Source organism: Streptomyces sp. DSM 110735, from assembly GCF_016482685.1.
Lineage (GTDB): Bacteria > Actinomycetota > Actinomycetes > Streptomycetales > Streptomycetaceae > Streptomyces.
On the sequence record NZ_JACYHF010000009.1, the window covers coordinates 113626 to 171296 of the forward strand.

At 71.5% G+C, this 57671-nt stretch carries 48 protein-coding genes, 2 tRNA genes, 1 pseudogene and 1 riboswitch (2 of these 52 only partly in view); of the genes and pseudogenes, 31 read left to right on the forward strand and 20 right to left on the reverse strand.

What is annotated here, in order from left to right; translation table 11 throughout:
* Positions 1 to 337 carry the 5' portion of a MarR family transcriptional regulator TamR gene (gene tamR, locus IF655_RS16580; protein ID WP_199585574.1) on the reverse strand. The gene continues 161 nt to the left of window position 1, outside the view, so the window shows 337 of its 498 coding nt (coding positions 1-337); it begins with the start codon at positions 335 to 337; its stop codon lies beyond the left edge, outside the window.
* 89 nt (positions 338 to 426) lie between these two features.
* Here tamR and IF655_RS16585 point away from each other — a divergent pair, with 89 nt between their 5' ends.
* Positions 427 to 1239 carry a trans-aconitate 2-methyltransferase gene (locus tag IF655_RS16585; RefSeq protein WP_199585575.1) on the forward strand — a complete coding sequence of 271 codons (813 nt, stop codon included), beginning with the start codon at positions 427 to 429 and terminating at the stop codon, positions 1237 to 1239.
* A gap of 3 nt (positions 1240 to 1242) precedes the next feature.
* Positions 1243 to 1632, forward strand: coding sequence for a VOC family protein (locus tag IF655_RS16590; RefSeq protein WP_199585576.1), 390 nt, complete (start codon positions 1243 to 1245; stop codon positions 1630 to 1632).
* Here IF655_RS16590 and IF655_RS16595 read toward each other — a convergent pair.
* Entirely contained in the window at positions 1629 to 2306 is a 678-nt protein-coding gene (locus tag IF655_RS16595) for a TetR/AcrR family transcriptional regulator (protein WP_018548157.1), read from the reverse strand. The genes IF655_RS16590 and IF655_RS16595 overlap by 4 nt on opposite strands.
* Complete coding sequence (locus IF655_RS16600; protein ID WP_199585577.1) at positions 2303 to 3298, reverse strand: acyl-CoA desaturase; 996 nt, start codon at positions 3296 to 3298, stop codon at positions 2303 to 2305. The genes IF655_RS16595 and IF655_RS16600 overlap by 4 nt, the downstream gene beginning before the upstream one ends.
* Positions 3299 to 3608: 310 nt before the next feature.
* On the opposite strand from IF655_RS16600, the gene ppc reads away from it, so the two are divergent.
* Positions 3609 to 6341 carry a phosphoenolpyruvate carboxylase gene (ppc, locus tag IF655_RS16605; protein WP_199585578.1) on the forward strand — a complete coding sequence of 911 codons (2733 nt, stop codon included), beginning with the start codon at positions 3609 to 3611 and terminating at the stop codon, positions 6339 to 6341.
* A 71-nt stretch (positions 6342 to 6412) separates the two neighbouring features.
* On the opposite strand, the gene IF655_RS16610 is transcribed toward ppc, so the two are convergent.
* The 7 genes from IF655_RS16610 to IF655_RS16640 all read right to left on the reverse strand — a co-directional run bounded on the left by IF655_RS16610 (position 6413) and on the right by IF655_RS16640 (position 12171).
* Complete coding sequence (locus tag IF655_RS16610) at positions 6413 to 6907, reverse strand: hypothetical protein (protein WP_242488766.1); 495 nt, start codon at positions 6905 to 6907, stop codon at positions 6413 to 6415.
* Positions 6908 to 6970: 63 nt separating this feature from the next.
* Positions 6971 to 7567, reverse strand: a complete 597-nt coding sequence (gene pth / locus IF655_RS16615; protein ID WP_199585580.1) for an aminoacyl-tRNA hydrolase — start codon at positions 7565 to 7567, stop codon at positions 6971 to 6973.
* A 102-nt stretch (positions 7568 to 7669) separates the two neighbouring features.
* Positions 7670 to 8266, reverse strand: coding sequence for a 50S ribosomal protein L25/general stress protein Ctc (locus IF655_RS16620; protein WP_199585581.1), 597 nt, complete (start codon positions 8264 to 8266; stop codon positions 7670 to 7672).
* A 205-nt stretch (positions 8267 to 8471) separates the two neighbouring features.
* A complete protein-coding gene (locus IF655_RS16625; protein WP_199585582.1) occupies positions 8472 to 9452 on the reverse strand; it encodes a ribose-phosphate diphosphokinase in 981 nt (326 codons plus the stop codon).
* Positions 9453 to 9624: 172 nt separating this feature from the next.
* On the reverse strand, positions 9625 to 11073 hold the full coding sequence (gene glmU, locus IF655_RS16630; RefSeq protein WP_199585583.1) for a bifunctional UDP-N-acetylglucosamine diphosphorylase/glucosamine-1-phosphate N-acetyltransferase GlmU: 1449 nt from the start codon (positions 11071 to 11073) through the stop codon (positions 9625 to 9627).
* Positions 11074 to 11210: 137 nt separating this feature from the next.
* Positions 11211 to 11281 (reverse strand) — tRNA-Gln (locus tag IF655_RS16635).
* A gap of 11 nt (positions 11282 to 11292) precedes the next feature.
* Entirely contained in the window at positions 11293 to 12171 is an 879-nt protein-coding gene (locus IF655_RS16640) for a hypothetical protein (protein ID WP_199585584.1), read from the reverse strand.
* A gap of 165 nt (positions 12172 to 12336) precedes the next feature.
* Here IF655_RS16640 and IF655_RS16645 point away from each other — a divergent pair, with 165 nt between their 5' ends.
* Positions 12337 to 13644 (forward strand): sensor histidine kinase, encoded by a 1308-nt coding sequence (locus IF655_RS16645; protein WP_199585585.1) that lies wholly within the window; start codon positions 12337 to 12339, stop codon positions 13642 to 13644.
* A 43-nt stretch (positions 13645 to 13687) separates the two neighbouring features.
* Here the strand turns inward: IF655_RS16645 and IF655_RS16650 are convergent, their stop codons facing one another.
* The gene (locus IF655_RS16650; RefSeq protein WP_199585586.1) at positions 13688 to 14218 is read right to left on the reverse strand and encodes an SUKH-3 domain-containing protein; all 531 of its coding nucleotides are present in this window, start codon (positions 14216 to 14218) and stop codon (positions 13688 to 13690) included.
* An 86-nt stretch (positions 14219 to 14304) separates the two neighbouring features.
* Positions 14305 to 14820: a YwqJ-related putative deaminase gene (locus IF655_RS16655; protein ID WP_199585587.1), complete on the reverse strand. Its 516-nt coding sequence runs from the start codon at positions 14818 to 14820 to the stop codon at positions 14305 to 14307.
* A 349-nt stretch (positions 14821 to 15169) separates the two neighbouring features.
* Here IF655_RS16655 and IF655_RS16660 point away from each other — a divergent pair, with 349 nt between their 5' ends.
* From IF655_RS16660 to mfd, 6 genes are all read left to right on the forward strand, one after another.
* Positions 15170 to 16162 (forward strand): SMI1/KNR4 family protein, encoded by a 993-nt coding sequence (locus tag IF655_RS16660; RefSeq protein WP_199585588.1) that lies wholly within the window; start codon positions 15170 to 15172, stop codon positions 16160 to 16162.
* Between the two features lie 11 nt (positions 16163 to 16173).
* Positions 16174 to 18777, forward strand: a complete 2604-nt coding sequence (locus IF655_RS16665; RefSeq protein WP_199585589.1) for an SUKH-4 family immunity protein — start codon at positions 16174 to 16176, stop codon at positions 18775 to 18777.
* Between the two features lie 165 nt (positions 18778 to 18942).
* A complete protein-coding gene (locus IF655_RS16670; RefSeq protein WP_199585590.1) occupies positions 18943 to 19827 on the forward strand; it encodes a cellulose-binding protein in 885 nt (294 codons plus the stop codon).
* Positions 19828 to 20360: 533 nt separating this feature from the next.
* Positions 20361 to 21149, forward strand: a complete 789-nt coding sequence (locus tag IF655_RS16675; protein WP_026248965.1) for an ABC transporter ATP-binding protein — start codon at positions 20361 to 20363, stop codon at positions 21147 to 21149.
* The gene (locus IF655_RS16680; RefSeq protein WP_199585591.1) at positions 21146 to 23725 is read left to right on the forward strand and encodes an ABC transporter permease; all 2580 of its coding nucleotides are present in this window, start codon (positions 21146 to 21148) and stop codon (positions 23723 to 23725) included. Before IF655_RS16675 ends, IF655_RS16680 begins: the two co-directional genes overlap by 4 nt.
* Positions 23726 to 23997: 272 nt before the next feature.
* The gene (gene mfd, locus IF655_RS16685; protein WP_199585592.1) at positions 23998 to 27531 is read left to right on the forward strand and encodes a transcription-repair coupling factor; all 3534 of its coding nucleotides are present in this window, start codon (positions 23998 to 24000) and stop codon (positions 27529 to 27531) included.
* A 131-nt stretch (positions 27532 to 27662) separates the two neighbouring features.
* On the opposite strand, the gene IF655_RS16690 is transcribed toward mfd, so the two are convergent.
* Positions 27663 to 28277 (reverse strand): TetR/AcrR family transcriptional regulator, encoded by a 615-nt coding sequence (locus tag IF655_RS16690; RefSeq protein ID WP_199585593.1) that lies wholly within the window; start codon positions 28275 to 28277, stop codon positions 27663 to 27665.
* Between the two features lie 114 nt (positions 28278 to 28391).
* Here IF655_RS16690 and IF655_RS16695 point away from each other — a divergent pair, with 114 nt between their 5' ends.
* Together IF655_RS16695 and IF655_RS16700 are read left to right on the forward strand one after the other, a co-directional pair.
* The gene (locus tag IF655_RS16695) at positions 28392 to 29267 is read left to right on the forward strand and encodes a hypothetical protein (protein WP_199585594.1); all 876 of its coding nucleotides are present in this window, start codon (positions 28392 to 28394) and stop codon (positions 29265 to 29267) included.
* A 217-nt stretch (positions 29268 to 29484) separates the two neighbouring features.
* Complete coding sequence (locus IF655_RS16700) at positions 29485 to 30201, forward strand: HNH endonuclease family protein (protein ID WP_199585595.1); 717 nt, start codon at positions 29485 to 29487, stop codon at positions 30199 to 30201.
* A 43-nt stretch (positions 30202 to 30244) separates the two neighbouring features.
* Here the strand turns inward: IF655_RS16700 and IF655_RS16705 are convergent, their stop codons facing one another.
* Both IF655_RS16705 and IF655_RS16710 read right to left on the reverse strand, forming a co-directional pair.
* Positions 30245 to 30982 carry a hypothetical protein gene (locus IF655_RS16705; protein WP_199585596.1) on the reverse strand — a complete coding sequence of 246 codons (738 nt, stop codon included), beginning with the start codon at positions 30980 to 30982 and terminating at the stop codon, positions 30245 to 30247.
* Between the two features lie 89 nt (positions 30983 to 31071).
* Positions 31072 to 31752 carry a hypothetical protein gene (locus IF655_RS16710; RefSeq protein ID WP_242488767.1) on the reverse strand — a complete coding sequence of 227 codons (681 nt, stop codon included), beginning with the start codon at positions 31750 to 31752 and terminating at the stop codon, positions 31072 to 31074.
* A gap of 196 nt (positions 31753 to 31948) precedes the next feature.
* On the opposite strand from IF655_RS16710, the gene IF655_RS16715 reads away from it, so the two are divergent.
* The 3 genes from IF655_RS16715 (at position 31949) to IF655_RS16725 (ending at position 36513) form a co-directional block, all read left to right on the forward strand.
* The gene (locus IF655_RS16715; protein WP_199585598.1) at positions 31949 to 34231 is read left to right on the forward strand and encodes an N-6 DNA methylase; all 2283 of its coding nucleotides are present in this window, start codon (positions 31949 to 31951) and stop codon (positions 34229 to 34231) included.
* Between the two features lie 126 nt (positions 34232 to 34357).
* Entirely contained in the window at positions 34358 to 34981 is a 624-nt protein-coding gene (locus tag IF655_RS16720) for a hypothetical protein (protein WP_199585599.1), read from the forward strand.
* Positions 34978 to 36513 carry a serine/threonine-protein kinase gene (locus tag IF655_RS16725; protein WP_199585600.1) on the forward strand — a complete coding sequence of 512 codons (1536 nt, stop codon included), beginning with the start codon at positions 34978 to 34980 and terminating at the stop codon, positions 36511 to 36513. Before IF655_RS16720 ends, IF655_RS16725 begins: the two co-directional genes overlap by 4 nt.
* 16 nt (positions 36514 to 36529) lie before the next feature.
* On the opposite strand, the gene IF655_RS16730 is transcribed toward IF655_RS16725, so the two are convergent.
* The gene (locus IF655_RS16730) at positions 36530 to 36973 is read right to left on the reverse strand and encodes a hypothetical protein (RefSeq protein ID WP_199585601.1); all 444 of its coding nucleotides are present in this window, start codon (positions 36971 to 36973) and stop codon (positions 36530 to 36532) included.
* Between the two features lie 238 nt (positions 36974 to 37211).
* Here IF655_RS16730 and IF655_RS16735 point away from each other — a divergent pair, with 238 nt between their 5' ends.
* From IF655_RS16735 to IF655_RS16785, 12 genes and pseudogenes are all read left to right on the forward strand, one after another.
* Complete coding sequence (locus IF655_RS16735) at positions 37212 to 38039, forward strand: glycoside hydrolase domain-containing protein (protein ID WP_199585602.1); 828 nt, start codon at positions 37212 to 37214, stop codon at positions 38037 to 38039.
* Positions 38040 to 38180: 141 nt separating this feature from the next.
* Positions 38181 to 38819 carry a SurA N-terminal domain-containing protein gene (locus tag IF655_RS16740; RefSeq protein ID WP_199585603.1) on the forward strand — a complete coding sequence of 213 codons (639 nt, stop codon included), beginning with the start codon at positions 38181 to 38183 and terminating at the stop codon, positions 38817 to 38819.
* A 139-nt stretch (positions 38820 to 38958) separates the two neighbouring features.
* The gene (locus IF655_RS16745) at positions 38959 to 39945 is read left to right on the forward strand and encodes a nucleoside triphosphate pyrophosphohydrolase (RefSeq protein WP_199585604.1); all 987 of its coding nucleotides are present in this window, start codon (positions 38959 to 38961) and stop codon (positions 39943 to 39945) included.
* Positions 39946 to 39995: 50 nt separating this feature from the next.
* Complete coding sequence (locus IF655_RS16750) at positions 39996 to 41288, forward strand: cytochrome P450 (RefSeq protein ID WP_199585605.1); 1293 nt, start codon at positions 39996 to 39998, stop codon at positions 41286 to 41288.
* A gap of 206 nt (positions 41289 to 41494) precedes the next feature.
* Entirely contained in the window at positions 41495 to 42523 is a 1029-nt protein-coding gene (locus IF655_RS16755; protein WP_199585606.1) for a transglycosylase family protein, read from the forward strand.
* Positions 42524 to 42715: 192 nt separating this feature from the next.
* Positions 42716 to 42889: riboswitch (cyclic di-AMP (ydaO/yuaA leader) on the forward strand.
* Between the two features lie 4 nt (positions 42890 to 42893).
* The gene (locus tag IF655_RS16760) at positions 42894 to 43598 is read left to right on the forward strand and encodes a transglycosylase family protein (protein ID WP_199585607.1); all 705 of its coding nucleotides are present in this window, start codon (positions 42894 to 42896) and stop codon (positions 43596 to 43598) included.
* A gap of 391 nt (positions 43599 to 43989) precedes the next feature.
* Positions 43990 to 45276 carry a phosphopyruvate hydratase gene (gene eno, locus IF655_RS16765; protein ID WP_199585608.1) on the forward strand — a complete coding sequence of 429 codons (1287 nt, stop codon included), beginning with the start codon at positions 43990 to 43992 and terminating at the stop codon, positions 45274 to 45276.
* 135 nt (positions 45277 to 45411) lie between these two features.
* Positions 45412 to 45888, forward strand: a complete 477-nt coding sequence (locus tag IF655_RS16770; RefSeq protein WP_199585609.1) for a septum formation initiator family protein — start codon at positions 45412 to 45414, stop codon at positions 45886 to 45888.
* Positions 45889 to 45933: 45 nt separating this feature from the next.
* Positions 45934 to 46335 (forward strand): annotated as a pseudogene (locus IF655_RS31640) (DUF501 domain-containing protein); the annotation flags it as partial.
* Positions 46336 to 46554: 219 nt separating this feature from the next.
* Positions 46555 to 47457, forward strand: a complete 903-nt coding sequence (locus IF655_RS31645) for a Ppx/GppA phosphatase family protein (protein ID WP_307814951.1) — start codon at positions 46555 to 46557, stop codon at positions 47455 to 47457.
* Between the two features lie 491 nt (positions 47458 to 47948).
* A complete protein-coding gene (locus tag IF655_RS16780) occupies positions 47949 to 49331 on the forward strand; it encodes an NAD(P)/FAD-dependent oxidoreductase (RefSeq protein WP_199585611.1) in 1383 nt (460 codons plus the stop codon).
* A 190-nt stretch (positions 49332 to 49521) separates the two neighbouring features.
* Positions 49522 to 50820: a cyclopropane-fatty-acyl-phospholipid synthase family protein gene (locus IF655_RS16785; RefSeq protein ID WP_199585612.1), complete on the forward strand. Its 1299-nt coding sequence runs from the start codon at positions 49522 to 49524 to the stop codon at positions 50818 to 50820.
* 62 nt (positions 50821 to 50882) lie between these two features.
* On the opposite strand, the gene IF655_RS16790 is transcribed toward IF655_RS16785, so the two are convergent.
* Positions 50883 to 53411, reverse strand: a complete 2529-nt coding sequence (locus IF655_RS16790) for an ABC transporter permease (RefSeq protein WP_199585613.1) — start codon at positions 53409 to 53411, stop codon at positions 50883 to 50885.
* Positions 53411 to 54181, reverse strand: a complete 771-nt coding sequence (locus IF655_RS16795; protein WP_199585614.1) for an ABC transporter ATP-binding protein — start codon at positions 54179 to 54181, stop codon at positions 53411 to 53413. Before IF655_RS16795 ends, IF655_RS16790 begins: the two co-directional genes overlap by 1 nt.
* 423 nt (positions 54182 to 54604) lie before the next feature.
* Between IF655_RS16795 and IF655_RS16800 the strand changes: the two genes are divergently transcribed.
* Positions 54605 to 54688: transfer RNA gene (locus tag IF655_RS16800), tRNA-Leu, on the forward strand.
* Positions 54689 to 54760: 72 nt separating this feature from the next.
* Here the strand turns inward: IF655_RS16800 and IF655_RS16805 are convergent.
* Both IF655_RS16805 and IF655_RS16810 read right to left on the reverse strand, forming a co-directional pair.
* Positions 54761 to 55012, reverse strand: a complete 252-nt coding sequence (locus IF655_RS16805) for a hypothetical protein (RefSeq protein WP_307814945.1) — start codon at positions 55010 to 55012, stop codon at positions 54761 to 54763.
* A gap of 161 nt (positions 55013 to 55173) precedes the next feature.
* Positions 55174 to 55575: a helix-turn-helix transcriptional regulator gene (locus IF655_RS16810; RefSeq protein WP_199585615.1), complete on the reverse strand. Its 402-nt coding sequence runs from the start codon at positions 55573 to 55575 to the stop codon at positions 55174 to 55176.
* A gap of 234 nt (positions 55576 to 55809) precedes the next feature.
* On the opposite strand from IF655_RS16810, the gene IF655_RS16815 reads away from it, so the two are divergent.
* From IF655_RS16815 to IF655_RS16825, 3 genes are all read left to right on the forward strand, one after another.
* A complete protein-coding gene (locus tag IF655_RS16815; protein WP_199585616.1) occupies positions 55810 to 56025 on the forward strand; it encodes a hypothetical protein in 216 nt (71 codons plus the stop codon).
* Positions 56026 to 56073: 48 nt separating this feature from the next.
* Complete coding sequence (locus IF655_RS16820; RefSeq protein WP_199585617.1) at positions 56074 to 56292, forward strand: hypothetical protein; 219 nt, start codon at positions 56074 to 56076, stop codon at positions 56290 to 56292.
* Between the two features lie 122 nt (positions 56293 to 56414).
* A protein-coding gene (locus tag IF655_RS16825) for a hypothetical protein (RefSeq protein WP_199585618.1) crosses the window boundary here: on the forward strand, positions 56415 to 57671 show its 5' portion. 678 nt of this gene lie beyond the right edge of the window; only the first 1257 of its 1935 coding nucleotides appear in the window; its start codon is at positions 56415 to 56417; its stop codon lies off the right edge, out of view.

Consider the following 57671-nt stretch of genomic DNA (forward strand, 5'->3'; position numbering starts at 1 on the left):
CCAGCACGCCCCGCCGGTCGCTCGGGTCGGGCAGCCGCTCGACCAGACCCTTCTTGGCGAGCCGGTCGATCCGGTTGGTCATCGTGCCCGAGGTGACCAGCGTCTGGGTGAGCAACTGGCCGGGGGAGAGCTGGTACGGCGTCCCGGCGCGCCTGAGCGCGGTCAGCACGTCGAACTCCCAGGGCTCCAGTTGGTGCTCGGCGAAGGCGAGCCGACGCGCGCGGTCCAGGTGCCGGGCCAGCCTGCTCACCCGGCTCAGTACTTCCAGCGGCTCCACGTCGAGGTCCGGGCGCTCCCGGCGCCACGCAGCGACCAGCCGATCGACCTCGTCCTCCATGGAGATCAGTGTAGTGGTTGTGTCGACGTGAAGTCTCTTGATGTCAAGTGTCTTGACATCGAGATATCGACCGCGCCACGCTGGACCCCATGACGACGCCGCAGTGGAACCCCGCCCAGTACCTCCGCCACGCCGGTCACCGCCTGCGCCCCTTCACCGACCTCCTCGCCCGCGTCCCCGACCCGCCGGGCACCCGCCCGCGCGTCGCCGACCTCGGCTGCGGACCCGGCAACGCCACCGCCCTGCTCGCCGCCCGCTGGCCCACCGCGCACATCACCGGCTACGACAACTCGCCCGAGATGCTGGACCGCGCCCACACCGAGCACGAGGGTCCCACCGAAGGCGGCGGCCGTCTGGACTTCGCCCCCGCCGACGCCCGCACCTGGACCCCGGACGAGCCCTGCGACGTGCTCGTCTCCAACGCCACCCTCCAGTGGGTGCCGGGCCACCTCGACCGCTTCCCCGACTGGACCGCCGCCCTGAACCCCGGCGGCACCTTCGCCTTCCAGGTCCCCGACAACACCGACGCCCCGCTGCACGCCCTCATGCGGGACCTCGCGGACACCCCGCGCTGGAAGTCCCGCCTCGCCGGTGTCCTGCGCCGCCCGGACTCCGTGCACACCCCCGGCGTCTACCTCGACCGCCTCGCCCGCCTCGGTCTCGCCACCGACGTGTGGCAGACGACGTACCAGCACGTCCTGACCGGCGAGGACCCGGTGCTCGACTGGGTCAAGGGCACCGGACTGCGCCCCGCCCTGACCGCGCTCGGCGACGACCCCGAGGCGCGGGACGCCTTCCTCGCCGAGTACCGCGACCTGCTGCGCACCGCCTACCCGAGCGCGTCGTACGGGACCGTGCTGCCGTTCCGCCGTCTCTTCGCCGTCGCCGTCCGGGAGGTCTGAGCCGTGCTCGTCGCCGTCGACCATGTCCAGCTCGCCGCCCCCGCGGGGAGCGAGGACGCGCTGCGCGCCTTCTACACCGGCGCCCTCGGCATGACCGAGATCCCCAAGCCCCCGGTGCTCGCCGCGCGCGGCGGCTGCTGGTTCCAGGCGGGTCAGGTGCGGCTCCACCTGGGCGTCGAGGACGACTTCCGCCCCGCCCGCAAGGCTCACCCGGGGCTGCGGGTCCGGGACATCGAGGCGTACGCCGCCCGGATCACCGCCCACGGCACCCCCGTGACCTGGGACGACAACCTCCCCGGTCACCGCCGCTGCTACGCCGAGGACCCGGTCGGCAACCGCCTGGAGTTCCTGGAGCCGACCGAGCCCGCGGTGCCGCAGGAGAAGCGGCGCTAGTTCTTGCGGTGCCCTATCAGCCGCGGCTTCTGCTCAAGACCGTCGAGCCCGTGCCACGCGAGGTTCACCAGATGCGCCGCGACCTCCGCCTTCTTCGGGCGGCGCACGTCCAGCCACCACTGCCCGGTCAGCGCGACCATCCCGACCAGCGCCTGCGCGTACAGCGGTGCCAGCTTGGAGTCGAAGCCGCGGCTCTTGAACTCGCGGCCCAGGATGTCCTCCACCTGGGTCGCGATGTCCGAGATCAGCGAGGCGAAGGTGCCCGTGGACTGCGGGATGGGCGAGTCGCGCACCAGGATGCGGAACCCGTCCGTGTACTCCTCGATGTAGTCCAGGAGCGCGAAGGCAGCCTGCTCGCACAGCTCGCGGGGATGCCCCGCCGTCAGCGAGCCGGTCACCATGTCGAGCAGCCGCCGCATCTCGCGGTCGACCACCACCGCGTACAGCCCCTCCTTGCCGCCGAAGTGCTCGTACACCACCGGCTTGGACACCCCGGCCTTCGCCGCGATCTCCTCCACCGACGTGCCCTCGAAGCCCTTCGCCGCGAAGAGGGTGCGACCGATCTCCAGCAACTGCTGGCGGCGCTCGGCACCGGTCATACGGGTCCGGCGCGTCCGCCGCTGCTTGTCGTTGCCCTGGATGCTGCTGGAGTCGGTCGCCACGCCGTCAATCATGCCGCCTCGGCGCCGGCCTTCCCGCTCCGGGAGGAGTCCGCACCGTCGCTGCGGCGCGAATCGATACGCGAGCGTGACGGCCAGCGCACGTCGTACGCCCAGCCGAGCTGCTCGCACCAGCGGATGATCCGCGCCGAGGAGTCGATCTGGCCGCGCTCCACACCGTGCCGCGCCGCCGTCGGGTCCGCGTGGTGCAGGTTGTGCCAGGACTCGCCGCAGGACAGGACCGCCAGCCACCACACGTTGCCCGAGCGGTCGCGCGACTTGAACGGCCGCTTGCCCACCGCGTGGCAGATCGAGTTGATGGACCAGGTCACGTGGTGCAGCAGCGCCACCCGGATGAGTGAACCCCAGAAGAACCCGGTGAAGGCACCCCACCAGGACATCGTGACCAGCCCGCCGATCAGCGGCGGCAGCGCCAGCGAGATCGCGGTCCACATCACGAACTGCCGGGAGATCGTCCGGATGGCGCGGTCCTTGATCAGGTCCGGAGCGAACTTGTCCTGCGGGGTCTGCTCCTCGTCGAACATCCAGGCGATGTGGGCCCACCACAGGCCCTTCAGCAGCGCCGGGAGCGTCTCGCCGTAGCGCCAGGGGGAGTGGGGGTCGCCCTCGGCGTCGGAGAACTTGTGATGCCTGCGATGGTCGGCCACCCAGCGCACGATCGGGCCCTCGACCGCCATCGAGCCCATGATCGCCAGCGCGATCCGCAGGGGCCGCTTGGCCTTGAACGAGCCATGGGTGAAGTACCGGTGGAAACCGATGGTGATGCCGTGGCAGCCGATGAAGTAGAAGAGTGCCAGCAGGCCCAGATCGAGCCAGCTCACTCCCCAGCCCCAGACCAGCGGCACGGCCGCCACCAGGGCCAGGAACGGCACCACGATGAACACGAGCAGGGCGATCTGCTCGATCGAGCGCTTCTTCTCGCCGCCCAGCGTGGCGAGGGAGGCATCGGGTGAGGCTTCGTCGATCACATCGGAACTTGAGGTCATGCGCGTCCCCTGTGGGGTCGAGGGTCGGGGCAGGTGCCGGGCCAGTCGGGACCGGACGGGAAGGAAGGGAGTCCTTCCCTACGGTTCCGTAACCTACGGCGTCGTAAGTATGGCAGCGAGTCGGGGCGCGGCAAGGGCCCCAAGCCCTGCGCGTCCCGGTGGACACCTATCCTTGGAAACGGTCGGACAGCGCCGTCCGCTCTGTTTACTTCCCGGACGTTCCAGGCCGTATGCGGCGTTTTGCGCCGCGATGGATGGATGCCCCGGGTTCCCTCCCAGTTGAGCTTCAACACTGCAAGGAGCCGCACCTGTGAGCAGTGCCGACGACCAGACCACCACGGCCGGCAGCGAGCTGCGCGCCGACATCCGGCGCCTGGGCGACCTGCTGGGCGAGACCCTCGTACGGCAGGAGGGTCCCGAACTCCTGGAACTGGTCGAGAAGGTCCGCCGCCTGACCCGCGAGGACGGGGAGGCCGCCGCCGAGCTGCTGCGCGGCACCGAACTGGAGACCGCCGCCAAGCTCGTGCGCGCCTTCTCCACCTATTTCCACCTGGCCAACGTCACCGAGCAGGTGCACCGCGGCCGCGAGCTGCGCGCCCGGCGCGCCGCCGAGGGCGGTCTGATCGCCCGCACCGCCGACCGCCTCAAGGACGCCGACCCCGAGCACGTCCGCGAGACCGTCCGCAACCTCAACGTGCGACCCGTCTTCACCGCGCACCCCACCGAGGCAGCCCGGCGTTCCGTCCTCAACAAGCTGCGGCGCATCGCGGAACTCCTGGACACCCCCGTCCTCGACTCCGACCGCCGCCGCCACGACGTGCGCCTGGCGGAGAACATCGACCTCGTCTGGCAGACCGACGAGCTGCGCGTGGTGCGCCCCGAGCCCACCGACGAGGCACGCAACGCCATCTACTACCTGGACGAACTCCACGCCCACGCCGTCGGTGACGTCCTGGAGGACCTCACCGCCGAGCTGGAGCGCGTCGGCGTCCAGTTGCCCGACGACACCCGCCCGCTCACCTTCGGCACCTGGATCGGCGGCGACCGCGACGGCAACCCCAACGTCACCCCCCAGGTCACCTGGGACGTCCTCATCCTCCAGCACGAGCACGGCATCAACGACGCCCTGGAGATGATCGACGAACTGCGCGGACTGCTCTCCAACTCCATCCGCTACACCGGCGCCACCGAGGAACTCCTCACCTCCCTCGACGCAGACCTGGAGCGCCTGCCGGAGATCAGCCCCCGCTACAAGCGCCTCAACGCCGAGGAGCCCTACCGGCTCAAGGCCACCGCGATCCGCCAGAAGCTGGAGAACACCAAGCAGCGCCTGGCCCGCAACACCCCCCACCAGGAGGGGCGCGACTACCTCGGCACCGCCGAGCTGCTCGACGACCTGCGGATCATCCAGACCTCCCTGCGCGTGCACCGCGGCGCCCTGTTCGCCGACGGCCGCCTCGCCCGCGTCATCCGCACCCTGGCCGCCTTCGGTCTCCAGCTCGCCACCATGGACGTCCGCGAGCACGCCGACGCCCACCACCACGCCCTCGGCCAGCTCTTCGACCGCCTCGGCGAGGAGTCCTGGCGCTACGCCGACATGCCCCGCGACTACCGCGCCAAGCTGCTCGCCAAGGAGCTGCGCTCGCGCCGCCCGCTCGCCCCGAGCCCGGCGCCCGTCGACGCGGCAGCCGCCAAGACCCTCGGTGTCTTCCAGACCGTCAAGCGCGCGCTCGAGGTCTTCGGACCCGAGGTCATCGAGTCGTACATCATCTCGATGTGCCAGGGCGCCGACGACGTCTTCGCCGCCACGGTGCTCGCCCGCGAGGCGGGGCTGCTCGACCTGCACGCCGGGTGGGCGAAGATCGGCATCGTGCCGCTGCTGGAGACCACCGACGAGCTGAAGGCCGCCGACACCATCCTGGAGGACATGCTCTCCGACCCCTCCTACCGGCGCCTGGTCGCGCTGCGCGGAGACGTCCAGGAGGTCATGCTCGGCTACTCCGACTCCTCCAAGTTCGGCGGCATCACCACCAGCCAGTGGGAGATCCACCGCGCCCAGCGCCGCCTGCGCGACGTCGCCCACCGCTACGGCGTCCGCCTGCGCCTCTTCCACGGCCGCGGCGGCACCGTGGGGCGCGGCGGCGGTCCCTCGCACGACGCGATCCTCGCCCAGCCCTGGGGCACCCTGGAGGGCGAGATCAAGGTGACCGAGCAGGGCGAGGTCATCTCCGACAAGTACCTGATCCCCTCCCTCGCCCGGGAGAACCTGGAGCTGACGGTCGCCGCCACCCTCCAGGCGTCCGCCCTGCACACCGCGCCCCGCCAGTCCGACGAGGCGCTCGCCCGCTGGGACGCCGCCATGGACGTCGTCTCCGACGCCGCCCACTCCGCCTACCGCGAGCTGGTCGAGGACCCCGACCTGCCGACGTACTTCCTCGCCTCCACCCCGGTCGACCAGCTCGCCGACCTGCACCTGGGCTCGCGACCCTCCCGCCGCCCCGGCTCCGGTGTCTCGCTCGACGGACTGCGCGCCATCCCCTGGGTGTTCGGCTGGACCCAGTCCCGGCAGATCGTGCCCGGCTGGTTCGGCGTCGGCTCCGGGCTCAAGGCGCTGCGCGAGGCGGGTCTGGACACCGTGCTCGACGAGATGCACGAACAGTGGCACTTCTTCCGCAACTTCATCTCCAACGTCGAGATGACCCTCGCCAAGACGGACCTGCGGATCGCCCAGCACTACGTCGACACCCTCGTGCCCGACGAGCTGAAGCACGTCTTCGACACCATCCGCGCCGAGCACGACCTCACCGTCGCGGAGATCCTGCGCGTCACCGGCGAGAAGGAACTCCTCGCCGCCCAGCCCGTCCTCAAGCAGACGTTCGCCATCCGCGACGCCTACCTGGACCCGATCTCCTACCTCCAGGTCGCCCTGCTCAAGCGCCAGCGCGACGCGGTCGCCGAGGACGCCGAACCCGACCCGCTCCTCGCCCGCGCCCTGCTCCTGACCGTCAACGGCGTGGCGGCGGGCCTGCGCAACACCGGCTGACCCCGGCGTACGACACGACGGTGCCCCCGGCAGCCGAAAGGCTCCGGGGGCACCGTCATGCCCGGAAGGACCTACTGCGCCGTCACGAACGCCCCCGTCAGCAGCGCCACGCCCAGCACCCCCAGCACCCAGCCGGTCCGCGTCAGCCGCATCCCGCCCGCCACCACCACCGAGGCCAGCACCAGCGCCCCGCCCAGCGGCAGCCACGCGAACAGCGTCCCCGAGAGACCCGAGCGCACCACCACGTCCGTGCCGGGTTCCACCGTCACGTCGTAGGTCCGGCCCTCCCGCACCGCGACGGTCCGCGCGAGCACCACCCGGTCCCGGCGCACCGCACCGGCGGACGTCGGCGCGAACGGACCCGTACAGCGGTCGCCGGAACAGTCCGTCACCCGCATCGTGCCGTGCTCACGGCCCTTGGGCAGCATCACGTGCTGCGCGGTGCCCCAGGAACCCCACGCACCGGCGAAGAGGATCAGCGCGGCACACACGCCCATCAGCACGGCCCGCCCCACCCCCAATGCGGTCACGGAAGCCCGGCGGACAGAACTGGCTCTGGCAGGCATGGCCGGGATCATTGGCCATACCCCTACGACCGGTCAACTCCGGTGGGGAGCAGACCGGACAAGTCAGGAGTTGTACGCCGACTGCGCCCGCTCCAGACCCTCCGTCACCAACGACTCCACCGCGTCCGCCGCCCGGTCCACGAACCAGTCCAGCTCCTTGCGCTCGGCGGACGAGAAGTCCTTCAGCACGAAGTCCGCCACCTGCATCCGCCCCGGCGGACGCCCGATCCCGCACCGCACCCGGTGGTAGTCCGCGCCCATCGCCTTCGTCATCGACTTCAGACCGTTGTGCCCGTTGTCGCCGCCGCCCAGCTTCAGCCGCAGCGTCGCGTAGTCGATGTCCAGCTCGTCGTGCACCGCGACGACGTGGTCGAGCGGCACCTTGTAGAAGTCGCGCAGCGCGTTCACCGGACCGCCCGACAGGTTCATGAACGACATCGGCTTCGCCAGGATCACCCGGCGGCTGCCCGGACCCGCCGGACCGATCCGCCCCTCCAGCACCTGCGCCTGCGCCTTGGACGCCCGCTTGAACTTCCCGCCGATCCGCTCCGCGAGCAGATCCACCACCATGAAACCGACGTTGTGCCGGTTCATCGCGTACTCAGGACCCGGATTGCCGAGCCCGACGACCAGCCAGGGGGCACTCTCGGACGTGCTCACGTCCCAGTCTCCTCACGTGCGACAGCCGCTGCTCCCCCAAGGGAAGCAGCGGCTGGAGCGAAAACGGCTGCCGCCACGGACGCGGCGGCAGAACCGGGGCGCTTACGCCTCGGCGGTTTCGTCACCCTCGACGGCCTCGGCCTCGGGGGCCTCCTCGGCCTGGGCGGCCAGGACCTGCAGGACGACGGCGTCGTCCTCGACGGCCAGCGAGACACCGGAGGGCAGCTTGATGTCCTTGGCGTGGATCGAGGCACCGGCCTCCAGGCCCTCGACGGAGACCGTCACGGACTCGGGGATGTGCGTGGCCTCGGCCTCGACCGGCAGGGCGTTCAGCACGTGCTCGAGCAGGTTGCCGCCCGGGGCCAGCTCGCCCTCGGCGACGACCGGGATCTCGACGGTGACCTTCTCGCCGCGCTTGACCAGCAGCAGGTCGACGTGCTCGATGAAGCCCTTGATGGCGTCGCGCTGGACGGCCTTCGGGATCGCCAGCTCGTTGGTCTTGCCGTCGATGTCCAGGGCGATCAGGACGTTCGGCGTACGCAGCGCGAGCAGCAGCTCGTGGCCCGGGAGGGTCAGGTGCAGGGGCTCGGAGCCGTGGCCGTAGAGGACACCGGGAACCTTGCTGTCACGGCGGATGCGGCGGGCCGCACCCTTGCCGAACTCGGTGCGGGTCTCGGCGGCGATCTTCACCTCGGACATGTGAATCACTCCTCGTAGAGGTAGATACGGACGTGGTCACCCGGCCACGAACGGCCTGCTACGAAGAGCGCGTCGATAACGGACAACCGCCTCGTGAGAACACGAGTGCGGCCTCCCTCGCCGAGCAACTTCAGCAGTTTACCCGGCAAGGAGGCCGCACCCAAAAGGATCTTCGGCTAGCCCGCGGAACGGGTCAGCAGAAACCTCACTGCTCGTCGAAGAGACTCGTCACCGAGCCGTCCTCGAAGACCTCACGCACCGCGTTCGCGATCGTCGGGGCGATCGACAACACCTTGATCTTGTCCAGGTCCGCCGCCAGCTCACCCGGCGTCGGCAGCGTGTTCGTGAACACGAACTCGCTCACCCGGGAGTTCTTCAGCCGGTCCACCGCCGGACCCGACAGCACACCGTGCGTCGCCGTCACGATCACGTCCTCCGCGCCGTGCGCGAACAGGGCGTCCGCAGCCGCGCAGATCGTGCCGCCCGTGTCGATCATGTCGTCGACCAGCACGCACACCCGGCCCTCGACCTCGCCCACGACCTCGTGGACGGTGACCTGGTTCGCCACGTCCTTGTCCCGGCGCTTGTGCACGATCGCCAGCGGCGCGCCCAGCCGGTCGCACCACCGGTCCGCCACCCGCACCCGGCCCGCGTCCGGCGAGACCACCGTCAGCTTGTTCCGGTCCACCTTGTCGCCCACGTAGTCCGCCAGCAGCGGCAGCGCGAACAGGTGGTCCACCGGACCGTCGAAGAAGCCCTGGATCTGGTCCGTGTGCAGATCCACCGTCAGGATGCGGTCCGCACCCGCCGTCTTCATCAGATCCGCGATCAGACGCGCCGAGATCGGCTCACGGCCACGGTGCTTCTTGTCCTGGCGGGCGTAACCGTAGAACGGCACGATCACCGTGATGGAGCGCGCCGACGCGCGCTTCAGCGCGTCGATCATGATGAGCTGCTCCATGATCCACTTGTTGATCGGAGCGGTGTGGCTCTGGATCAGGAAGCAGTCCGCGCCTCGCGCCGACTCCTGATAGCGGACGTAGATCTCACCGTTGGCGAAGTCGAAAGCCTTCGTCGGGACGACCCCCACACCGAGTTCGCGGGCGACCTCCTCGGCAAGCTCGGGGTGGGCGCGGCCGGAGAAGAACATCATCTTCTTCTCGCCGGTCGTCTTGATCCCGGTCACAGCACTGTCTCCTCAGAGGTGTGTCGGCCAGCCTCGGCCAAGCGGCCTCTCGGCTGGGCACGAGAGGGCCGAATTAGCTGGTAGGGGGTGCGGTTGTGCACTTATCACGGTACGCCGTGTTTGACGCACTCGTGTCCGGAAGGGGTCCGGACGAGCCCTGCCGGGGCCCGCCTCAGCCCTCGTCCCCGGCCGGACCGGACGCCGCCCCGGCCGCCTTCGCCGCCGCGCTCCCGGGCCGCTTACGGGCCACCCAGCCCTCGATATTGCGCTGCTGGCCACGCGCCACGGCCAGCGAACCCGGCGGCACATCCTTGATGATCACGGACCCGGCGGCGGTGTACGCACCGTCCCCGACCGTGACAGGCGCCACAAACATGTTGTCCGCACCGGTCCGGCAATGCGAGCCGATCACCGAGTGGTGCTTGTCCTGACCGTCGTAGTTCACGAACACGCTCGCCGCGCCGATGTTCGTGAAATCACCGATCGTCGCGTCGCCCACGTACGACAGATGCGGAACCTTCGTCCCCTCACCGATCGACGCGTTCTTCGTCTCCACGTACGTCCCGATCTTGGACTTCACGCCGAGCCGCGTCCCCGGTCGCAGATACGCGAACGGACCCACCGACGCGCCCTCCCCGACCCGGGCGCCGTCCGACACCGTGTTGTCCAGCCGGGCGCCCGCGCCCACCCGCGTGTCGTGCAGCCGGCTGTTCGGACCGACCTCCGCGCCCTCGCCGACGTGCGTCGCGCCGGTGAGCTGCGTCCCCGGGTGCACCAGGGCGTCCCGGCCGAAGGTGACCGTCACGTCCACCCAGGTCGTCGCCGGGTCGACCACCGTCACGCCGTCCAGCATCGCGGCGGTCAGCAGACGGTCGTTGAGCGTCCGGCGCGCCTCCGCCAACTGCACCCGGTTGTTGATCCCGGCGATCTCCCGGTGGTCCCCGGCCACCGACGCGCCCACCCGGTGCCCCGCCTCCCGCAGGATGCCGAGCACGTCCGTCAGGTACTCCTCGCCCTGGCTGTTGTCGGTGCGCACCTGCTTCAGCGCGTCCGCGAGGAGCGTGCCGTCGAACGCGAACACCCCGCTGTTGATCTCCCGGACCGCCCGCTGCTCCTCGGTCGCGTCCTTGTGCTCCACGATCGCCGTCACCGCGCCGGTCGCCCCGTCCCGCACGATCCGGCCGTACCCGGTCGCGTCCGGCACCTCGGCGGTCAGCACGGTCACCGCGTTGCCGTCGGCGTGGTGCGTACCGGCCAGGTCCCGCAGCGTGTCCGCCGTCAGCAGCGGGGTGTCACCGCACACGACGACGACGGTGCCCTCCAGCGGACCGCCCAGCTCCTCCAGCGCCATCCGCACCGCGTGACCGGTGCCGTTCTGCGTCTCCTGCACGGCGGTGCGGACGCCGGGGTCGATCTCCGCCAGGTGCGCGGCGACCTGCTCACGGGCGTGGCCCACCACGACGACGAGGTGCTCCGGGTCCAGCTCACGGGAGGCGGCCAGCACATGACCGACCAGGGACCGACCGCAGATCTCGTGCAGCACCTTCGGTGTGGCGGACTTCATACGGGTGCCCTCACCCGCTGCGAGTACGACGACGGCTGCCGGGCGAATGGCGCTCACGGGGTTGCCTTTCGGCTCATGAAGGGTGTGGGGGGTGACGAGCGCAGGATACCGGGGGGAAATCCGGGGGACATGAGAGCGGGTCCCGCCGGGGGGATGCCGGTCGGGACCCGAACGTGGGATGAGTGTGCTGTGGGCTCCCGGAGAAGGATTCGAACCCTCATTCAACGGACCAAAACCGTTTGTCCTGCCCTTAGACGATCCGGGATGGATGGCGCGCTAGGTCCGATTCGGTTGATCGATCTCGCGCGCGGCCTCCACTATGCCGTACCAGGACCCCTCAATGCGACGGTACAAGTCGGCACCTTTCAGTACTTTGATGACGAGGCAGCCCCGGTAGCCCTCGCCGGTGTTCTTCCGGACCGTCCTGGGGTTGTGGCGCTTGAGTCCCGTCTTGTTGAAGGCGGAGGGATCGGCGCCCACGAGATCCGCCCAGTAGCGCTCGGCGGCCGGGACGTCCGCGCTCTCGTGGATGAGCACCATGAACCGCAGTTGCTCGCGCGCTACCCCGAGCAGGTCCAGCCAGGCGAGGAAGACCTCGATCATGCCGGGGTCGCTGTTGACGAAGGTGACGATCTCGCGGCGGTCGTACGGCTTGTCCTTGGCGCCCTCGGCCCAGTAGAGCCCGACGCCGATCAGGAACAGCTCGCGCCCCGACAGAGGGCCCACGGCCCGTGCGGCCTGCTCCTTGGTGCGCCGGCGTTCCTCGTCGCGGACGCGCAGCCGTTCCTCCCAGCCCTTGCGGGCGATGGCCGACGCCTCCTCGGGGGTGCGGCGCTCCGGCTTCGGCAGGTCCCGTACCCACAGTGAGATCGAGCTCTTCGAGCAGCCCAGCTCCATCTGGATCCGGTCGTACGTGAACCCCTGCCGCCTCAGCTCCCGTGCCCTCTCCCGCAGGTCGTCCTTCGCGTTCGGGCGTTTTGTCCAGTCCGGGGGCGGCTCCCCGTGGACGAGGCGGTTGAGGAGGTCGTTGTTGAAGACTTTCAGTTCGTCGCGGATCTGGCGGAGGCTGAGCCCCGCGCGGCGGAGCGCGACCGCTCGCTCCCGCAACGCCTCGAAGTCCGCGTGCCGTCCGTCGTTGCCCGGTGAATGTGCCATGTGCATACCGTCCGGGCGGAACGGGTAGGTCCGGTGGTGATGAGCCGGGGTTCAGCAGTTCGAGCGATTTCAGATGGTTTCGACGGCATTCGATTACGGTGTGTGATCCGGGCGGAGGGCGAAACTCGCCGGAAAAGCCGCCCTCGCCGCCCGTAGGCTGGAGGCATGACCACGACGGGGGAAGACCGCGCCAGGGCCCTGACCGGCCCATGGTGGTGGGAGAGGCGGCGCGGCGCGGCGCTGGACGGTGCGCTGGCCCTGGCGTCCGCGGTGGAGTGCGGAGCGGAGGGCATCCCGTTCGCCCGGGACGCGGGTGTGCCGCTGTCGGTGGGGATCGTGTTCGGTCTGCTGGCCGGTGCGGTGCTGCTGGTGCGCAGGAAGTGGCCGGTGGCGGTCGTGCTCGTCGCGATCGCGATCACCCCGGCGCAGATGGGCTTCCTGATGGGCATCGTGGGGCTGTACACGCTGGCGGCGTGCGAGCTGCCGCGCCGGATCATCGTCGCGCTCGCGGGCATGTCGCTGGTGGGCACGATGATCGTGACGTTCGTGCGGGTGCGCCAGGACATGGCGCGGGGTGATCTGACGCTGGGCGACTGGTTCGTGCCGTTCGCGGCGGTCACGACGTCGCTGGGGCTGACGGCGCCGCCGTTGCTGCTCGGGTTGTACGTGGGGGCGCGCCGTCGGCTGATGGAGAGTCTGCGGGAGCGGGCGGACAGCCTGGAGCGGGAGCTCCAGTTGCTCGCGGAGCGGGCGGAGGAGCGGGCGGAGTGGGCGCGGGGCGAGGAGCGGACGCGGATCGCCCGTGAGATGCACGACGTGGTGGCGCACCGGGTGAGTCTGATGGTGGTGCACGCGGCGGCGTTGCAGGCGGTGGCCCGCAAGGACCCGGAGAAGGCGGTGCGGAACGCGGCGCTGGTGGGGGACATGGGTCGCCAGGCGCTGACGGAGCTGCGGGAGATGCTGGGCGTGCTGCGGTCGGGGAACGCGGGGCGGCGTGCCGCGGAGCCGGTGCCGTTGGCGGCGGTGGGGGCGGCTGCCGCGGAGGCGGCGTCGCGGGCGGCTGCCGAGGAGGTCCTCGACGGACCGAGCCTGGGCGAGCTGGAGGAGCTGGTGGGGCAGTCCGCGGCGGCGGGGATGGTGGTGGCCCTGTCGGTGGAGGGGGAGGTGCGTTCGTACGCGGCGGAGGTGGAGCAGACGGCGTACCGGGTGGTGCAGGAGGCGCTGACGAACGTGCACAAGCACGCGGCGGGTGCGCGGACCTTCGTGCGCTTGGCGCATCGGCGGGCGGAGATCGCGATGCAGGTGGAGAACGAGTCTCCGCCGGAGGTGGCGTCGGCGTCGGCGGGTCTGCCGTCCGGCGGCAACGGTCTGCTCGGGATGCGCGAGCGCGTGGTGGCGCTGGGGGGCGTGTTCGTGTCGGGGCCGACGGAGAAGGGCGGCTTCCGGGTGTCGGCGGTGATTCCGGCGGTGTGAGGGGCTCCCCGGTGGTGTGGTGCTGTCGGGGAGCGGTCCGCGCTCAGCCCGCCGTCAGCCGTACCGGACGCGTGCCCGTGATCAGCGCGGCCAGGGCGTGGTCGATGTCGGGGCCGAGGTACCAGTCGCCGCTGTGGTCGAGGGCGTAGACGCGGCCCTCGGCGTCGATGGCGAGGAGGGCGGCGGTGGCGGTCTCCTCGCCGAGGGGGCTGACCTCGGTGCCGAGCGCGCGTCCGAGGTCGCCGAGGGTGCGGGCGAGGTGGAGACCGTGCAGGGGGTCGAGGTGGAGGGTGGCGGGGGCGATCTGGCGGCCGGTGCCGGTGGGGGTGACGTGCAGTCCGCCGAATTCCGCCCAGGCTTCGACGGCGGCGGGGAAGACGGTGTGGCGGTGGCCTGCGGGGGAGAGGTGTTCGCGCAGGGTGTCGGCCCAGACCTCGGCCTGTTTTATGTCCCAGCGTCCGGGGTGCCAGCCCGCGGTGCGCAGGGCGTTGTCGGCGGCGCCGGGGAAGCGGGGGGCGGCGGGTGGCTGGCCGAGTGTGGTGGTGCCGGGTGCGGTGGTGCGGTTGGGGTGCATGTGCCTTCGATCGTCGTGCGTGCGGTCGTCGTGTGCGCGGTCGTCGTGCGCGCGGTGGTTTCCGGTGGCCGGTCGGGCCGCGGGTGTCAGTTGCCGCCGGTGGCCGGGTCGACGATGCGGACGCCGAAGTGGGCGCTGAGGGCGGAGCAGGCGCGGCAGGGGGCGGCGAAGCTGCCGTGGAGGGGGTCGCCGTCCTCGCGTATGCGGCGGGCGGTGAGCTTGGCCTGCTTGAGGGCTTTGCGAGCCTCGCCGTTGGTGAGGGGTCGGCGCGCGGCGCGTCTGCTGCGGGTCGCCTCGACGGCGGTGAGGTGCCGGGAGATGAGGATCGTTTCGGCGCAGCGTCCGGTGAAGCGGTCGCGCTGGTTGCTGGTGAGGGTGTCGAGGAAGTCCTGGACGAGCGGGTGCAGCGCGGGCGGCCGGTCGCCCCGGGCGGCGGTCCCGGTGAGGGTCTCGCCGCGTACGGAGAGGGCGGCGGCGATGGTGGGGAGGATGCCGTCACGCCGGTGGAGGAGGGTGGGCGCGGGGGGCGCGTCGGTGGCGCTCCAGCCGACGCGGGGGTCGCCGGAGGGCGTGTCGGTGCTCTTCGCCGCCATCGTGTTCATGATCGTCTTTCCCTCCCCTGGAGCTCCCCCGAGGGACACAGAGTGCCAAATGCCGTGGCTGCTGCGGAAGCTGGGGCGGCGCGACACGCCAGAGTCGTGACGCTGTGTGACTGTATGTCATGCGGGCGAGGAGGATCGGCGACCTCGGAGCGGTGGTCCGGCGGGTGCTCGGGGCGGTGGTCCGGCGGGCCGGTGACCGGTGTGCGCGTACCGCATAGGCTGTCGGCACCGCGCCGGTCGCGGTCGAGGCGTCGGTGACGCCTGAGACAGTCGGATACGGGTCGGGGTGCGTGCGCCGGTCGAGGGCGCGGGCACCGGCTCGTACAGAGTGCCGCAGGGGGCAACCGCCATGACGACAGGTCGGCTCGGGCAGGAGGCCGCGCCGCCGAACGCGGCTTATGCCGGGCAGGTCGTGCACTTCCCGGACCCGGTGCGGGCGGCGCGTCATCCGCGAGGGGTACGGGTCGACGAGCGGGGCTACCCCGATTTCGCGCCGTACGCGCGCGCGGCCGCGGAGATCGCGGACCCGCCGGAGGGTTTCGGCGTCGACGAGTTGCGGCTGACGGACTACGTGTCGGCGAACGCGGCGCTGGCGGCGTCGGGTCACGAACTGTGGGACACGGTCCCGGACGTGGCGACGCCCCACAACTGGACGTGGCACCACGTGGCGGGCTCGCGTCGGCTTGAGCTGGTCCCGGTCGAGGTGAAGGCGCTGCTGCGGCATCACGGCGGTCTGGCGACGGCGGTGGTGGACCACGACAAGCGGGGCACGCGACCGCTGCCGGAGACGCGTCCGGCGCACTTCGGACTGCCCAAGTCGGGTGTGGCGGTGACGGAGTCACAGGTGCAGGGGGTCGAGGAGGACCTCGGGTACCGGCTGCCGGGCGCCTACCGCTCGTTTTTGAAGGCGGCGGGCGGGTGCGCCCCGGTGGGCGCGGCGCTCGACGCGGAGCTGGGACTGCTGGTGGACCAGCCGTTCTTCACGGTGCGGGACGAGGCGGCGGTCAACGACCTGGTGTACGTCAACAAGTGTCTGCGCGACCACCTGACGAAGGACTACCTGGGCGTCGGGTTCGTGCAGGGCGGTCTGCTCGCGGTGAAGGTCAGGGGCGAGCGGGCGGGTTCGGTGTGGTTCTGCGCGTACGACGACGTACGGGACGTGGATCCGGCGTGGTCTCCGGCGGAGCGCGTGGAGCGGCTGCTGCTGCCGTGCGGCGACGACTTCGACGCGTTCCTGTCGCGGCTCGCGGGCGATCCGCCGGAGCTGGAGACGGTGGCGGGTCTGATGGTGGACGGCGGCTTCGCGCGTGCGGTGCCGGTGTCCTCGGCTGCGGGGGAGTGAGTTTTCCGGCGATGGTGACGTTCGCACAGGCGCAGGAGCGCGCCGAGGAGTGGATCAACGGGGACGTCCCCGCCTACCAGCACCGCGAGGTGCGGGTGCGGGAGTTCGAGCTGGGCTTCGTCGTCTGGGGCGAGGACCGTGCGGAGGGTCCGCGGGTGGACGCGGGCGCGCAGCGCCTGGTCATCGCCCGCGACAGCGGCGAGGCGACGCTGTGGCCCGCCCTGCCGGTGGGCGAGGTGATCCGCCGGTACGAGGAGACGTACGGGCGTCCCGACGAGCCGGAGGACGCGGTGCCGGTGCCCGCGGCGGCACGGGTGGACCTGAACCAGACGTCGTTCCTGCTGAGCCCGCCGGAGTGGCTGCAGGAGGCGGCGGAGAAGAAGCTGGGGGGCGCTTCCGCCCCGACTCCGGCTTCCGCCCCGACTCCGGCTTCGGGTACGGGAGTTGGCTCGGGGAGTGTGCCGGGTCCGCGTGCGGGCTCGGGTACCGCGTCCTCCGGCGGCGGTCTCGCCCGGACGCAGCCCGGGGTGCCCGTGGGAGACGGCGGCGGGTCGGCGTGGCCCGCTCCCGAGGACACCTCCGCGAAGACGCCCTGGGCCGGTACGGACACCAACGCCGACGAGGGCGAGGACCGCTCCGTACCGCTGCCCGCCACGGTGTTCTCGCCCCCGGTGGGCGACGGCGCCCCGCGCCCGCCCGCGTCCGAGCCGGACGCCAAGACCGCGCTGATGTCGGGCGGCAGCCAGTTGCCGCCCACGGCGGTCACCCCCGAGGTGACCGCTCCCGCCGCTGCCGCGCAGCCCGGTTACGCCTACCCGCCGAGCGGCGCCCCCGACGCGCCCCGGCCCACGGGTCGCCCGCTGCCGCCGGACGCCGGTGACATCGCGGACGCCGTGACGAGCAAGGCGGCGCCCCCGCCGCGCAAGGGTCCCGGCACGCCTCCGCCGCCGCCGAGCGCCCCGGGCGCGCCGGGTGCGCGTCCGGGTGGTGCGGGCGGGGACGAGTACGTGCCGACCCAACTGGTCTCCGCGCTGGACCCGGAGGACCCGGACCCGTTCGCTCCGCGGTCCGCGCCGGGTGCGTCCGCGCCGGGTCCGTCCGGCGCTCCGGGTGCGCCGCCGCCCGCGCCGCCCGCGCCCAGGTCCGCTGGTGCCCCAGGTGCTGACCACGCGGAGACGGTGCTGGCCGCGCCGCCGGTGAGCGGTCCGGGCGTACCTCCGCCGCCGCAGCCCGCGCCGGGTGTGCCGTCGGCTTCGTACGCGTCGCCCGCTCCGGGCGGTCCGGTCGCGCCGGGTGCGCCGCAGCCCGCACCGGCGAGCGCGACACCCCCGCACGGCGCCCCGCTGCCCCCGCCGGGCGCGATGCCGCCCCCCGCCGCGCCCGCGCCCGCCGGGTCCACCCCGCCCCCCGGTTTCGTACCGCCGGGCGCGATGCCCCCGCCCACCGGTCCGGCGCCCACCGGTCCCGCGCCGTCCGGCGCCGTGCCGTACCCGGGTGCCATGCCGCCCCCGGGCGCGATGCCCCCGCCTCCCGGCGCGACGCCGCCGCCCGGTGCCATGCCCCCGCACGGTGCCCCACTGCCCCCGCCGGGCGCGCCGTTGCCCGGTCAGCCCCCGGCGTACGGCTATCCGCCCCCGGCGCAGCCCACGGTCGGTCCCGGTTACCAGGCGGTGCTGCGCTACCGCGCCCAGGACGGTTCCGAGCAGCAGTTGATCCGGCGGTCCGCGCCGGGCATGCCGCACCCGGAGTGGCAGATCTTCCACGAGCTGCGGGCGATGAACGTGCCGCCGGACCAGGTCCTGGAGCTGCACACGGAGCTGGAGTCGTGCGAGCTGCCGGGCGCGTACTGCGCGCGGATGATCCGGGAGCAGTGGCCGCAGGCGCGGATCGCGAGCATCGCGCCGTACGGCACGGACCACGCGAGCAGGCAGCAGGGGATGCAGGAGCTGCTGGCGCATCAGGGCGAGCTGCACCAGGTGGCGGACGGTCCCGCGCGCCCGGCGCCGGTGCGCGCCCCCCTGCCGCCGGTGCAGCCGGTTCCGCCGGTGCCCCCGGAGGGGATCGCGCACGAGCTGGCGGCGGCGTTCGGGCCGGGGGTGCACCGGTTCGACCAGCAGGCGGTGTCGCGGCAGGGCGTGCCGCCGGTCGTGGCGCACACGCTGGTGGTGGCCGGACTCCCGCTGGACATGGGCCCGTTCTTCTGGGCGCAGGCGCAGCCGGGCCGTCCGGTGCCGACACTGGCGGAGCTGGCGGCAGAGCGCGGGGTGCTGCCCGCCTCGGACGCGGGTTCGTACCTGGTGATGGGCACGGACTTCGGCAAGGCGATCTGTGTGCAGTACGGCACGGCGAACATCGTCGCGGTGCCCGTCGAGGGCGGTCCGGGCGGTGCTCCGGTGCCGCCGCAGTTCGTCAACACCGGGCTGCCGGAGTTCACCCGCTGCCTGGCGCTGCTCGGCCGGATGTGGCGGCTGCGCTACGGACTGAACCAGGAGCAGGCGGGTCGCTGGACCGTCGACTTCCAGGCGCAGCTCGCCTCCCTGGACCCGGCGGCGCTCGGTTCGCCGGAGACCTGGTGGTCGGTGCTGCTGGAACAGATGTGGGACGGGCTGCTGTAGCGGGAGCCGGTTCACCTCTCCGCCGTTCGCGTCGGGCCCTTCACCCTCGGGAGTGAAGGGCCCGACCGCGTTGACGAACCCTGGCGTCTCTTCGGCTCATATCGACATGCATCCCATCATCCTGTCGGGTATGTCGGACTGTCCGGGCGGAGAGGGGTTCCACGGGTGAGCAGCGCAGCGGCGACGTCGTACGGCTTCGGGACCGCCCGGGCAAGCGGCTACCACCCCGGTCAGGTCGACGCCCGGCTGGCCGCCCTGTCGCGGGAGCGGGACGCGGCGTGGGAGCGCGTCGCGCGGCTGACCGTCCTCGCCCGGGACATGGAGGCGCAGTCGGCGCGGCTGCGCGAGCGGGCTGCCGGGCTTGAACCGCAGACGTACGACAGCCTGGGCGAACCCGCGTCCACGGTGTTCCGACTGGTGCGCTCCGAGGCGGTACGGCTGCGCGAGCGCGCCCGGGACGAGGCGCGCGAGCAGGTCGCGGCGGCAGAGGAACACGCGCGGGGCGTGCGCCGTGCGGCGCGGGAGGCGGCGGAGGCGCTGCGCGCCGAGGCGGTGGAGACCGCCGAGCGGCGGCTGTACGCGTCCCGCGCCGAGGCGGAGGAGCTGCGCGTCGGCACCCGGCACGAGGTGCGCGAGCTGCGCCGGACGGCGCTGGAGGAACTGCGCGAGACCCGCGACCGTGCCGCCGCCCTGCTCGCCGCGCAGCCCGGGGAGCACACCGCGCGCCGCACGGCGGCCGAACGGGAACTGACGGAGCGTGCGGCCGCGCTCGAAGTGAGCACCGCCGAACGGCAGGTCCGTGCCGAGGCGGCGCTGGCGGCGGCGAAGCGCGCGCTCGCGGCGGAGAAGGTCCGTGCGCCCCGGATCCAGGAGCTGGCGGACGCGCGCGCCGCCGAACTCCTCGCCGCCGCGCTGGACCACGAGGACCGCACCGCCCGCGAGACCGAGCGCGTCCTGCGCGAACACGGCGAGATCTGGGACGAGGTACGCCAGCAGGTCGACCACCTCCGCGACCGGCTGAGCGCGTCGATGGCGGCGGCGAGGCGCTGAACCGGGTCGCCGGGCGCTGAACCCGGGTCGCCCTGCGCTGAACTCCGGTCGGCTCGGCCGACTGTGACCCGCCGACCCTGCCCGCCCGCACGGTGCCGACCCTGATCCGCCGTCCCTCGATGTCCCGTACACGCGTCACGCGCGCGGGACCGTCACGGTGGCCGTCCGCCCGGGACGCGGGTTGACCCTGACGTCGCGTGAGGGTGGAGGCTGGGCGGGCCGGGGGTGGAGACGACCCTGAGAACGTCTCCACCCGATGGTGGAGCACCCCTAGGGGTATCTCCGTACTACGGCTCGGGGAGCGTTCGTCCCCCCGGAGGACGAGAAGGCGCCCCCGCGCTCCTTAACCTGGCTTTACGCCGCTGGGGGGCGGCGTACCCGAGTCGCCGGAGTGGGGTTTGCCCCACCGGGACCGGGGGCTCCGCACCAGCGCGCGGCACCCCCTCGGCCCGCGAGAATCACCGGCAAGAACCCGTACGACCGCACGCGCCGCCGGCGCGCGCTCCGACCTGCCATCCCATAGGAGACATACCGTGACATCGGCTGTGACCGTACCCAGGCACGGGGGCACTGGAGGACCTACGGCCGTTGCCGCGCGGGCGCGGCAGGTCGTGAAGGCGTACGGCGCCGGGGAGACCCGGGTCGTCGCGCTCGACCATGTCGACGTGGACATCGACCGGGGCCAGTTCACCGCGATCATGGGCCCCTCGGGGTCCGGCAAGTCCACCCTGATGCACTGCCTCGCCGGGCTCGACACGGTGACCAGCGGTCAGATCTACCTGGACGAGACCGAGATCACCGGTCTGAAGGACAAGAAGCTGACCCAGTTGCGCCGCGACCGGATCGGCTTCATCTTCCAGGCGTTCAACCTGCTGCCGACGTTGAACGCGCTCGAGAACATCACGCTGCCCATGGACATCGCGGGGCGCAAGCCCGACCGCGAGTGGCTGGCGAAGGTCGTGGAGACCGTCGGACTCGCCGAGCGGCTCAAGCACCGGCCGACCCAGCTCTCCGGCGGACAGCAGCAGCGCGTCGCCGTGGCCCGCGCGCTCGCCGCTCGCCCGGAGATCATCTTCGGCGACGAGCCGACCGGAAACCTCGACTCGCGCGCGGGCGCCGAGATCCTCGGCTTCCTGCGCCGCTCGGTGCACGACCTCGGCCAGACCATCGTCATGGTCACCCACGACCCGGTCGCCGCCTCCTACGCGGACCGCGTGCTCTACCTGGCCGACGGCCGGATCGTGGACGAGATGCGCCGCCCCACCGCCGAGCAGGTCCTGGACCGCATGAAGGACTTCGACGCGCGGGGGCGCACGTCATGACCGTGCTGAAGACCTCGATGCGCAACTTCTTCGCGCACAAGGGCCGCATGGCGCTCTCGGCGATCGCGGTCCTGCTGTCGGTCGCCTTCGTCTGCGGCACCCTGGTGTTCACCGACACCATGAACACCACCTTCGACAAGCTCTTCCAGGCGACGTCCTCGGACGTCACGGTGAGCGCCAAGACCGCCTCCGACACCGGCGAGACCATGTCCGGCACCGGCAAGCCGCCGGTGATGCCCGCCTCCGTGGTCGGCGAGATCCGCAAGGCGCAGGGCGTGCGGGCGGCCGAGGGCACCGTGTTCTCCACCCAGGTCACCGTCGTCGACGCCGACAAGGAGCGGCTGTCGCCCAGCAGCGGGGCGCCCACCATCGTCGGGAGCTGGAACGGCAACGACGCGCGCACCATGAAGGTCACCACCGGTGCCGCGCCCCATGGCGCGGGGCAGATCATGGTGGACGCCGACACCGCGAAGAAGCACCATCTGCGCCTCGGTGACGACATCGGTCTGATCACCGCGCTCGGCACGCACCACGCGCGCGTGTCCGGCATCGCCACCTTCACCGTGACCAACCCCGGCGCGGCGATCTTCTACCTGGACACCAAGACCGCCCAGCAGACCCTGGTCGGGCGCACCGGCGTCTACACCAACGTCAACGTCACCGCCGCCAAGGGCGTATCCGACGCCCGCCTCAAGAAGGACGTCACGGCCGCGCTCGGCGGCGGCTACAAGGTGCAGACCGCCAAGGAGGTCGCCGACGCCAACCAGAAGGACGTCGAGAGCTTCCTGAACGTCATGAAGTACGCGATGCTCGGCTTCGCCGGGATCGCCTTCCTGGTCGGCATCTTCCTGATCGTCAACACCTTCTCGATGCTGGTCGCCCAGCGCACGCGCGAGATCGGTCTGATGCGCGCCATCGGCTCCTCGCGCGGTCAGGTCAACCGCTCGGTGCTCGTCGAGGCGCTGCTGCTCGGCGTCCTCGGCTCCGTCCTCGGCGTCGGCGCGGGCATCGGCATCGCCGTCGGTCTGATGAAGCTCATGGGCGCGATCGGCATGCATCTGTCCACCGACGACCTGACCGTCGCCTGGACCACCCCGGCCCTCGGTCTGCTGCTCGGCGTGGTCGTCACGATCCTCGCCGCCTACCTGCCCGCCCGCCGCGCCGGCAAGGTCTCCCCGATGGCCGCCCTGCGCGACGCGGGCGCCCCGGCCGACGCCCGCTCGGGTGTCGTACGTGCCCTGCTCGGTCTGGTCCTGACCGGCGCGGGCGCCGCGAGCCTGTACGCGGCGGCCACCACCGACCAGGCAACGACCGGCTCGGGCTGGCTGGGGGTCGGCATCGTGCTGACCCTGCTCGGCTTCGTCGTCATCGGTCCGCTGCTCGCCTCCGGGGTGGTGCGCGTCCTCGGCGTGATCGTCCTCCGGGTCTTCGGTCCGGTGGGGCGCATGGCCGAGCGCAACGCGCTGCGCAACCCGCGCCGCACCGGCGCGACCGGCGCCGCCCTGATGATCGGGCTGGCCCTGGTGGCCTGTCTGTCGGTCGTCGGCTCGTCCATGGTGGCGTCCGCCACCGACCAGCTCGACAAGACCGTGGGCACGGACTTCATCGTCCAGAACGACAACGGCGGTCTGATCACCCCGCAGGCGGTCAAGGCTGTCAAGGACACCGCCGACTTGGAGCGGGTCACCGAGTACAAGGTCGTCCCCGCGGACCTGACCACCCCCGACGGCAAGGTCTCCAAGAAGGAGACGCTCAACGCCGCCGACCCGACCTACGCCCAGGACCTGCGCACCAAGACGGTCTCGGGCACGCTCGCCGACGCCTACCGGGACGACTCGATGTCCGTCCCCGAGGGCTTCGCCCGCAAGCACGGGATCAAGGTCGGCTCCACGGTCACGGTCGCGTTCACGGACGCCCGCACCGCGAAGCTCACGGTCCGCGCGATCACCAGTGACGACGTGGTGGTCGACAAGGGCGCGATGTACGCCTCCATCGCCACGGTGAAGCGGTACGTGCCCGCCGACCGGATGCCGCTCGACGTCCTGGTCTTCGCCACCGCGAAGGACGGTCGCCAGGCGGCCGCCTACAAGGCGCTCAAGTCGGCCCTGCACGACTACCCGCAGTACACCGTGCGCGACCAGACCGACTACAAGAAGGCGCTCAAGGACCAGATCGGCCAGCTCCTGAACCTGATCTACGGTCTCCTGGCCCTCGCGATCATCGTCGCCGTCCTCGGCGTGGTGAACACCCTCGCCCTCTCCGTGGTCGAGCGCACCCGCGAGATCGGTCTCATGCGCGCCATCGGTCTCTCCCGCCGCCAGTTGCGTCGCATGATCCGCCTGGAGTCGGTCGTCATCGCCCTCTTCGGCGCCCTCCTCGGTCTCGGACTCGGCATGGGCTGGGGCGCCACCGCCCAGAAACTCCTCGCCCTGGAGGGCCTCAACGTCCTCGAAATCCCCTGGCCGACGATCATCACGGTCTTCATCGCCTCAGCCTTCGTGGGCCTGTTCGCGGCACTGATCCCGGCGTTCAGGGCGGGGCGGATGAACGTGCTGAACGCGATCGCGACGGAGTAGGGGGTGTTCGATCCTGTGCCCCCGGAGGCTCGAAGAGCCTGCGGGGGCACAGGTGCTTTTTTTGGAGGGCAACTTTCTAAGTAACCGAGACGGGCGGGTCTGCGTGGGCGAGATCGGGGTTCCAGGGGGCAGAGCCCCCTGGTACACAAGCGGGCGGTTGTCCACAGCCCCAGCCAAGCCGAGCGGCAGCGACGTACGCTGGAACGTACCCCCGGCCCGTGCAACGAGTCGGGCCGTTCGCGTTCCCCTTCCCTGGACGGAAAGCCCCTCGCATGAGCCTGCACGGTCTGCTGGACGCAGTAGTCAAGGACCCCGCCCTCGCGGAAGCGACCACGGCGGCAGCGGACGGCAACCGCACGCACGTGGACCTCGTGGGTCCCCCCGCCGCCCGCCCCTTCGCCATCGCCGCCCTCGCCCGCGAGACCGGCCGCCCGGTGCTCGCCGTGACGGCGACCGGGCGCGAGGCGGAGGACCTGACGGCCGCGCTGCGCTCCCTGCTGCCGCCCGAGGGCGTCGTCGAGTACCCCTCCTGGGAGACGCTCCCGCACGAGCGCCTCAGCCCCCGCAGCGACACCGTCGGCCGCCGCCTCGCCGTCCTGCGCCGCCTGGCCCACCCCCGCCCCGACGACCCCGAGACCGGTCCGGTCTCCGTCGTCGTAGCCCCCGTGCGCTCCGTGCTCCAGCCGCAGGTCAAGGGCCTGGGCGACCTGGAACCCGTATCCCTGCGCACCGGCCGGACCGCCGACCTGAACGAGATCGTCGAAGCCCTCGCGGCGGCGGCGTACGCGCGCGTGGAGCTGGTCGAGAAGCGCGGTGAGTTCGCCGTACGCGGCGGCATCCTGGACGTGTTCCCGCCCACCGAGGAACACCCCCTGCGCGTCGAGTTCTGGGGCGACGACGTCGAGGAGATCCGCTACTTCAAGGTCGCCGACCAGCGCTCCCTGGAGGTCGCCGAGCACGGTCTGTGGGCGCCGCCCTGCCGCGAACTGCTGCTCACCGACGACGTACGGGACCGCGCGCGTGCGCTCGCCGAGGACCACCCCGAGCTGGGCGAACTGCTCGGCAAGATCGCCGAGGGCATCGCGGTGGAGGGCATGGAGTCCCTGGCGCCGGTCCTCGTCGACGACATGGAACTGCTCATCGACGTGCTGCCCAAGGGCGCCATGGCCGTCGTCTGCGACCCGGAGCGGGTCCGTACCCGCGCCGCCGACCTCGTCGCCACCTCCCAGGAGTTCCTCCAGGCGTCCTGGGCGGCCAGCGCGGGCGGAGGCGAGGCGCCCATCGACGTCGGCGCCGCCTCCCTGTGGTCCATCGCGGACGTGCGCGAGCGCGCGCGCGAGCTGGACATGATGTGGTGGTCGGTCTCGCCGTTCGCCGCCGACGAGGAGCCGGACGGCGACACGCTCAAGCTCGGGATGCGCGCCCCCGAGGCGTACCGGGGCGACACCGCGCGCGCCCTGGCCGACACCAAGGGCTGGCTGGCCGACGGCTGGCGCACGGTCTTCGTCACCGAGGGCCACGGTCCCGCCGCCCGTACGACCGAGGTGCTCGGCGGCGAGGGCATCGCCGCCCGCCTCGACCAGGACCTCGGCGAGCTGAGCCCGTCCCTGGTGCACGTCTCCTGCGGCTCGATCGAGCACGGCTTCGTGGACCCCGCCCTCGGTCTCGCCGTCCTCACCGAGACCGATCTGACCGGCCAGAAGGCCGCGGGCCGCGACGGCACCCGGATGCCCGCGCGCCGCCGCAAGACCATCGACCCGCTCACCCTGGAGACGGGCGACTACATCGTCCATGAACAGCACGGCGTCGGCCGCTACATCGAGATGGTGCAGCGCACCGTCCAGGGCGCCACCCGCGAGTACCTGGTCGTGGAGTACGCCCCCGCCAAGCGCGGTCAGCCCGGCGACCGCCTCTACATCCCGACCGACCAGCTCGAACAGATCACCAAGTACGTCGGCGGCGAGGCACCCACCCTGCACCGCCTGGGCGGCGCCGACTGGACGAAGACCAAGGCGCGCGCCAAGAAGGCAGTCAAGGAGATCGCCGCCGACCTGATCAAGCTCTACAGCGCGCGCATGGCCGCCCCCGGCCACGCCTTCGGCGGCGACACGCCCTGGCAGCGCGAACTGGAGGACGCCTTCCCGTACGCCGAGACCCCCGACCAGCTCACCACCATCGCCGAGGTCAAGGAGGACATGGAGAAGACGGTCCCCATGGACCGCCTGATCTGCGGCGACGTGGGCTACGGCAAGACCGAGATCGCGGTCCGCGCCGCCTTCAAGGCCGTCCAGGACGGCAAGCAGGTCGCCGTCCTGGTGCCCACGACCCTGCTGGTGCAGCAGCACTTCGGCACCTTCTCCGAGCGGTACTCGCAGTTCCCGGTCAACGTGCGGGCGCTCTCCCGCTTCCAGACCGACACCGAGGCCAAGGCGGTCCTGGAGGGACTGAAGGACGGCTCGGTGGACGTGGTCATCGGCACCCACCGGCTGTTCTCCTCCGAGACCAAGTTCAAGGACCTCGGTCTGGTCATCGTCGACGAGGAGCAGCGCTTCGGCGTCGAGCACAAGGAGCAGCTCAAGAAGCTCCGCGCCAACGTGGACGTGCTCACCATGTCCGCCACGCCCATCCCGCGCACCCTGGAGATGGCGGTCACCGGCATCCGCGAGATGTCCACGATCACCACCCCGCCCGAGGAGCGCCACCCGGTCCTGACCTTCGTCGGACCGTACGAGGAGAAGCAGATCGGCGCCGCCATCCGCCGCGAACTGCTGCGCGAGGGCCAGGTCTTCTACATCCACAACCGGGTCGAGTCCATCGACCGCGCCGCCGCCCGGCTGCGCGAGATCGTCCCCGAGGCGCGCATCGCGACCGCGCACGGCCAGATGTCCGAACAGGCTCTGGAACAGGTCGTGGTGGACTTCTGGGAGAAGAAGTTCGACGTGCTGGTCTCGACCACGATCGTGGAGTCCGGCATCGACATCTCCAACGCCAACACGCTCATCGTGGAGCGCGGCGACAACTTCGGTCTGTCGCAGTTGCACCAGTTGCGCGGGCGTGTCGGACGTGGTCGCGAGCGCGGGTACGCGTACTTCCTGTACCCGCCGGAGAAGCCGCTCACCGAGACCGCGCACGAACGCCTCGCCACCATCGCCCAGCACACCGAGATGGGCGCGGGCATGTACGTCGCCATGAAGGACCTGGAGATCCGCGGCGCGGGCAACCTGCTCGGCGGCGAGCAGTCCGGGCACATCGCGGGCGTCGGCTTCGACCTGTACGTCCGCATGGTGGGCGAGGCGGTCGCCGACTACCGGCGCCAGTTGGAGACCGGCGAGACCGAGGAGGAGCCGCCGCTCGAGGTCAAGATCGAGCTGCCGGTCGACGCGCACGTCCCGCACGACTACGCGCCCGGCGAGGGACTGCGCCTCCAGGCGTACCGGGCCATCGCCGCCGCCAACTCCGAGGAGGACGTCAAGGCGGTCCGCGAGGAACTCACCGACCGCTACGGCAAGTTGCCCGAGCCGGTGGAGAACCTGCTGCTGGTCGCCGGACTGCGGATGCTCGCGCGCGCCTGCGGGGTGGGCGAGATCGTCCTTCAGGGCAACAACATCCGCTTCGCTCCTGTGGAGTTGCGGGAGTCGCAGGAGCTGCGGCTGAAGCGGCTGTACCCGGGCTCGCTCGTCAAGGGCAACGCGCACCAGGTGCTGGTCCCGCGCCCCAAGACCGCGAAGGTCGGCGGCAAGCCGCTGGTCGGGCGGGAACTGCTGGGCTGGGTCGGGGAGTTCCTGGCGTCGATCCTGGGGTCGTGACGATTCCGGGGGCGTGAGGGCTCCGCGGTTGTGGCGGCTTCCTGGCTGTGACGGTGGGTGCGTCTCCCTTGGGGGCGCGCCCGATGTCGTGTCCGGTGCCGTAGCGGGCGGGGCTGTCGGGTCGTGGCGGGTCAGTCCCCGGTGGGCCGGACCTCGTCCGCCGAGTGGAACAGCATCGCCGTGAGCGCGTGGAACACCTCCTCGGGGTCCTGGCCGCCCACCGGTCCGTCGAGGTTGTGGCCGAGGAGCAGGGTGGCGAAGCCGTGCGCCAGGGACCAGGCGGCGACGCCGGCGAGGCGGGCGTCAGGGCCCCGGTCGCCCGGGTCCACGGCGGCGACGACGGCGCTCAGGGCGTCGGCGGCGAGAGTGCGCGCGGTGGTCAGTTCGAGGTCGTCGGCGCGCAGCAGCTCAGGCGAGAACATCACCTGGAAGTGCGCGGGGTGCTCGCGCGCGAAGCGGACGTAGCGCACGCCCGCCTCCCGCAGGTCCGGCGCCTCCCGCAGCGCCTCGGCCAGCAGCCCGAACCCCTCCGCCGCGATGGCGGTGAGCAGCCCGGTGCGGTCCTTGAAGTGGTGCGCGGGCGCGGCGTGCGAGACCCCGGCCCGGCGGGCGAGGTCGCGCAGACTCAGCCCGGCGGGTCCTTCGGCGGCGATGGCGTCGAGCGCGGCGGTGAGGACGGCGCGCCGCAGATCGCCGTGGTGATACGACGAACGGCGCTCGGCGGGAGCCGACTTCGAGGAACTCATGCGTCCCAGAGTACGCCCGATCTAGGCATTGACAAGTTCCGGCGGTCCCGGCAATCTGGACAGTGTCAAGTTCGGGCGACCGATGCGGGTCGCGTACGGGGGAGGAGTCACGGCATGTCCGAGGAAACGGTGGGGACGGCACGCGTACGCCAGCTCTGGCACCTGCTGGAGCCGTTCCACGCACTGCTCTACTACGCCCCGGAGGTGGACCGGGAGTCGGCGGCGCTCGGGTACGACACGGGGGACCGCTGGCCGGGCTACTTCCCGCTGCGCGCCGCTCCGTTGGGTCAGGTCGGCGCCGAGCGGGTCACCTCCGCGTTCTACAGCTTCAGTCCCCGCATGGTGGCCCGGCACATGGACGGCGCGTGGGAGGTCGCCGCTCCGCATGAGGTGCTGGCCGCCCGCCTGCGCGGCATCGACGGCGCCTACCGGGCCGTCCTCGGCGCCCGGGTCGACAGTCCGGAGCTGGCAGAAGCCGCCACGCTCGCCCGGCGCGCCGCCGAGGCGGCGGACACCGCAGGTCGCCCCCTCGCCGCCGCCAACGCCGAACTGCCCTGGCCCGAGCCCCCGCACCTCCAGTTGTGGCACGCGGCCACGATCCTGCGCGAACACCGGGGCGACGGCCATCTCGCCGCCCTGCTCGTCGCCGGACTCGATCCCGTCGAGTCGCTGGTGTCCTTCGCGGCGATAGGCGCCGCATCCGTGGAACGCTTCGCGAGCCGGGGCTGGAGCCCCGAGGAGTGGAAGTCCGCGCGCGAACGCCTCGCCGGGCGCGGTCTGGTGGAGCCGGACGGCATGGCCACGGACGCGGGCCGCGCCCTGCGCCGCCGCGTCGAGGAGCACACCGACCGTCTCGCCGCCGCCCCGTGGCAGGCGCTCGGCGCACCCGCCGCCGACCGCCTGGCCGACCTGCTGGGCGACCGCTGGGTCGCGGTCCTCTCCTCCGGACTGCTCCCCTCGGAATCGACCCTGGGGATAGGCAAGGTGTGAACGAGGCGGGCGAACCCGTGGAGATGAGGCGGGTGAACTCGTGGACGAGGCGCGCGAACTCGTGGGGTCCGGGAAGAACATGAGCCCCTGATGCACCCAATGCCCCTGAACGCCCCTTTGGTTCCTGTTCGTCAGCCGCCGCCCGGCGGCTACGGTGGAGGACGGATCGAACCGTCCGCACCGGTGGACGGGCAGGCGCGAACGAGGGGGGCGCACCGTGAGGCGCTTGTGGGGCGGGGCGGTCATCGCCGTGGTCATGACGACTGCCGTGACCGGATGCCGGACCGAACAGACCGAGGGCTCCTCCGGTCCCCAGGAGACCGGCGCCTCCGGCGCGGCCCTGAGCGCCGCCGAGGCACTGCCCGTCAAGGGCCGCGCACCGAAGACCGGTTACTCCCGCGAGCGCTTCGGCAGCGCCTGGGCGGACACCGACTCCAACTCCTGCGACACCCGTGACGACATCCTCAAGCGCGACCTGGAGGAGGTGAAGTTCAGCGGAGGTCAGTGCAAGGTGACCTACGGCGTGCTGGAGCACGACCCCTACTCGGGCAAGACCATCACCTACCGGCGGGGCCGCAGCCAGGTCGACATCGACCATGTCGTCGCGCTCTCCGACGCCTGGCAGAAGGGTGCCAAGTACTGGGAGCCCAGCAAGCGCATAGCCCTCGCCAACGACCCCCTCAACCTCCTGGCGGTCGACGCGAGCACCAACCGCGGCAAGGGCGACGGCGACACCGCCACCTGGGTCCCCCCGTCCAAGTCCTACCGCTGCACCTACGTCGCCGCCCAGGTCGCCGTGAAGAAGAAGTACGGCCTCTGGGTCACCTCCGCCGAAAAGACCGCCATGAAAAAGGTCCTGACCACCTGCCCCGGCCAGAAGCTCCCCACGGGCGGCAACCCGACGAACGCACCCTCACGCTTCCGGGCACGCTGAGTCGGGTCGCCGCAAGGTCGCCGTACGGCATCGCCGCGCGGGGTCAGCCGCCCAGGGCGTCCAGGTCGAGGATCTTGCCCGCGGGCTTCTTGGCCTCGACCGGCTTCTCGTAGTCGAGGAAGGAGAGGTGGACCGGCTCCTTGGCGCCCGCGGAGCTGTCCACGCGCAGCAGGTAGGGCTTGCCCTTGGTGGCGACGTAGAGGGTGTAGCGGTCCTTGCCGTCCTTCTCGTGAAGGGTGATGGCCGGGGTGCCGTCGATGGTGGTGGTCTTGCCGCGGGTGGCGTCCGAGTTGACGTCGACCGCTCCGGCCAGGACCGTGTCCAGGTCGCAGAAGCCCGCGATGTCCTTGGCGTCCTTGCCGGTCGCCGCCATCTTGGTCCACTTGTCGGCCATCATGTTCACGACCGCGTCGGTGTCGGCCTTCGACTCGCCCTTGCCCTGGTCCCGCAGGAACGCCTCGTTGTACTTCATGTAGATGGTGTCGCCGCTCTTGATCAGGTCGGCGCTGCCCTTGCCGCCCATGCCCATCGTGCCGGCGCACTCGCCCTTCTTGCTCAGGGCCATGTCGATCTTGATGTCGTCGCCGCCGTCGGTGACGGTGCCCCGCATCCGCAGGGTCGTCGCCTTGGTGGTCGTCTTCATCGCACGGTCGGCTATCTGACCGCCGCTCAGCCCGGCGAACGGTCCCTTCGGCGCCGTGTCCGCCCCCGACAGACAGCCGGTGAGCCCGGCGGCGGCAGCGGTGGCGAGGCAGACGGCGGCAAGTGCGGTACGGCGCATGTCGGTTCCTTGATGAGAGAGGTGTGACGAGATGAAGTGAGGTGGGAGGAAGCGGTGGTGAGCGGTGCGGGGGCGGGAGTGACGCCGGGTCAGTCCGTCCTCTTCCAGTCGCCGCAGCCGGTCGTCGTGAAGTAGGCGTCCGTGGCGCGGATCGTGACGACGGCGGTGCCGGTCACGTCGTCCTCGGCGAGGACCGAACCGGGCTCATGCGTGGCGTCCTCGGCGCGCTCCCAGGAGCAGGAGCCGGGGGCGTTGCCCGCCGACCGGTAGGTGCCCGGCGCGACATCGGCGCCGACCCGGAACATCCCCCCGTCGCCGTCCATCGACGTGCCGGGGTGGCCCTGCGCGGCGACCGGCACCGCCCGCCACCGCGCGCAGCCGCTGGACGTGAACACCTTGTCCGTGACCTCGACGGTGACGTACCCGGTGCCGCCCACGCTCCCGCCGGCCAGCGCCGACCCCAGGGAGCCCGAGGCGTCCTCGGCGCGCTCCCAGTGGCAGCGGCGGCCGGGGTTGCCGGTCGTGCGATAGGTGCCGGGCCGGATGTCGGCGCCGACCCGGAACGCGCCGTCACCGCCGAAGGCGGCCGTGTCCGCGCCCGGTCCGGCGTTTCCCGTGGGTCTGCCGTCCTCGGCGCTGTCCTCCGAGGAGGCGGAAGGGCCGTTGCGCGGGCCGTCGGGGCCGCCGTCCATTCCCTGGCCGGCGTTCGCGGACACGACACCGATGACGACAACCCCCAGGGCGGCGCTCAGCGCGATCCTGCCCTTCATGCCCATGACGGTCCCCTCCCCGATGCGTGCGACCGCCCCCTCCGGCCGGTCGCTCGTTCGCTGGGTCAATAAGAGCAGAGCCTGTGAACCGAGTCAACACGGTTCACAGAACATGAGCAGTGCACAGGTGTGAATCGGTAAGTCTTGTGTGCGTCGGTATGCTCGGTGCACACATGCGACGAGGGGAGTGGAGCCGGTGCAGGACAACGCGACAGAGGTGACCGCGGCGGGGATCGCCCGGCTCGCCGGTGTGGGCCGTGCCGCCGTCAGTAACTGGCGGCGTCGGCACGGTGATTTCCCCAAGCCGGTCGGCGGTACCGAGACCAGCCCCTCCTTCGCCCTCGCGGAGGTCGAGTCCTGGCTGCGCAAGCAGGGGAAACTCGCCGAAGTACCGCTGCGGGAGCGGGTCTGGCAGCAGCTCGCGGGTCACCCCGAGGGACCCGTCACCGCCCTGGTGCACGTGGGCTGCGTCCTGCTGCTCATCCAGGAACGGCCCACCGTCTGGCTCGACATCAGTGCCGGCTCCGACGAGCGCCTGGCCGCGATGCTGCCGGGCGCGCTGAACGACGTGATCGGTCCGCGCTTCGGCGTCGCGTCGACGCGCGGTGTTCACACGCGCCGCCCCGATGCGGGCGCCGCTGCTGTGAACACACCGGATGCTGTGAACGCCGAGAACCAGCAAAACAGCCCCCCGGCTGTGAACACCCACCCACCCGTGAACCCGGCGTCCGCTGTTCACAGCCCTGCCGCTCACAGCCCTGCCGCTCACAACCCCGCCGCTCACAACCCCGCCGTTCACGCCCCCACCGCCTGCGCCCCCGCCGTTCACACCCCCACCGGCCCCCAGCTCCTCCCCTCCGCCCCCCTCCTGCGCGGCGCCGCCGAACTCGCCGGGGAACTTGGGGCGCGGCAGACCTTCGAGTTCCTGCTGGGCCGGCACCTGGACGCGAACCCGCGCCAGTACACGCTCACCCCCGCCGAACTCGCCGGGCTGATGGCGGACCTGGCCGACCTCACCGGTCCCGCCCGCACCGTCCTCGACCCCGCCTGCGGCACCGGCGCCCTGCTGCGCGCCGTCGACTCCCGCCCCGACCAGGCCCTGTACGCCCAGGACAGCGCCCCCGACCTCGCCGCGCTCACCGCGCTGCGGCTCGCCCTGCACAGCCGCGCCACCGTCCGGGGCGCCGTCGGCGACACCCTGCGCGCCGACGCGTTCCCGGAGCTGCGCGCGGACGCCGTGCTGTGCCACCCGCCGTTCAACGAGCGCAACTGGGGGCACGACGAGCTGGCGTACGACCCCCGGTGGGAGTACGGCTTCCCGGCGCGCACCGAGTCCGAGCTGGCCTGGGTGCAGCACGCGCTGGCCAGGCTGGCCGACCGCGGCACCGCCGTGCTGCTGATGCCGCCCGCCACCGCCTCGCGGCGTTCCGGGCGCCGTATCCGCGCCGACCTGCTGCGGCGGGGCGCGCTGCGTGCCGTGATCGCGCTGCCGGTCGGCGCGGCGCCGCCGTACAACATCCCGCTGCACGTGTGGGTGCTGAGCAGGCCGGGGCGTACGCCCAAGACGCCGGAGGTGCTGCTCGTGGACACCGGGCGGTTCGCCGGTGAGGCGCGCGGCGGTCCGGACTGGCAGGCGGTGCGGGACGCCGCGCTCGACGCCTGGCGCGGCTTCGCGCGCGAGGGGCGGCTCGCGGAGCGCCCCGGGCTCGCGCGTTCCGTGCCGGTCATCGAACTCCTCGACGACGACGTGGACCTGGCGCCCGCCCGCCATCTCCCGCCCCCGGCCGCCGCCGACGGCGCCGAACAGCTCGCGGAGGTCCGCCGGCGCCTCGGCGAGACCCTGCGGCTGACCGCCGAGCTGACCCCGCCCACCGCGACCACCGCGCCCGCCACCCGCTGGCCGCTCACCACCGTCGGCGAACTCGCCCGCGGCGGCGCCCTCGTCCTGCGCACCGGCGGAACCCCGCACACCCCAGGCATCAGCACCACAGCCGTCCCCGCCCGCGTCCCCGTCCTCACCGACCACGACGTCCTCGCCGGATCGCCCCCCTCGGGCACCCTCACGGACGGCGACGACGAGACGGTGCTGACCGAGCCGGGCGACGTGGTCGTGCCCGTGGTCGGCGGCGGCTCGGTCGCGCGCGTGGTGGACGAGGCGACGGCGGGCGCCGCCCTCGGGCGCAGCCTCGTGCTGCTGCGCCCCGACCCGAGCGCCCTCGACCCGTGGTTCCTCGCCGGGTTCCTGCGCGGCACCGCCAACAACCGCCAGGCGAGCAGCTACGCCTCGACCGCCACCCGCCTCGACGTGCGCCGTCTGCAACTGCCCCGGCTGCCGCTGGCCGAACAGCTCCGCTACGGCGCCCGGTTCCGCGCCCTGGACGAGTTCGAGCGGGCGCTGCGCCACGCCGGACAACTAGGAGAGCAGTTGCTGCGCGGGATGTACGACGGGCTCACGGACGGCACCGTCGCGCCGGAGTGACCGGCAGTCAGGCGGGCGCGCGGAACATACCGGAGGCCCGGACAACGGTTCGGCACAACTCATAACGCCTTGTCGGCATCGGCCTATACGCTCGGACTCCGACAACGAACCGGTCCAGGAGCAGTCATGTACGGCCATGGCGAGCCGCCGCCCGCCCGCCCCACGGGAGCCATCATCACCCTGCGCGTGCTGATGGTCGCGTGCGGCCTGCTCACGTGCGGCACCCTGGCGTGCGTGCCGCTGTTCCGCGCCGCGTTCCTCAGCCGCAAGTGGGTGGACTGGCTGCTGGCACCGGTGAGTCTGGTGCTCAGCCTCGTCTGCTTCGACATCGTCGGCACGGTGCCCTACGACGACAGCCGGGGCGACATGGCGCTGGCCGGGGCGCTGCTCATCGGCGTCGCCTCGGCGGTCCGCTTCCTGTTCGTGGACGTCTACCACTACCGCAACAACCGCTACGGGCGCGCCGGTTACGCCCAGCCCTACGCCGACACGCTCGCGGCTCCGTACAGTTACGCGCCGCCCACCCCCCTGCCGCCCACCCTCCTGCCGCCCGCGTCCCAGCCGGAACACCCCATGCCGCCGCTGTACCCCCAGCACCCGCTGCCGCACGGAACCGTGCCGCCGCAGAGTCCGCCGCCCCTGCCCCCGCCGCAGTCCCCGGCGCCCGCCCGGATCGACCAGGTGCGCGCCGAGCTCGACGAGTTGAGCGACTATCTGCGCAGGCACGACCGGCGTGAGGGCGAACAGTGACGATGGGGCAGGGACGGGTCGTCGCGGCCCGGTACGAACTGGCCACGCTGATAGGTCAGGGCGGCATGGGCCAGGTCTGGACGGCGTACGACCGGCGCCTCGACCGGCGGGTGGCGGTGAAGCTGCTGCGCCCGGACAAGGTGGCCGGGCAGGAGGCGGACGAGCTGCGCCGCCGGTTCCTGCGCGAGTGCCGGGTGACCGCGCAGGTCGACCACCCGGGGCTGGTCACGGTGCACGACGCGGGCAGCGAGGGCGACGAGCTGTTCCTCGTCATGCAGTACGTGGACGGCGCCGACCTCTCCGACCACCTCGCGGAGCACGACCCGTACCCGTGGCAGTGGGCGGTGACGGTCGCCGCGCAGTTGTGCGCCGTGCTGAGCGCGGTTCACGCGGTGCCGATCGTGCACCGCGACCTCAAGCCGCGCAACGTGATGGTGAAGCAGGACGGCACGGTCACCGTCCTCGACCTGGGCGTCGCCTCGGTGATGGACACCGACACCACCCGCCTCACGCACACCGGCTCCCCGATCGGCTCGCCCGCCTACATGGCGCCGGAGCAGGCGATGGGCGGCGCGGTCGGACCGTACACCGATCTGTACGCGCTCGGGGTGCTGCTGCACGAACTGCTCAGCGGCGAGGTGCCGTTCGCCGGTTCCACCGCGCTCGGCGTGCTGCACCGGCACCTGTACGAGCCGCCGCTGCCGGTGCGCCGGATACGCCCGGAGGTGCCGGAGCCGCTGGAGCGGCTGGTGCTGCGGCTGCTGGCGAAGGACCCGCAGGACCGTCCGGCGTCCGCGCAGGAGGTGTACGAGCACCTGGTGCCGCTGCTGCCCGCGCCCGGCACCCCCACCGGTGCGCCGCTCGACCCCACGCGCCCCTTCCTGCGCCCGCACGCCCCCTGGCCGGACCGCGCCCGCATCCCGGCGCCGCAGCCCGCGCAGGTCGCCCCGGCGCCGCCGGTGGACGACAAGCCGGACGTGGCGGCGGCCGTGGACGAGGTCAAGCGGCTGCTGGGGGAGGGGCGCATCACCCAGGCCGTCGACATCCTCGGCGCGATCCTGCCCACCGCCGCCGAACAGCACGGCGAGCACTCCCCGGTGGTCCGCACCCTGCGCAAGCAGTACGCGGCCACGCTCCTGGACGACGGCCAGTACCGGCGCGCACTGCCCGAACTGCGCCGCCTCGCCGACGAACGCGCCGCCGAGGCGGGCCAGGCGGACCCGCAGTCCCTGCGCCACCGCTACGAGGCCGCGCAGTGCCTGGAGCAGCTCGGCGAACCGGCGGCCGCGCTCGCGGAGTACCGCGCGCTGCTGCCGTACTACGAGAACCGGTACGTCTCCGGCGACCCCCAGCTCGCCCACGACGTCCGCCGCCGCATCGGCCATCTGCTGCTCGCCCTGGGCGACCGCCCGGCCGCCCACGACATGCTGGCGCGGCTGCTGATGGACGTGGAGCGGGTGCACGGCATGGGGCATCCGCTGGCCGCCGACATCCGGCGCACCCTGCAGTGGCTGGGGCAGGTGCGGGGCTGAGCGTCTGCGTGCCGGCTCAGTGCGTCATCGGCAGCGCGGCGACGAACTTCGGTCCGTCCTTGCGGTGCTGGACGGGGAAGAGCACCTTCAGGTTCTGCTCCTGCCCCTCCAGCGTGAGGTGGGTGATGTAGGTCAGACCGAGGAAGCCCTTCTTGGTCTTCCCCGCGGAGATGTACCGCCGGGGGAAGTTGATGAGCAGCTTGCCCGGCTTGCCGCCGTTGGGGCCGTCGAAGAAGAGGACCCGCTGGTCGGTCAGGACGATGTACATGGGGCGCGGCTTGACCGTGGCCATCACCGTGCCCGCGCTGAGGATGCCGACCACGGCGGCGGTGAGCACCTGCTTCTTCACGGAGACGGTGCCGATGGCCGCCAGGCTGGTCATCTCCACCCGCTCGTCCGGCAGAAGGAGGGGGGCGGCTGCTTCGAGCAACTGTCGTTCACGGCGGGCGCTGATGGCCATCGAGGACTCCGATAAGGGTGCTGACAAGGGAAAACGGCGACGGGGAGACCTCCTGGGGACGGCGCGAGTTGTACGGCGGAGGCCGGGCGGCCGTACATTTTCCCGGTCCATGGCATGTCCTTGTAAAAGTCATGGGCAAGCACGGGGTTTCCGTTTTCTCGCGCGCGCGTGCCGTCGACTACGTTGCAGCGGCGGACGCCGACGCGTCCTTCTCGTTCGTACGGACACAGGGGTGGGGATGGCCGGACACCGGCAGTCGAAGAAGGTCAGGTACATCGCGTGGTCGGCGGCGGGCGCGGCCGTCGTGGCGGGAGCCGGAGTGGCCGCCACGGCGTCCATGGCGGCGACGACCTGGCCCGCGCAGAAGACGTTCACCGGGCGGGCCTTCGACACCTGCACCGCGCCCTCGCTGTCCACCATGAAGGCGTGGCACACCGGTTTCTACGGCGCCGCCGCCGTCTACGTGGGCGGCAAGAACCGCGGCTGTGCCCAGCCCAACCTGACCGCCTCCTGGGTGAAGTCGGTCAGCGCGCTCGGCTGGAAGCTCATACCGCTCTACGTGGGCGCCCAGCCGTCCTGCCAGACCGGCTCCAACCCGGAGAAGATGACGGCCGCCAACGCCGCCTCCCTCGGCGCGTCTGACGCCGCCGACGCGGTGGCCAAGGCGTCCGGGCTCGGCATGAAGGCGGGCAGCGCGATCTACCTGGACATGGAGCCGTACGACACGACCGACAAGGCGTGCGACGACACCGTGCTCACCTATGTGCGCGCGTTCGACAAGGCCCTGCACGCCAAGACCTACCGCGCGGGCTACTACGGCTTCACCAGCTCCAGCGCCAAGGCGATCGCCACCGCGTCCGACAAGAGCGACCTGCCGGGCAACCTCTGGTACGCGCTGTGGGACAAGAAGAACACCACCACCTCCGACTGGCCGTGGGGCGCCACGCAGTTCACCGGCCACAGCCGGGCGCACCAGTACATGGTGAACAGCAAGGAGTCGCACGGCGGCGTCACGCTCACCGTGGACCGCGACGCCTGGGACGCGCCGGTGGCCATCACCGGCTGACACGCCCTCCGGAGTGACACGGCGGTGCCCGAACTCGTGGTGAATCGTTGGTCCTATGGGTTGGCCGGAGCTGATCGGCTGCCTACCATCGATCACCGCAAGACCTTGTGCACCGCCGCACAAACTCCTCAGGAGGTCCCCTTGCACCGCCGTCGTCGCTCCGCGCTCGTCCTCTCCGCCGCGATCGTCGCCGCGGGCCCCCTCCTCACCGCCTGCGGGAGCGACGCGCACCCGGGCGCCGCGGCGGTGGTCGGCGGGCAGCGCATCACCGTCGCCCAACTGGAGAGCCGGGTGAACGAGGTGCGCGCGGCGCAGCGGGCCGCCTCGCCCGACGAGACGCAGTACCAGCAGGTCCTCGCCTCCAGCGGCAGCCTCACCCGCGACACCCTGCACACCATGGTCCTCGACCAGGTGCTGGCCCGGGCCGCGCGGGACGCGGGCGTCGGCGTCTCCCGCAAGGAGGTGCAGAAGCTGCGCTCCGACCTCGAGAAGCAGGCGGGCGGCGCCAAGGGTCTGGAGGCGGCGTGGCTCCAGAAGTACGGCATCGCCCCCGAGCGCCTTGACGACAACCTCCGCCTCCAGATCGAGGCCCAGAAACTCGCGGCGAAGCTCGGCACCGACACCACCCAGCCCGCCTTCTGGAACACCCTGTCGCAGGCGTCGAAGAAGCTGCACATCGACCTCAACCCGCGCTACGGCACCTGGGACGCGACCAAGAGCAGCCGGGTGGACGTGAAGACGCCGTGGGTACGGGACGCGTCGGCGGCGCAGTCGGCCTAGCGGCTCAGGCGGCTCAGGCGGCTCGGGTGGCGGCTGCGGCGACGCCCGCGAGGGCAGCCGCAGTCCTACGATCACAGAAGCTCCCGCCCCCTGTGGACAACTCGCGACGCCCCTCCGCACCGTGGGTTACGTTCGGATCGTGAACGCAACCAGCACCGAAGCCGCCCCCGGCCGCATCGTCCTGCTCACCACCAGCCACCGTGTCGCGCCCGGACTGCTGTCCTGGCCCGCCTGGCAGGCTCTGCACGCCGCCGACGCCGTGCTGTGCGCCGACGGCGCGCATCCGCAGGTGCCGTATCTGCGCGAGGCAGGTATAGCGGTGTCGGAGGCGGCGCCGACCGCCGAGGAGCTGGTCGACACCTGCGCGGGCGGTCGCACGGTGGTGGTCGTGGCCACGGGCGAGGGCGAGCCCGCCCTCACCGACGGACTGGCCCGGCTCGCCGGGTCGGGCCGGGTGCGGATGCCCGACCTGGAGCTGCTGCCCGCCTCCTACGACCTGCCCGGCGCCCGCCTCCTCGACCTCGTGCAGGTCATGGACCGCATCCGCGCCGAGTGCCCCTGGTCCTCCCGGCAGACCCACGAGGGCCTGGCCAAGTACGGCATCGAGGAGGCGTACGAAATGGTCGAGGCGATCGAGGCGGGCGACCGCGAGGAGCTGCGGGAGGAACTGGGCGACGTGCTGCTCCAGGTCGTCTTCCACGCCCGCATCGCCGCCGAGGACCCCGACGCCCCCTTCGACATCGACGACGTGGCCGGAGGCATCGTCGCCAAGCTCGTCCACCGCCACCCGCACGTCTTCGGCGACGAGAGCGCCGAGACGCCGGAGGACGTCAAGCGGCACTGGCAGCGCACCAAGGCCGAGGAGAAGCAGCGCACCTCCGTGACCGAGGGCGTCCCGCTCGGCCAGCCCGGTCTCGCCCTCGCCGCCAAGCTCGCCTCCCGCACCCGCACCGCCCACCTGGACGTCCCCCTCCCCGAGGGCGACGGCATCGGCTACGAACTCCTGGCCCTGGCCGCCCGCGCCGAGTCCGAGGGGGTCGACCCGGAGGCGGCGCTGCGAGCGGCCGCACGGGTCTACCGGGATGCGATACGTACGGCGGAGGGAAACGGTTCAGGCGCCGCCTAACCGAGAGCCTGGCCGGGTGTCCCTCCCCGCCCCCGGGATACCGTCGACCCGTGACCGATCAGCCCTCCTGCGACCGACCCGGCGAGCCCGCCCCCGACCTCTTCACCTGGGAGTTCGCCACCGACCCCTACCCCGCCTACGCCTGGCTGCGGGAGCACGCGCCCGTGCACCGGACCAGGCTGCCCAGCGGAGTGGAGGCATGGCTGGTCACGCGGTACGCCGACGCCCGCCAGGCGCTCGCCGACCCCCGGCTCAGCAAGAACCCCGCGCATCACGACGAGCCCGCGCACGCCAAGGGCAAGACCGGCATCCCCGGCGAGCGCAAGGCGGATCTGATGACGCACCTGCTGAACATCGACCCGCCGGACCACACCCGGCTGCGCCGACTGGTCAGCAAGGCGTTCACCCCGCGCCGGGTGGCCGAGTTCGCGCCCCGGGTGCAGCGGTTGACCGACGACCTGATCGGCGCGTTCGCCGCCAAGGGCTCCGCCGACCTCATCCACGATTTCGCCTTCCCGCTCCCGATCTACGCCATCTGCGACCTGCTCGGCGTCCCCGCCGAGGACCAGGACGACTTCCGGGACTGGGCGGGCATGATGATCCGTCACGGCGGCGGACCCCGGGGCGGAGTGGCGCGGTCGGTGAAGAAGATGCGCGGCTACCTGGCCGAGCTGATCCACCGCAAGCGCGCCGCGCTGCCCGCCGAACCCGCCCCCGGCGAGGACCTGATCTCGGGTCTCATCCGCGCCTCGGACCACGGTGAGCACCTCACCGAGAACGAGGCCGCGGCGATGGCGTTCATCCTGCTGTTCGCCGGGTTCGAGACCACCGTCAACCTCATCGGCAACGGCACCTACGCCCTGCTCACCCACCCGGCCGAGCGCGCCCGGCTCCAGCGCTCGCTGGCGGCGGGCGAGACCGGTCTGCTCCAGACCGGCGTGGAGGAACTCCTGCGCTACGACGGTCCGGTGGAGCTGGCCACCTGGCGGTTCGCCACCGAGCCGTTCACCCTCGCCGGGCAGGAGATCGCGGCCGGGGACCCGGTCCTCGTGGTGCTGGCGGCGGCCGACCGCGACCCCGCCCGGTTCGCCGAACCCGATGTGCTGGACCTCGGCCGCGCCGACAACCAGCACCTCGGGTACGGGCACGGCATCCACTACTGCCTGGGCGCCCCGCTCGCCCGCCTGGAGGGGCAGACCGCGCTGGCCACGCTCTTCACCCGGCTGCCCGACCTGCTCCTCGCCGTCGAACCGGCCGAACTGCGCTGGCGGGGCGGGCTCATCATGCGCGGACTGCGCACGCTCCCGGTGGAGTTCACCCCGGTGGACCCGGCGCACGCGTGAGCGGTCCGGCGGCGCGATCCATCAGCCCTACCCACGGAACACGCACCGGCAAACAGGAACATGACGGACACTCAACGATGTGATCTTCACGTGATCTGTGCGGCATGAACTTGTGACAAGCGATCGTCTGCCTATACGTTCACCCATCAGTGTGGCGCCGAGCACCACTCGCCACGCCGTACTGCTGTCGTACGAAAGGCCCCCGTATGCTCTCCGGGAACGGTCGTCACCGTCGCCCCCGCCAGGCTCCGGCGCTCCTCGTCGCGGCCGGTGTGACCACCTCCGCCATCGCGATCCCGCTCCTCGGCGCCGCCAGCGCCCACGCGGCCGACGGCACCACCTGGGACAGGGTGGCCGAGTGCGAAAGCGGCGGCTCCTGGAGCGCCAACACGGGCAACGGCTACTACGGCGGTCTCCAGATCTCGCAGGACGACTGGGACAAGTACGGCGGCGACCAGTACGCGGCCACCGCCGACCAGGCCAGCCGCTCCCAGCAGATCTCCGTCGCCGAGAAGATCCTCGCCGAGCAGGGCACCACTCACTGGGCGACCTGCGCCCTGACGGCCGGTCTCACCTCCGACTCCGCCTCGGTGGACGTCGACACGGGCGTCGCGGACACCGCCTCCCCGAGCACCGGCTCCTCCGACGACAAGGGCAGCGCCTCGCCGTCCGCGTCGGATTCCGCCGGTAAGTCCGGCTCGTCCGACTCGGACAAGTCCTCCGGCTCGCCCTCCGCGTCCGCCTCGTCCGACTCCTCCGCCGACGCCTCGGCCAAGCCGTCGCACGGCAAGGACAAGGACGCCGACGCCAAGGGCTCCGCCAAGGGCAAGGACGCCAAGTCCGGCGCCAGTGCCTCGAAGGACGACCCGGGCGCCTCCGGCGACTACTCCGCCCCGGCCTCCGAGGCGTCGGACGACGCCTGGCGGGACGGCGGCTCCTGGAGCCTCGTCGACACCGGCGCGCTCTCCGGCGGCGGCCGCCACCGCGGCGGCAGCGCGGACGAAAGCGTGACAAGCGGTCAGAAGGCGGACAACACCGGGCGCCATGCGCTGCCCTCTCCGAGCACATACACCATCCACGAGGGCGACACGCTGGAGTCCATCGCCGACTCCCTTGATGTCGAGGGCGGCTGGCAGGCGCTCTACTCCGCGAACAAGAAGACCATCGGCGCCGACCCGGATGAGCTTGTCCTTGGTCAGACGCTCGAGGTGCCCGGCGGGACGGACGGCAAGTAGCCCGATTCGGGACGGGATTGACGTCCCTCTTCTGGCCGTATGTCCCCTTTGGCGAAAGTGTGGGATGAGTCTCAAGGGCCCTGATCGTCTTTGAAATTCCCCTCTGTCCGTGTCTACGGTCGGTCCGCTCGTCACCACGAGCCCCGATGACCGGCACGCCGAATCCTGCCAGCGGTCACCCGGGAACAGTCGACGCGTCAAGCGCCGCCGGCAGGAGCGGGGGAACCAAGGTAAGTGCCCGAACCGGTGATTGACGCCGGGACGGGCTTGGGGTGAAGCCACCCCCTCCACGACGGGGAGGGTGGCCGGGCAACTCAACCGGCCCGAACCCGACAGCTCACCTCGCAGGCGTCGGTGAGGGGATCGATCCATGCTGTTTTCCAGCAAGGGCACGCACCGTCGCCCGGCCAAGGCCGTCCGCACCCTCGCGCTCGCCGGTGTCGCCGGCGCCGCGATCGCCGGTCCGCTGATGGCGGCCGGCAACGCCTCCGCCGCCACCGCCTCCGAGTGGGACACCGTCGCCCAGTGCGAGTCCGGCGGCAACTGGTCCATCAACACCGGCAACGGCTACTACGGCGGTCTGCAGTTCTCCGCGGCCACGTGGGGCGCCTACGGCGGCGCGCAGTACGCCGCCACCGCCGACAAGGCCACCAAGGACCAGCAGATCACCATCGCCGAGAAGGTGCTCGCCGCCCAGGGCAAGGGCGCCTGGCCGGTCTGCGGCACGGGCCTGTCCAGCACGCCGTACAGCTCCGCCGCCGCGAGCACCCCGTCCACCACGGCGAAGACCACCACGGACACCGCCAAGGCCACGACGGACGCCGCCGCGCGCACCACCGCCCCGGAGACCGCCTCGCGTTCCGCGCAGCGTCCCGCCGCGACCGTCACCACCCCGACCGGTCAGAAGGTCAAGAAGGGCGACGGCGAGTACAAGGTCGTCAAGGGCGACACGCTCAGCACCATCGCCACCAAGCACCACGTCAAGGGCGGCTGGAAGAAGCTGTTCGACCTCAACAAGGACATCGTCCAGAAGGCCGACCTCATCTACCCCGGCCAGATGCTGCACCTGAAGTAGCGGCACCGGCGCCGCCCGTCGAGCGGCGCCCCCGCACCCCCCCGCACCCGCTCACCGCACCGCCGCCCCACGCACGGCCGCGGTGAGCCCCCTCCCCCCACCAGGCCCCGCACCGGCGCGTGTTCCCCCGTACGCGCCGGAGCGGGGCTTCGCGGCGCCCTGGACCGCCCCGGGGGCCCGTACCCCGGCCGCCGCGACCCGGTCCCGCACCACCCCGCTGGCCAGACCCCCCGGCACCCCTTTGTTCCGGGCGTGAACAATGAGTACGGTCTCCCTGTCCACGGGACGGTCGGTCGACGGCCGACACCCCGGGGACGGTTAGGCTCTAGTCGCAAGGCAGTGCCGTACGGCACACCGCCCCGCACATCTCAGCGTCACATCCAAGAAGGAGATGCTCGTGCCGTCCATCGACGTCGTCGTAGCCCGGGAAATCCTGGACTCCCGAGGCAACCCCACGGTCGAGGTCGAGGTCGGCCTCGACGACGGCAGCACGGGTCGTGCCGCCGTTCCGTCCGGTGCCTCCACCGGTGCCTTCGAGGCCATCGAGCTCCGTGACGGCGACCCCAACCGCTACCAGGGCAAGGGCGTCGAGAAGGCCGTCCTCGCCGTCATCGAGCAGATCGGCCCGGAGCTGGTCGGCTACGACGCCACCGAGCAGCGCCTGATCGACCAGGCCATGTTCGACCTGGACGCCACCGACAACAAGGGCTCGCTCGGCGCCAACGCCATCCTCGGCGTCTCCCTCGCCGTCGCGCACGCCGCCTCCGAGGCCAGCGACCTGCCGCTCTTCCGCTACCTGGGCGGACCCAACGCGCACCTGCTCCCGGTGCCGATGATGAACATCCTGAACGGCGGCTCGCACGCCGACTCCAACGTGGACATCCAGGAGTTCATGATCGCGCCGATCGGCGCGGAGTCCTTCTCCGAGGCCGTCCGCTGGGGCGCCGAGGTCTACCACACCCTCAAGAAGGTCCTGAAGCGCAAGGGTCTGGCCACCGGTCTCGGCGACGAGGGCGGCTTCGCCCCGAACCTCGGCTCCAACCGCGAGGCTCTCGACCTCATCATCGAGGCCATCCAGGAGGCCGGTTACGTCCCCGGCGAGCAGGTCGCCCTGGCGCTCGACGTCGCCGCGTCCGAGTTCTACAAGGACGGCAAGTACCTCTTCGAGGGCAAGGAGCGCTCCGCCGCCGAGATGACGGAGTACTACGAGGAGCTGGTGGCGGCCTACCCGCTGGTCTCCATCGAGGACCCGCTGTTCGAGGACGACTGGGCCGGCTGGAAGGTCCTCACCGACCGCATCGGCGACAAGGTGCAGATCGTCGGTGACGACCTGTTCGTCACCAACCCCGAGCGCCTGGCCCGTGGCATCGAGGAGGGCATCGCCAACGCCCTGCTGGTCAAGGTCAACCAGATCGGCTCGCTGACCGAGACCCTGGACGCCGTCGAGATGGCCCAGCGCAACGGCTACAAGTGCATGATGTCCCACCGCTCCGGCGAGACCGAGGACGTCACCATCGCCGACCTCGCCGTCGCCACCAACTGCGGCCAGATCAAGACCGGCGCCCCGGCCCGCTCCGAGCGCGTCGCCAAGTACAACCAGCTCCTGCGCATCGAGGAGATCCTCGACGACGCCGCGGTCTACGCCGGTCGCAGCGCCTTCCCGCGCTTCAAGGGCTGACATCACCACAACCGCCCGGTCCGCTCAGCGAGGACCGGGCCCGCGCGGGAGTCCGCTCCCGCCAGTCGTCCTACGTCCCCGGACCCGGTCCCGTACCGTGTCCGGGGACGTACGCGTGAAGGGGAGGCGGGGAAGATGGCCACGAGGGACCGGGACCGTTTCTCCACCACGACCAGGCTGCGGCTGCTCGGCGAGCAGACCGCCGCCCGCGTCTACCGCTCCCAGACCAAGCGCCAGGCCCGCCGCTCCCGGCTCACCGGGCGCGCCGCCCTGCTCGCCATGGTGCTGTGCTCGCTGATCGTCGCGCTCGCCTACCCGATGCGCCAGTACGTCTCCCAGCGCGCCGAGATCGCCGACCTCCAGCGCCGCCAGCAGCAGGCCCGCGCCCGTGTCGAGGAGCTGCGCGACACCAAGGCGCGCTGGCAGGACGACGCCTACGCCGAACAGCAGATCCGGCGCAGGCTGCACTACGTGCTGCCCGGCGAGACCGGGTACGTGGTGGTCGACCCCGGCGCGGCGAAGCAGTCCCGCGTCGACAAGGGGGCCGACCGACGGCCCTGGTACGCGAACGTCTGGGACGGCGTCGACAAGGCCGACGCCTCCGACCAGTGACCGGCACCCGCCGGTGACCCACAGAAAGCCACTCTGGAAGCAGTCATGGAAACGCCCCCGCCGCCCACTTCGCGCACCGAGCCCACCGCAGCCGACGTCGAGGCATTCAAGCAGCAGCTCGGCCGTCCGCCGCGCGGACTGCGGGCCATCGCCCACCGGTGCCCCTGCGGACAGCCGGACGTCGTGGAGACGGCCCCCCGGCTGCCCGACGGCACGCCCTTCCCGACGACGTACTACCTGACGTGCCCGCGCGCCGCCTCGGCGATCGGCACGCTGGAGGCGAACGGCGTCATGAAGGAGATGACCGAGCGGCTGAAGACCGACCCGGAGCTGGCCGCCGCCTACCGCGCCGCGCACGAGGACTACATCCGGCGCCGCGACGAGATCGAGGTCCTCGCGGGCTTCCCGAGCGCGGGCGGCATGCCCGACCGGGTCAAGTGCCTGCACGTCCTCGTCGCGCACTCGCTGGCCGCGGGACCGGGCGTGAACCCGCTCGGCGACGAGGCGATCGCGATGCTGCCCGAGTGGTGGGCCAAGGGCCCGTGCGTGACGCCGGAGGGCGGGGCGTGCGGGACGGCGGAGGAGACGGCGGAGTCCGCCGAGACCGCTTCGCGGTCCGCCGACGGCTTCGCCCGCGTCGCCGCCGTCGACTGCGGCACCAACTCCATCCGGCTGCTCGTCGCCGACGTGAACCCCGCCACGGGCGAGCTGCGCGAGCTGGACCGCCGGATGACCATCGTCCGCCTCGGCCAGGGCGTCGACCGCACCGGCCGCCTCGCCCCCGAGGCGCTGGAGCGGACCTTCGCCGCGTGCCGCGAGTACGCCGGGGTCATCCGCGAACTGGGCGCCGAGAAGGTGCGGTTCGTGGCCACCTCCGCCTCCCGTGACGCGGAGAACCGGGACGAGTTCACGCGCGGTGTCGTGGACATCCTCGGCGTCGAGCCCGAGGTCATCTCCGGCGACCAGGAGGCGGAGTTCTCCTTCACCGGTGCCACCAAGGAGCTGACCGGCGGCGACGGCTTCGCCACGCCCTACCTCGTGGCGGACATCGGCGGCGGCTCCACCGAGTTCGTCGTCGGCGAGGACGGCGTGCGCGCCGCGCGCTCGGTGGACGTGGGCTGTGTGCGCATGACCGAGCGTCATCTGGTCGAGGACGGCAAGGTCACCGACCCGCCCACCGCCGAGCAGGTCGCCGCGATGCGGGCGGACATCGAGGCGGCGCTGGACCTCGCCGAGAAGACCGTGCCGCTGCGCGAGGCGCGCACCCTGGTCGGGCTCGCCGGTTCGGTCACCACCGTCTCCGCGATCGACCAGGAGCTGCCGGAGTACGACTCCGCGCGCATCCACCACTCCCGCATGACGCGCGGCCGGGTCCGCCAGATCACCGAGTGGCTGCTCTCCTCCACGCACGCCGAGCGCGCCGAGGTCCCCTCGATGCACCCGGGCCGGGTGGACGTGATCGGCGCGGGCGCGCTGGTCCTGCTCGCTCTCATGGAGCGCGTCGGCGCCGAGGAGGTCGTCGTCAGCGAGCACGACATCCTCGACGGCATCGCCTGGTCCCTGGCGTAGCGCTCGGGCGCGCTAGACCGTACGGGGCGCCCTTACGGCCGTACGGAGACGGCTCGTTACCGCCCGGTAGTGAGCGGCTGAGCAGGCGGTACGACGGATGAGCAGGGTCGCGGAGTGGCCGACACGCCGCTTCGCGACCCTCCGCCGGAAACCTTCGTGAAGTTCTTCACAAGGAATTCGGTCCCCGGGGGCAACACAAGGGGTCCCCTTGACCCATTCAGGGGCTCAACGGCCCTTGAAGGGTGCTCACGAGAGCGTTGCGCGGGTGTTTCGCAGAGGTGTCCGAGGGGCCTCCGGAAGGTGCTCCGCGAGGGTGCCGAGAACCCGGAGGACCAGCTCACGCGGCCTTGACAACGGGTCAGAACGACCTTGAGTTCCCCGCGCGGAACATGATCTGTGTCACGTGAGCGGCGGAGGATAACACAGCCCCTCTCCAACCTTGTGAAGGGGCGCACGAGCCACCCCTCAGGGGCAGGTGGATACTCGATGCCATGAGCACCACGGAGCGTCCCAGGATCCTCGTAGTAGGCGGTGGGTACGTAGGCCTGTACGCAGCTCGGCGCATCCTCAAGAAGATGCGCTACGGCGAGGCGACCGTCACGGTCGTCGACCCCCGGTCGTACATGACCTACCAGCCCTTCCTGCCCGAAGCCGCCGCCGGCAACATCTCGCCCCGGCACGTCGTCGTCCCGCTGCGACGCGTGCTGCCGAAGGCCGAGGTCCTCACCGGCCGGGTCACCACCATCGACCAGGACCGCAAGGTAGCGACCATCGCCCCGCTCGTGGGCGAGGCGTACGAACTCCCCTTCGACTACCTGGTCGTCGCGCTCGGCGCGGTCTCCCGTACCTTCCCGATCCCCGGCCTCGCCGAGCAGGGCATCGGCATGAAGGGCATCGAGGAGTCCATCGGCCTGCGCAACCACGTGCTGGAGCAGCTCGACAAGGCCGACTCCACGACCGACGAGGAGATCCGCCGCAAGGCGCTCACCTTCGTCTTCATCGGCGGTGGCTTCGCGGGCGCGGAGACCATCGGCGAGGTCGAGGACATGGTCCGCGACGCCGCGAAGTACTACAAGAACGTGTCCCGCGAGGACATGCGGTTCATCCTGGTCGACGCCGCCGACAAGATCCTTCCCGAGGTCGGCCCGAAGCTCGGCCAGTACGGCAAGGAGCACCTGGAGAGCCGGGGCGTGGAGATCTACCTCTCCACCTCCATGGACTCCTGCGTCGACGGCCACGTCGTGCTGAAGAACGGCCTCGAGGTCGACTCCGACACGATCGTGTGGACCGCGGGCGTCAAGCCCAACCCGGCGCTGGCCCGCTACGGCCTGCCGCTCGGTCCGCGCGGTCACGTCGACTGCGCGCCCACCCTCCAGGTGCAGGGCACCGACTACATCTGGGCCGCCGGTGACAACGCCCAGGTTCCCGACCTCGTCGGCCGCAAGGCGGGCAACGAGAACGCCTGGTGCCCGCCGAACGCCCAGCACGCGCTGCGCCAGGCGAAGGTCCTCGGCGACAACGTGGTCTCCGGCATGCGGGGCTTCCCGCAGAAGGAGTACGAGCACGCCAACAAGGGCGCCGTCGCGGGTCTCGGTCTGCACAAGGGCGTCGCGATGATCGTCCTGGGCAAGACGAAGATCAAGCTCAAGGGCCGTCTCGCCTGGTACATGCACCGCGGCTACCACGGTCTCGCGATGCCGACCTGGAACCGCAAGATCCGTATCTTCGCGGACTGGACGCTCGCGATGTTCCTCAAGCGCGAGGTCGTGTCGCTGGGCGCCATGGAGCACCCGCGCGAGGAGTTCTACGAGGCGGCCAAGCCCGCCCCGGCTCCCGCCGCCGCCAAGACCGAGGAGAAGGCCAAGGCCTCCTGACCTCCGGTCACCCGTTCTCTCCGAAGGGCCTCCCCGCTGTCCGTGGTGCGGGGGGCCCTTCGGCGTTTTCCGCCGCCGTGCGGCCTACGCTCTTTTGCCCTGTTGTAACTCCATTGCGGGACTGTGCCGGGTAGCCATGTCGTTTAGGTGGTAACGGACATCCGGGATTGCCGTCTTGGAGGTGTGCGCCATGGCCGACGCCGCGTCGCGACTGGTGAGTGTTGCCGAGCAATTGCTGGGAGCCCCGCTCCCGGTGCGGATCCGCGCCTGGGACGGTTCCCAGGCGGGCCCGCCGAACGTACCCGTACTCGTCGTGCGCAACCGCCGGGCGCTGCGCCGGATCCTCTTCAAGCCCGGAGAACTGGGTCTCGCCCGCGCCTGGGTCTCCGGCGACCTGGACATCGAGGGCGACCTCTACAGCGCCCTCGGCGTGATGGCAGGACTCATCTGGGAGCGCGGGGAGGACTCCCGCACCCTCGCCCAGGCCCTGCGCGATCCCGCCGTCCGGGCGGGCGTCCGCGATCTGCTGCGGCTCGCCGGACCCCCGCTGCCGCCTGCCCCGCCGCGCGAGGAGGTCCGCCCCCGCCGCCATCTGCACACCCGGCGCACCGACAGGCGGGCCATCAGTCACCACTACGACGTGGGCAACGACTTCTACGGACTCGTCCTCGGACCGTCCATGGTCTACTCCTGCGCCTACTGGGAGGACCCCGAAACGGGCGGCACCCTGGAGTCCGCCCAGCGCGACAAGCTCGAACTGGTCTGCCGCAAGCTCGGTCTGAAGCCCGGTCAGCGGCTCCTCGACGTCGGCTGCGGCTGGGGCTCCATGGCCATCCACGCCGCCCGCGAGCACGGCGTGAGCGTCGTCGGCGTCACCCTCTCCCAGGAGCAGGCCGCCTACGCCCGCAAGCGCGTCGCCGACGAGGGTCTGACCGACCGGGTCGAGATCCGGGTCCAGGACTACCGCGACGTGCGCGACGGACCCTACGACGCGATCTCCTCCATCGGCATGGCCGAACACGTCGGCGCCGAACGCTATCTGGACTACGCCCGCGACCTGCACGGTCTGCTGAAGCCCGGCGGACGGCTGCTCAACCACCAGATCGCCCGCCGCCCCCAGGGCGACGAGTCGGCGTACGAGGTCGACCGGTTCATCGACGCCTACGTCTTCCCCGACGGCGAACTCGCCCCCCTCGGCACCACCGTCACCCAGTTGGAGCGCGCCGGGTTCGAGGTCCGGGACGTGGACGTGCTGCGCGAGCACTACGCCCTGACCCTGCGCGCCTGGGTCACCAGACTGGAGGAGGACTGGGAGCGGGCGGTACGGCTCGCCGGGGACGGTCGCGCCCGGGTCTGGCGGCTGTACATGGCCGCCTCCGCGCTCGCCTTCGAGCGCAACCGGATCGGCGTCAACCAGGTCCTCGCCGTCCGCACCCCGGAGCCGGGCACCTCGGGTCTCCCGCTCCGCCCGCGCACCTGGCACGGCTGACCGCACGCGCAGGGGCCCCGCTCCGGTCCGGAACGGGGCCCCTGCGCCGTACACCTGCCGTGCTACTCCGCCTTGATCGCCGTCAGCATGTCGAGACGGGCAGCCCGGCGGGCCGGCCACAGCGCCGCCAGGACGCCGACCGCCGCCGCCAGGATCAGGAAGAGCGCCATCCGGTCCCAGGGCAGCACCAGTTGGTACGTCGGCATCTTCGTGCCGATCAGCGCGCCGACCGCCCAGCCGAAGAACACGCCCAGACCGATGCCGAGCACGCCGCCGAACAGGGAGATCACCAGGGACTCCAGGCGCACCATCCGCTTGACGCCCCGGCGCTCCAGACCGATCGCGCGCAGCATCCCGATCTCCTGCGAGCGCTCGAAGACCGACATGGCCAGGGTGTTGACGACACCGAGGACCGCGATGACCACCGCCATGCCGAGCAGCCCGTAGACCAGGTTCAGCATGAACGTGAAGATCTTCGCGACGCCGTCGGAGATGTCCTTCTTGTCCTGGACCGCGATCGCCGGGTTGGAGCCGAGCGCCTTCTCCAGTTCGTCCTTCGCCCCCGCCGAGGCGCCGTCCTTCATCTTGACCATGACCTGCATGTCGGACGGGGTGGTCAGATGCGGGGTGAGGGTGCGGTTGTCGAGCATGATGCCCCGGATCATCGCGTTGCCCTCGTAGACCCCGGCGACGGTCAGGCGCTCGGACTTGCCGTCGGCGTAGTGCACGGTGAAGCGGGACCCCGCCGTCCAGCCGTACTGCTTCGCCCGGTCCTTGTCGACGACGACACGGGTGCCGCTGACCGCGAAGGTGCCCTGGTCGGTCTTCAGGTCGGTCAGCTCGCCGATCGTGCGGCCGTCGACACCGGTCAGGTACTCGGTCTTGCCGTCGATGCGGGAGGGGGCGTTGCGCAGCGGGCTGCTCGCGGCGACCCCGTCGACACCGGCGACCTTGTCGGCGACCTTCGGGGAGAGCGGGCCGTGGGTGGACATCGAGACGACGTAGTCGGCGCTGATCGAGTCGCTCGCCATTTTGTCGATCGACTTCTGGAGGCTGCCCGCCATCACCGTCATACCGGTGATCAGGGTCAGACCGATCATCAGCGCGGACGCGGTGGCCGCCGTACGGCGCGGGTTGCGCACCGAGTTCTGGCGGGCCAGCTTGCCGGAGATGCCGAACATCCGCAGCGCGGGCGCGGCAGCCGCGATCAGCGGGCGCGACAGCAGCGGCGTCAGCACGAACACGCCGATGATCAGCAGGACGGCGCCCAGACCCATCGCGACCTGCCCGCGGTCGGTGCTCATCGTGCGACCCGCGAGGACCACGGCGACACCGGCACCGGCGAACAGCGCGCCCAGGGTGTTGCGCACCACCAGCGATTTGGTGGTCGCCTTGGCGTGGATGCTGTTCATCGCCGCCATCGGCGGGATCTTCGCGGCGCGGCGGCTCGGCAGCCAGGCGGCCAGCGCGGTGACGACGACGCCGACGACGAGGGCGGCCACCACCGTGCCCGGGGTGATCACCAGGGGTCCGTCGGGCAGGTCGGCGCCGAAGGAGCCGAGCAGGGAGCGCAGCCCCGCGCCGATGCCCACACCGGCGGCGAGTCCGGCGACCGCGGCGACCGCGCCGACCACGACCGCCTCGGCCAGCACCGAACGGGTGACCTGACCCCGGGAGGCGCCGACCGCGCGCAGCAGGGCCAGCTCCTTGGTGCGCTGGGCGACCAGCATGGTGAAGGTGTTGGCGATGATGAACAAACCGACGAACAGGGAGATCCCGGCGAAGACCAGCAGCCCCTTGGTGAGACCGCTCATGCTGTCGGCGATCTGCTGGGCCTGGTCGTCCGCGAGCTTCTTGCCGGTGGTGGTCTCCACCAGCTTGGTCGGCAGCGTCTTGTCGAGGGCGGACTTGAGCGCGTTCTGGCTGGTGCCGGGCGCCGCCTTCACGTCGATCTCGTCGTACGTGCCCTTCTTGCCGAACAGGGTCTGCGCGGTCGGCGTGTCGAACAGGGTGAGGCTGCCGCCCGCCGAGACGTTGCCGTCGTCGGTGGTGAAGATGCCGCTGACGCGCGGGCTGAGGACCGGACCGTCGACCGAGAGGCGCGCCTTGTCGCCGACCTTGTATCCGGCGCGCTCAGCGGTCTTGGAGTCGAGCGCGATCTCGTCGGCGCCGTGCGGTGCCTTGCCGGAGACGAGCTGGTAGCGGGGGTCCTTGTCGCCCCAGTAGTTGCCGCCGGAGGACTGCCAGCCGCCGCCGACCAGCTTGCCGTCCTTGCCCGCCAGCGCGGTGAAGCCGCCGACGACACCGGTGGCGGACCGCGCCCCCGGGGTCTTCGCCGCCTTCTGGAGCAGGGCGTCGGTCAGCTCGGGGTTGTGCCCGACCTGGTCGCCCCTGGACGCCTGATGGCGGGGGGTGACGGCGACGTCGACCCCGTCGAAGCCCTTGGCGGAGCTGTTCTGGAAAGCCTGGGAGACGGTGTTGGTGAAGACCAGCGTCCCGGACACGAACGCCACGCCGAGCATGACGGCGAGCACGGTCATCAGGAGCCGGGCCTTGTGCGCGAGGACGTTGCGCAGGGCGGTGCGGAGCATCAGCTTGTACGGCCCTTCGCGTCGAACTGCTTCATCAGGTCGAGGACCGAGTCGGCGGTCGGGTCCTGGATCTCGTCCACGATCCTGCCGTCGGCGAGGAAGATCACGCGGTCCGCGTATGCCGCCGCGACCGGGTCGTGGGTGACCATGACGACGGTCTGGCCCAGCTCGCGCACGGAGTTGCGCAGGAAGCCGAGGACCTCGGCGCCGGAGCGGGAGTCGAGGTTTCCGGTCGGCTCGTCACCGAAGACGATCTCGGGGCGGGAGGCGAGGGCGCGGGCGACGGCGACGCGCTGCTGCTGGCCGCCGGAGAGCTGCGCGGGGCGGTGGGTGAGGCGCCCGGACAGTCCGACCATGTCGATGACCTGGTCGAGCCACGCCTTGTCGGGCTTGCGCCCCGCGATGTCCATGGGCAGCGTGATGTTCTCCAGCGCGGTGAGCGTGGGGAGCAGGTTGAACGCCTGGAAGATGAAGCCGATCTTGTCCCGGCGCAGCCGCGTGAGCTGCTTGTCCTTCAGCGAACCCAGCTCGGTGTCACCGATGCGCACGGAACCCGAGGAGAAGCTGTCGAGCCCGGCCACGCAGTGCATCAGCGTGGACTTGCCGGAGCCGGACGGCCCCATGATCGCGGTGAACTCGCCCTGGCGGAAGTCGACGGAGACCTGGTCCAGGGCGACCACCCGGGTCTCACCCTGCCCGTAGATCTTGGACAGCTCCGTGGCGCGCGCGGCCACGGCGGTGCTCCGGCCGGCGGTGGGTGTGGTGGTCACGGAAGGGCGCTCCTGTCGGTACGGCTGTGGGGACGGACCTCCATCGTCCCTTCCCCTTTCCCCGCGCCGGTCAGCCGCTGCTCCGGTTCCCGGAACCCCCTCCGGTCGGACGGGACGCCCCGGTGTCATACCTGGGGAGGACCCCCGACCCTGAGGCCACCCGGGTGGCGCCGCTGGTGGAGCCCGGTGGGACCGCTCCCGGCGGGAACAGGTGGGTCGCCCTCGTTCGGTAGGTGAAATTCCGTCATTCCCCGTACGCGGGGGACTCGGCCCCGTCACGCTGTTGGCAAGTGCGGATGGCGTGCACCGTGGTCTGATGCACCCTCAGACATCAATAAAATAAGACAACATCGGTCCGCACTCTCCGCTGTCCTCAAGGAGCCTCCCGATAGGCTCGGGAACTCGAAGCGGAGCCCATGGCCTGCCCGGATGGTGGAATGCAGACACGGCGAGCTTAAACCTCGCTGCCCCTTCGCGGGCGTGCCGGTTCAAGTCCGGCTCCGGGCACATGCTCACCACCGCTGACCAGCGAAAACACTGGTACGGCGGTCCCGTTTCGGCCCACTCCGGGTCTCGTTCTCAGCCCTCGTACACCGTCAGGACCACCCCGTCCGCCTCGATGCGGCGGCCCGCTCTCATGCCGTTGGCGCGGAGGGTGAGGAGGCAGGTGTGGAAGAGGGTCAGTTCTTCCGCGTTCAGGATCGCGGCGGCCAGGTCGAGGAGTTCGCCGACCGACGCGTCGGTGAGGATCTCGGGCAGTTCGCCGGAGAAGAGGACGACGGATTCGCCGTCGGGGCCGCGGACCACCGCGGTGGCCGGCCCGCCATGCACGAACAACACGTTTCCCCCAAGAGCCCGGGGTCGTGCGGCTCTCGCTCCTCGGGCAGTCGTGAGACTAGCGGGGTATCTCGGCATATTCGGGCCCAGTTGCATTCTTTTTCCGACTTGGGCTCCGAGTGGGCCGAAGAGGGGGCAACCGCGGCCAGAGGCGGTCAGTTCTCCGGCGGGCGCTTGGCGGAGCGGCCGAGCAGCGACTCCACCAGGGCGGCGACATGGCGCCGGTCGTCGGACGAGAGCCGCTGGACGCTGGCGATGAGGAGGTCGACCTCGGGGTCGCCGGTCGCGCCGGTGTCGGCCGCGCCGTTCTCGGCCGTGCCGTACACGTGGATGCCGCACGCCTCCGCCGCCGCGCGCCGCACGGTGTCCAACGGGAGTCCGAGTCCCTTGGACAGTCCCTCCAGGGTCGTGGCCTGGGGCATCCGCACCACGCGCTCGGCGGTGGCCAGGTGGTGGACGGTGGAGCGGGGGACGCCGCCGCGTCTCGCCACGTCGCCGTAGGACCAGCCCTCACGGTCCAGGCGCTCGCGAATCAGCTCCTGCAGTGCGTTGGTCACCTGGTCACTTCCCGCTCGTCCTGCTCGCCCGTCGCCGAACCGCGCTGTCGGGGGGATTCTACGGGCGAGTAGGGGGACGGCCGAAAGGGTGATTCCCCGAACGGGTTGCGGAGAGCGCCCGCGAGGCCCTAGTGTCCAATCTCGTTGGACAGCTCGTCCGACCAAGTCGGACAGAGTCCGGGGGGAACCTGACTCCGTTCGACCGGAAATGCCTATTCCCAAGGGGGAATCATCATGATGGACGCTCACGAGCTCGAGGCCGAGTCCGCGGAGCTGCTGCCGGGCCGCGAGGCCCTGGGCAAGCTGAAGTTCAGCTTCAACAAGACGACGAACGTCACCAAGCACGTCGCCAACATCGCGGCCTCGAACCAGTCCGCCGCGCTGAACGACCACTCGGCGTACTCCGTCGCCAGCTCCGGCGCCGCCCAGACCATCAGCGTCTCCCAGTAACACCCGCGCACCACCACCCTCCGAGATCTTTCCGAAAGGACCACCATCATGAGCATGGACATGCGTGACCTGGACGCCGAGTCCGCGGAGCTGCTGCCGGGCCGCGAGGCTCTCGGCAAGCTGAAGTTCAGCTTCAACAAGACGACCAACGTCACCAAGCACATCGCGAACATCGAGGCCCAGAACCAGTCGATCGCCTCGAACGACCACTCCCTGTGGTCGGACGCCCAGTCGCAGGCCGGCCAGGCGATCTCCGTCAAGCAGTAACGGCACCGCCGCACAGGCGGCCACGGGGGCGGACCGTGCCCGAGTCCGGGGCGGTCCGCCCCCGCGGCCATGCCGGGGGGAAGCGGCGGTCATGACGTGCATGACGTGGGGGGAGACCACACATGACGGTGTCGGGAAACGGCACGACCACGCTCTACGACACCGGCCCGCTGCCCGGGCCCGGTGGCTGGCCGGTGACGTACGAGCAGGTGGCGACCGGCAGCCTGCCGGACGCGGAGGTGCCGTCCCGGCCCGTTCCGCGCATCAGCGCGGGGCTGAAGCTGCACGGCGAGTACCAGGGTTCGGGCTTCACTGAGCCCAAGTACATCGCCCGTCGGGGGGACGGGCAGGTCGTGCAGCTCTCACGGCTGCTGTATCTCGTGGCGTCGTCCGTCGACGGCGTCCGCGACGTCGACACCATCGCCCACCGGGTGAGCGCGCGCTTCGGCCGCGAGGTCAGCGGGGAGAACATCCGCTACCTGGTGGAGAACAAGCTCGAACCGCTCGGCGTGACCGTCCCCGAGGGCCAGGAGAGCGACGAGGTCGACGCCCCGCGCTCCGACCTGCTGCTGGCCCTCAAGGGTCACCGGGTCATCTTCAACGAGCGCCGCACGGCGAAGATCGCCCGCTCGCTCCAGTGGCTGCACAAGCCGGTGGTCGTCGCCGCCGTACTGCTCTCGGCCGTCGCCATGGACGTGTGGCTGTTCGGCTTCTTCGGGGCGATAGAACCGGTCCTTGAGGTCCTCGACCAGCCGGTCCTGATCCTGATCGTCTTCCTCCTCACCGTGGCCTCCCTCGTCTTCCACGAGTTCGGCCACGCCTCCGCGTGCAGATACGGCGGCGCCCGGCCGGGCTGCATCGGCTGCGGGCTCTTCCTCATCTGGCCGTCCATGTACACCGACGTCACCGACGTCTACCGGATCAACCGCGGCGGCCGCATCCGCACCGACCTCGGCGGCGTCTACTTCAACGTCGTGTTCATGCTGGCCATGGCGGGTGCCTACTTCGCCACCGGGGAACAGTTCTTCCTCGCCGCGGTCTACCTCGGCCACTTCGAGATCCTCGAACAGCTCATGCCGGCCGTCCGCCTGGACGGCTACTACATCCTGGGCGACCTCGCCGGAGTCCCGGACCTCTACGGCAAGATCAAGCCGATCCTCCTCTCCCTGCTGCCCACCGCCAAGGGACGGGCGGCCCGCGAGGAGGTCGCCGGGCTGAAGAAGTCGGCGCGCGTCATCGTGGCGACCTGGGTGCTCACGATGGTCCCGCTGATCATCGCCGAGCTGGGCTACGGCCTGTGGAACCTGCCGCGCATCCTCACCACCATGGTCCGCTCGCTGACCGAGCAACTGGTCGGCACCTGGTCCGCGATCGCCGAC

Bases quoted from the DNA above. Each gene is read 5' to 3' on its own strand.
- IF655_RS16660 (WP_199585588.1), top strand. From the start codon at position 15,170: ATGACGACAGGTCGGCTCGGGCAGGAGGCCGCGCCGCCGAACGCGGCT.
- IF655_RS16710 (WP_242488767.1), bottom strand. From the start codon at position 31,752: ATGAAGGGCAGGATCGCGCTGAGCGCCGCCCTGGGGGTTGTCGTCATC.
- IF655_RS16680 (WP_199585591.1), top strand. From the start codon at position 21,146: ATGACCGTGCTGAAGACCTCGATGCGCAACTTCTTCGCGCACAAGGGC.
- IF655_RS16720 (WP_199585599.1), top strand. From the start codon at position 34,358: ATGTACGGCCATGGCGAGCCGCCGCCCGCCCGCCCCACGGGAGCCATC.
- IF655_RS16640 (WP_199585584.1), bottom strand. From the start codon at position 12,171: ATGGCACATTCACCGGGCAACGACGGACGGCACGCGGACTTCGAGGCG.
- IF655_RS16785 (WP_199585612.1), top strand. From the start codon at position 49,522: ATGGCCGACGCCGCGTCGCGACTGGTGAGTGTTGCCGAGCAATTGCTG.
- IF655_RS16705 (WP_199585596.1), bottom strand. From the start codon at position 30,982: ATGCGCCGTACCGCACTTGCCGCCGTCTGCCTCGCCACCGCTGCCGCC.
- IF655_RS16780 (WP_199585611.1), top strand. From the start codon at position 47,949: ATGAGCACCACGGAGCGTCCCAGGATCCTCGTAGTAGGCGGTGGGTAC.
- IF655_RS16820 (WP_199585617.1), top strand. From the start codon at position 56,074: ATGAGCATGGACATGCGTGACCTGGACGCCGAGTCCGCGGAGCTGCTG.
- IF655_RS16735 (WP_199585602.1), top strand. From the start codon at position 37,212: ATGGCCGGACACCGGCAGTCGAAGAAGGTCAGGTACATCGCGTGGTCG.
- IF655_RS16665 (WP_199585589.1), top strand. From the start codon at position 16,174: ATGGTGACGTTCGCACAGGCGCAGGAGCGCGCCGAGGAGTGGATCAAC.
- IF655_RS16595 (WP_018548157.1), bottom strand. From the start codon at position 2,306: ATGATTGACGGCGTGGCGACCGACTCCAGCAGCATCCAGGGCAACGAC.
- IF655_RS16645 (WP_199585585.1), top strand. From the start codon at position 12,337: ATGACCACGACGGGGGAAGACCGCGCCAGGGCCCTGACCGGCCCATGG.
- IF655_RS16585 (WP_199585575.1), top strand. From the start codon at position 427: ATGACGACGCCGCAGTGGAACCCCGCCCAGTACCTCCGCCACGCCGGT.
- eno (WP_199585608.1), top strand. From the start codon at position 43,990: ATGCTCGTGCCGTCCATCGACGTCGTCGTAGCCCGGGAAATCCTGGAC.
- IF655_RS16770 (WP_199585609.1), top strand. From the start codon at position 45,412: ATGGCCACGAGGGACCGGGACCGTTTCTCCACCACGACCAGGCTGCGG.
- IF655_RS16695 (WP_199585594.1), top strand. From the start codon at position 28,392: ATGTCCGAGGAAACGGTGGGGACGGCACGCGTACGCCAGCTCTGGCAC.
- IF655_RS16650 (WP_199585586.1), bottom strand. From the start codon at position 14,218: ATGCACCCCAACCGCACCACCGCACCCGGCACCACCACACTCGGCCAG.
- mfd (WP_199585592.1), top strand. From the start codon at position 23,998: ATGAGCCTGCACGGTCTGCTGGACGCAGTAGTCAAGGACCCCGCCCTC.
- IF655_RS16690 (WP_199585593.1), bottom strand. From the start codon at position 28,277: ATGAGTTCCTCGAAGTCGGCTCCCGCCGAGCGCCGTTCGTCGTATCAC.
- IF655_RS16600 (WP_199585577.1), bottom strand. From the start codon at position 3,298: ATGACCTCAAGTTCCGATGTGATCGACGAAGCCTCACCCGATGCCTCC.
- IF655_RS16815 (WP_199585616.1), top strand. From the start codon at position 55,810: ATGATGGACGCTCACGAGCTCGAGGCCGAGTCCGCGGAGCTGCTGCCG.
- IF655_RS16790 (WP_199585613.1), bottom strand. From the start codon at position 53,411: ATGCTCCGCACCGCCCTGCGCAACGTCCTCGCGCACAAGGCCCGGCTC.
- IF655_RS16610 (WP_242488766.1), bottom strand. From the start codon at position 6,907: ATGCCTGCCAGAGCCAGTTCTGTCCGCCGGGCTTCCGTGACCGCATTG.
- IF655_RS16620 (WP_199585581.1), bottom strand. From the start codon at position 8,266: ATGTCCGAGGTGAAGATCGCCGCCGAGACCCGCACCGAGTTCGGCAAG.
- IF655_RS16655 (WP_199585587.1), bottom strand. From the start codon at position 14,820: ATGAACACGATGGCGGCGAAGAGCACCGACACGCCCTCCGGCGACCCC.
- IF655_RS16760 (WP_199585607.1), top strand. From the start codon at position 42,894: ATGCTGTTTTCCAGCAAGGGCACGCACCGTCGCCCGGCCAAGGCCGTC.
- IF655_RS16730 (WP_199585601.1), bottom strand. From the start codon at position 36,973: ATGGCCATCAGCGCCCGCCGTGAACGACAGTTGCTCGAAGCAGCCGCC.
- IF655_RS16755 (WP_199585606.1), top strand. From the start codon at position 41,495: ATGCTCTCCGGGAACGGTCGTCACCGTCGCCCCCGCCAGGCTCCGGCG.